General features: G+C 59.8%; 53 protein-coding genes (1 of these 53 running past the window's edge). 19 read left to right on the plus strand and 34 right to left on the minus strand.

Going from position 1 to position 56,593, the window contains the following annotated elements; all coding sequences use genetic code 11:
• Nucleotides 1-277 precede the first annotated feature (277 nt).
• From ACZ5J0_RS21015 to ACZ5J0_RS21030, 4 genes are all read right to left on the minus strand, one after another.
• Complete coding sequence (locus ACZ5J0_RS21015; protein WP_464097233.1) at nt 278-580, minus strand: hypothetical protein; 303 nt, start codon at nt 578-580, stop codon at nt 278-280.
• Nucleotides 581-973: 393 nt separating this feature from the next.
• Nucleotides 974-2,707 carry an aa3-type cytochrome oxidase subunit I gene (ctaD, locus tag ACZ5J0_RS21020; protein ID WP_464094886.1) on the minus strand — a complete coding sequence of 578 codons (1,734 nt, stop codon included), beginning with the start codon at nt 2,705-2,707 and terminating at the stop codon, nt 974-976.
• A 120-nt stretch (nt 2,708-2,827) separates the two neighbouring features.
• Nucleotides 2,828-3,076, minus strand: a complete 249-nt coding sequence (locus tag ACZ5J0_RS21025; RefSeq protein WP_464094790.1) for a hypothetical protein — start codon at nt 3,074-3,076, stop codon at nt 2,828-2,830.
• 62 nt (nt 3,077-3,138) lie between these two features.
• Nucleotides 3,139-4,086, minus strand: coding sequence for an aldo/keto reductase (locus ACZ5J0_RS21030; RefSeq protein WP_464094789.1), 948 nt, complete (start codon nt 4,084-4,086; stop codon nt 3,139-3,141).
• 21 nt (nt 4,087-4,107) lie between these two features.
• Between ACZ5J0_RS21030 and ACZ5J0_RS21035 the strand changes: the two genes are divergently transcribed.
• Nucleotides 4,108-4,308 carry a hypothetical protein gene (locus tag ACZ5J0_RS21035; protein ID WP_464094788.1) on the plus strand — a complete coding sequence of 67 codons (201 nt, stop codon included), beginning with the start codon at nt 4,108-4,110 and terminating at the stop codon, nt 4,306-4,308.
• Nucleotides 4,309-4,429: 121 nt separating this feature from the next.
• Here the strand turns inward: ACZ5J0_RS21035 and ACZ5J0_RS21040 are convergent, their stop codons facing one another.
• On the minus strand, nt 4,430-5,158 hold the full coding sequence (locus ACZ5J0_RS21040) for a GntR family transcriptional regulator (RefSeq protein WP_464094787.1): 729 nt from the start codon (nt 5,156-5,158) through the stop codon (nt 4,430-4,432).
• Nucleotides 5,159-5,252: 94 nt separating this feature from the next.
• Here ACZ5J0_RS21040 and ACZ5J0_RS21045 point away from each other — a divergent pair, with 94 nt between their 5' ends.
• Nucleotides 5,253-6,644 (plus strand): DHA2 family efflux MFS transporter permease subunit, encoded by a 1,392-nt coding sequence (locus ACZ5J0_RS21045; RefSeq protein ID WP_464094786.1) that lies wholly within the window; start codon nt 5,253-5,255, stop codon nt 6,642-6,644.
• 231 nt (nt 6,645-6,875) lie between these two features.
• On the opposite strand, the gene ACZ5J0_RS21050 is transcribed toward ACZ5J0_RS21045, so the two are convergent.
• The 13 genes from ACZ5J0_RS21050 to ACZ5J0_RS21110 form a co-directional block, all read right to left on the minus strand.
• The gene (locus tag ACZ5J0_RS21050) at nt 6,876-7,922 is read right to left on the minus strand and encodes a LacI family DNA-binding transcriptional regulator (RefSeq protein ID WP_464094785.1); all 1,047 of its coding nucleotides are present in this window, start codon (nt 7,920-7,922) and stop codon (nt 6,876-6,878) included.
• Between the two features lie 608 nt (nt 7,923-8,530).
• A complete protein-coding gene (locus ACZ5J0_RS21055; protein ID WP_464094784.1) occupies nt 8,531-9,709 on the minus strand; it encodes an ATP-binding protein in 1,179 nt (392 codons plus the stop codon).
• Nucleotides 9,710-9,949: 240 nt separating this feature from the next.
• The gene (locus ACZ5J0_RS21060; protein WP_464094783.1) at nt 9,950-10,378 is read right to left on the minus strand and encodes a DUF4913 domain-containing protein; all 429 of its coding nucleotides are present in this window, start codon (nt 10,376-10,378) and stop codon (nt 9,950-9,952) included.
• 15 nt (nt 10,379-10,393) lie between these two features.
• The gene (locus tag ACZ5J0_RS21065) at nt 10,394-12,163 is read right to left on the minus strand and encodes a type IV secretory system conjugative DNA transfer family protein (protein ID WP_464094782.1); all 1,770 of its coding nucleotides are present in this window, start codon (nt 12,161-12,163) and stop codon (nt 10,394-10,396) included.
• Complete coding sequence (locus ACZ5J0_RS21070; protein ID WP_464094781.1) at nt 12,160-13,755, minus strand: helicase HerA domain-containing protein; 1,596 nt, start codon at nt 13,753-13,755, stop codon at nt 12,160-12,162. Before ACZ5J0_RS21070 ends, ACZ5J0_RS21065 begins: the two co-directional genes overlap by 4 nt.
• Complete coding sequence (locus ACZ5J0_RS21075) at nt 13,755-15,263, minus strand: SCO6880 family protein (RefSeq protein WP_464094780.1); 1,509 nt, start codon at nt 15,261-15,263, stop codon at nt 13,755-13,757. The genes ACZ5J0_RS21070 and ACZ5J0_RS21075 overlap by 1 nt, the downstream gene beginning before the upstream one ends.
• Entirely contained in the window at nt 15,250-16,554 is a 1,305-nt protein-coding gene (locus tag ACZ5J0_RS21080) for a hypothetical protein (RefSeq protein ID WP_464094779.1), read from the minus strand. Before ACZ5J0_RS21080 ends, ACZ5J0_RS21075 begins: the two co-directional genes overlap by 14 nt.
• Nucleotide 16,555: 1 nt before the next feature.
• Nucleotides 16,556-17,296 carry a DUF8175 domain-containg protein gene (locus ACZ5J0_RS21085; protein WP_464094778.1) on the minus strand — a complete coding sequence of 247 codons (741 nt, stop codon included), beginning with the start codon at nt 17,294-17,296 and terminating at the stop codon, nt 16,556-16,558.
• 28 nt (nt 17,297-17,324) lie between these two features.
• Complete coding sequence (locus tag ACZ5J0_RS21090; RefSeq protein WP_011777317.1) at nt 17,325-17,594, minus strand: hypothetical protein; 270 nt, start codon at nt 17,592-17,594, stop codon at nt 17,325-17,327.
• A 13-nt stretch (nt 17,595-17,607) separates the two neighbouring features.
• Nucleotides 17,608-18,216 carry a DUF6668 family protein gene (locus tag ACZ5J0_RS21095; protein ID WP_464094777.1) on the minus strand — a complete coding sequence of 203 codons (609 nt, stop codon included), beginning with the start codon at nt 18,214-18,216 and terminating at the stop codon, nt 17,608-17,610.
• Nucleotides 18,217-18,249: 33 nt separating this feature from the next.
• Nucleotides 18,250-19,779 (minus strand): MinD/ParA family ATP-binding protein, encoded by a 1,530-nt coding sequence (locus ACZ5J0_RS21100; protein ID WP_464094776.1) that lies wholly within the window; start codon nt 19,777-19,779, stop codon nt 18,250-18,252.
• A gap of 41 nt (nt 19,780-19,820) precedes the next feature.
• Complete coding sequence (locus ACZ5J0_RS21105; RefSeq protein ID WP_464094775.1) at nt 19,821-20,333, minus strand: hypothetical protein; 513 nt, start codon at nt 20,331-20,333, stop codon at nt 19,821-19,823.
• Nucleotides 20,330-21,337 (minus strand): CHAP domain-containing protein, encoded by a 1,008-nt coding sequence (locus ACZ5J0_RS21110; protein ID WP_464094774.1) that lies wholly within the window; start codon nt 21,335-21,337, stop codon nt 20,330-20,332. Before ACZ5J0_RS21110 ends, ACZ5J0_RS21105 begins: the two co-directional genes overlap by 4 nt.
• 436 nt (nt 21,338-21,773) lie before the next feature.
• Here ACZ5J0_RS21110 and ACZ5J0_RS21115 point away from each other — a divergent pair, with 436 nt between their 5' ends.
• Nucleotides 21,774-22,103, plus strand: coding sequence for a hypothetical protein (locus ACZ5J0_RS21115; protein ID WP_416405515.1), 330 nt, complete (start codon nt 21,774-21,776; stop codon nt 22,101-22,103).
• A gap of 195 nt (nt 22,104-22,298) precedes the next feature.
• Here the strand turns inward: ACZ5J0_RS21115 and ACZ5J0_RS21120 are convergent, their stop codons facing one another.
• From ACZ5J0_RS21120 to ACZ5J0_RS21135, 4 genes are read right to left on the minus strand one after another with little or no spacing between them, the layout of a single operon-like run.
• On the minus strand, nt 22,299-22,730 hold the full coding sequence (locus tag ACZ5J0_RS21120) for a hypothetical protein (RefSeq protein WP_464094773.1): 432 nt from the start codon (nt 22,728-22,730) through the stop codon (nt 22,299-22,301).
• The gene (locus ACZ5J0_RS21125) at nt 22,727-23,230 is read right to left on the minus strand and encodes a hypothetical protein (RefSeq protein ID WP_464094772.1); all 504 of its coding nucleotides are present in this window, start codon (nt 23,228-23,230) and stop codon (nt 22,727-22,729) included. The genes ACZ5J0_RS21120 and ACZ5J0_RS21125 overlap by 4 nt, the downstream gene beginning before the upstream one ends.
• A 37-nt stretch (nt 23,231-23,267) precedes the next feature.
• Complete coding sequence (locus ACZ5J0_RS21130) at nt 23,268-24,263, minus strand: hypothetical protein (protein ID WP_464094771.1); 996 nt, start codon at nt 24,261-24,263, stop codon at nt 23,268-23,270.
• Nucleotides 24,260-24,685, minus strand: coding sequence for a hypothetical protein (locus ACZ5J0_RS21135; RefSeq protein ID WP_464094770.1), 426 nt, complete (start codon nt 24,683-24,685; stop codon nt 24,260-24,262). Before ACZ5J0_RS21135 ends, ACZ5J0_RS21130 begins: the two co-directional genes overlap by 4 nt.
• Nucleotides 24,686-25,205: 520 nt before the next feature.
• On the opposite strand from ACZ5J0_RS21135, the gene ACZ5J0_RS21140 reads away from it, so the two are divergent.
• The 5 genes from ACZ5J0_RS21140 to ACZ5J0_RS21160 all read left to right on the plus strand — a co-directional run bounded on the left by ACZ5J0_RS21140 (nt 25,206) and on the right by ACZ5J0_RS21160 (nt 35,342).
• Nucleotides 25,206-25,439, plus strand: coding sequence for a hypothetical protein (locus tag ACZ5J0_RS21140; protein WP_018779737.1), 234 nt, complete (start codon nt 25,206-25,208; stop codon nt 25,437-25,439).
• A 111-nt stretch (nt 25,440-25,550) separates the two neighbouring features.
• Complete coding sequence (locus ACZ5J0_RS21145) at nt 25,551-27,476, plus strand: MarR family transcriptional regulator (RefSeq protein ID WP_464094885.1); 1,926 nt, start codon at nt 25,551-25,553, stop codon at nt 27,474-27,476.
• Between the two features lie 1,124 nt (nt 27,477-28,600).
• Nucleotides 28,601-29,371, plus strand: coding sequence for a ParA family protein (locus tag ACZ5J0_RS21150; RefSeq protein WP_062073616.1), 771 nt, complete (start codon nt 28,601-28,603; stop codon nt 29,369-29,371).
• Nucleotides 29,372-29,940: 569 nt separating this feature from the next.
• Nucleotides 29,941-30,288 carry a TnpV protein gene (locus ACZ5J0_RS21155; protein ID WP_464094769.1) on the plus strand — a complete coding sequence of 116 codons (348 nt, stop codon included), beginning with the start codon at nt 29,941-29,943 and terminating at the stop codon, nt 30,286-30,288.
• Between the two features lie 38 nt (nt 30,289-30,326).
• On the plus strand, nt 30,327-35,342 hold the full coding sequence (locus ACZ5J0_RS21160; protein WP_464094768.1) for a helicase-related protein: 5,016 nt from the start codon (nt 30,327-30,329) through the stop codon (nt 35,340-35,342).
• 120 nt (nt 35,343-35,462) lie between these two features.
• Here ACZ5J0_RS21160 and ACZ5J0_RS21165 read toward each other — a convergent pair whose 3' ends face one another.
• Nucleotides 35,463-36,344 (minus strand): hypothetical protein, encoded by an 882-nt coding sequence (locus ACZ5J0_RS21165; RefSeq protein ID WP_464094767.1) that lies wholly within the window; start codon nt 36,342-36,344, stop codon nt 35,463-35,465.
• 246 nt (nt 36,345-36,590) lie between these two features.
• Between ACZ5J0_RS21165 and ACZ5J0_RS21170 the strand changes: the two genes are divergently transcribed.
• Nucleotides 36,591-36,758, plus strand: coding sequence for a hypothetical protein (locus ACZ5J0_RS21170; RefSeq protein ID WP_464094766.1), 168 nt, complete (start codon nt 36,591-36,593; stop codon nt 36,756-36,758).
• A 96-nt stretch (nt 36,759-36,854) separates the two neighbouring features.
• Here the strand turns inward: ACZ5J0_RS21170 and ACZ5J0_RS21175 are convergent, their stop codons facing one another.
• The gene (locus tag ACZ5J0_RS21175; protein WP_464094765.1) at nt 36,855-37,562 is read right to left on the minus strand and encodes a TIGR02391 family protein; all 708 of its coding nucleotides are present in this window, start codon (nt 37,560-37,562) and stop codon (nt 36,855-36,857) included.
• A gap of 913 nt (nt 37,563-38,475) precedes the next feature.
• Nucleotides 38,476-38,829, minus strand: a complete 354-nt coding sequence (locus tag ACZ5J0_RS21180; RefSeq protein WP_464094764.1) for an immunity protein Imm33 domain-containing protein — start codon at nt 38,827-38,829, stop codon at nt 38,476-38,478.
• 80 nt (nt 38,830-38,909) lie between these two features.
• Between ACZ5J0_RS21180 and ACZ5J0_RS21185 the strand changes: the two genes are divergently transcribed.
• Nucleotides 38,910-39,488: a hypothetical protein gene (locus ACZ5J0_RS21185; RefSeq protein WP_464094763.1), complete on the plus strand. Its 579-nt coding sequence runs from the start codon at nt 38,910-38,912 to the stop codon at nt 39,486-39,488.
• Between the two features lie 310 nt (nt 39,489-39,798).
• Nucleotides 39,799-40,377, plus strand: coding sequence for a recombinase family protein (locus ACZ5J0_RS21190; protein ID WP_464094882.1), 579 nt, complete (start codon nt 39,799-39,801; stop codon nt 40,375-40,377).
• Nucleotides 40,378-40,686: 309 nt separating this feature from the next.
• Here the strand turns inward: ACZ5J0_RS21190 and ACZ5J0_RS21195 are convergent, their stop codons facing one another.
• Complete coding sequence (locus ACZ5J0_RS21195; RefSeq protein ID WP_464094881.1) at nt 40,687-41,499, minus strand: helix-turn-helix domain-containing protein; 813 nt, start codon at nt 41,497-41,499, stop codon at nt 40,687-40,689.
• A 128-nt stretch (nt 41,500-41,627) separates the two neighbouring features.
• Between ACZ5J0_RS21195 and ACZ5J0_RS21200 the strand changes: the two genes are divergently transcribed.
• Together ACZ5J0_RS21200 and ACZ5J0_RS21205 are read left to right on the plus strand one after the other, a co-directional pair.
• Nucleotides 41,628-41,879 carry a hypothetical protein gene (locus ACZ5J0_RS21200; protein WP_464094880.1) on the plus strand — a complete coding sequence of 84 codons (252 nt, stop codon included), beginning with the start codon at nt 41,628-41,630 and terminating at the stop codon, nt 41,877-41,879.
• Nucleotides 41,880-43,211: 1,332 nt separating this feature from the next.
• The gene (locus ACZ5J0_RS21205; RefSeq protein WP_464094879.1) at nt 43,212-44,441 is read left to right on the plus strand and encodes a DNA sulfur modification protein DndB; all 1,230 of its coding nucleotides are present in this window, start codon (nt 43,212-43,214) and stop codon (nt 44,439-44,441) included.
• A gap of 489 nt (nt 44,442-44,930) precedes the next feature.
• On the opposite strand, the gene ACZ5J0_RS21210 is transcribed toward ACZ5J0_RS21205, so the two are convergent.
• The 4 genes from ACZ5J0_RS21210 to ACZ5J0_RS21225 all read right to left on the minus strand — a co-directional run bounded on the left by ACZ5J0_RS21210 (nt 44,931) and on the right by ACZ5J0_RS21225 (nt 49,903).
• Nucleotides 44,931-45,506, minus strand: coding sequence for a hypothetical protein (locus ACZ5J0_RS21210; protein ID WP_464094878.1), 576 nt, complete (start codon nt 45,504-45,506; stop codon nt 44,931-44,933).
• A gap of 54 nt (nt 45,507-45,560) precedes the next feature.
• A complete protein-coding gene (locus tag ACZ5J0_RS21215; RefSeq protein ID WP_464094877.1) occupies nt 45,561-46,481 on the minus strand; it encodes a BsuBI/PstI family type II restriction endonuclease in 921 nt (306 codons plus the stop codon).
• 215 nt (nt 46,482-46,696) lie between these two features.
• Nucleotides 46,697-47,884, minus strand: coding sequence for an Eco57I restriction-modification methylase domain-containing protein (locus ACZ5J0_RS21220; protein ID WP_464094876.1), 1,188 nt, complete (start codon nt 47,882-47,884; stop codon nt 46,697-46,699).
• 744 nt (nt 47,885-48,628) lie between these two features.
• A complete protein-coding gene (locus ACZ5J0_RS21225) occupies nt 48,629-49,903 on the minus strand; it encodes an ROK family protein (protein ID WP_464094875.1) in 1,275 nt (424 codons plus the stop codon).
• 295 nt (nt 49,904-50,198) lie between these two features.
• On the opposite strand from ACZ5J0_RS21225, the gene ACZ5J0_RS21230 reads away from it, so the two are divergent.
• Nucleotides 50,199-50,774, plus strand: coding sequence for a hypothetical protein (locus ACZ5J0_RS21230; RefSeq protein WP_464094874.1), 576 nt, complete (start codon nt 50,199-50,201; stop codon nt 50,772-50,774).
• A 129-nt stretch (nt 50,775-50,903) separates the two neighbouring features.
• Here ACZ5J0_RS21230 and ACZ5J0_RS21235 read toward each other — a convergent pair whose 3' ends face one another.
• Entirely contained in the window at nt 50,904-51,731 is an 828-nt protein-coding gene (locus ACZ5J0_RS21235) for a hypothetical protein (protein ID WP_464094873.1), read from the minus strand.
• 492 nt (nt 51,732-52,223) lie between these two features.
• Here ACZ5J0_RS21235 and ACZ5J0_RS21240 point away from each other — a divergent pair, with 492 nt between their 5' ends.
• The 3 genes from ACZ5J0_RS21240 to ACZ5J0_RS21250 all read left to right on the plus strand — a co-directional run bounded on the left by ACZ5J0_RS21240 (nt 52,224) and on the right by ACZ5J0_RS21250 (nt 53,086).
• The gene (locus ACZ5J0_RS21240; RefSeq protein ID WP_464094872.1) at nt 52,224-52,355 is read left to right on the plus strand and encodes a hypothetical protein; all 132 of its coding nucleotides are present in this window, start codon (nt 52,224-52,226) and stop codon (nt 52,353-52,355) included.
• 74 nt (nt 52,356-52,429) lie between these two features.
• On the plus strand, nt 52,430-52,660 hold the full coding sequence (locus tag ACZ5J0_RS21245) for a helix-turn-helix domain-containing protein (RefSeq protein ID WP_464094884.1): 231 nt from the start codon (nt 52,430-52,432) through the stop codon (nt 52,658-52,660).
• Nucleotides 52,661-52,738: 78 nt separating this feature from the next.
• On the plus strand, nt 52,739-53,086 hold the full coding sequence (locus ACZ5J0_RS21250; RefSeq protein ID WP_464094871.1) for an SOS response-associated peptidase: 348 nt from the start codon (nt 52,739-52,741) through the stop codon (nt 53,084-53,086).
• A gap of 111 nt (nt 53,087-53,197) precedes the next feature.
• Here the strand turns inward: ACZ5J0_RS21250 and ACZ5J0_RS21255 are convergent, their stop codons facing one another.
• Nucleotides 53,198-53,650 (minus strand): hypothetical protein, encoded by a 453-nt coding sequence (locus ACZ5J0_RS21255; protein ID WP_464094870.1) that lies wholly within the window; start codon nt 53,648-53,650, stop codon nt 53,198-53,200.
• A 1,049-nt stretch (nt 53,651-54,699) separates the two neighbouring features.
• Complete coding sequence (locus ACZ5J0_RS21260; protein ID WP_464094869.1) at nt 54,700-55,275, minus strand: RNA polymerase sigma factor; 576 nt, start codon at nt 55,273-55,275, stop codon at nt 54,700-54,702.
• A gap of 235 nt (nt 55,276-55,510) precedes the next feature.
• On the opposite strand from ACZ5J0_RS21260, the gene ACZ5J0_RS21265 reads away from it, so the two are divergent.
• Together ACZ5J0_RS21265 and ACZ5J0_RS21270 are read left to right on the plus strand one after the other, a co-directional pair.
• The gene (locus ACZ5J0_RS21265) at nt 55,511-55,861 is read left to right on the plus strand and encodes a hypothetical protein (protein ID WP_464094868.1); all 351 of its coding nucleotides are present in this window, start codon (nt 55,511-55,513) and stop codon (nt 55,859-55,861) included.
• 95 nt (nt 55,862-55,956) lie between these two features.
• Nucleotides 55,957-56,319 carry a hypothetical protein gene (locus ACZ5J0_RS21270; RefSeq protein ID WP_464094867.1) on the plus strand — a complete coding sequence of 121 codons (363 nt, stop codon included), beginning with the start codon at nt 55,957-55,959 and terminating at the stop codon, nt 56,317-56,319.
• A gap of 31 nt (nt 56,320-56,350) precedes the next feature.
• Here the strand turns inward: ACZ5J0_RS21270 and ACZ5J0_RS21275 are convergent, their stop codons facing one another.
• Nucleotides 56,351-56,593 carry the final stretch of a helicase associated domain-containing protein gene (locus ACZ5J0_RS21275; protein ID WP_464094866.1) on the minus strand. 594 nt of this gene lie beyond the right edge of the window, so 243 of the gene's 837 nt are visible here — the last part of the coding sequence; its start codon lies off the right edge, out of view — the gene reads right to left on this strand; it ends in the stop codon at nt 56,351-56,353.

A 56,593-nucleotide genomic window follows, 5' to 3' on the forward strand; every position in this document is an offset into this window, starting at 1 on the left:
GCGGGGGCTACTCTTGTCAGTCACCAAGTACACCTGCCAGCACCGGTCACGTCCTGCATTACTACTTCTGCGGTGGGTGAGCGTCGATAATCTCGAAAGGAGCCGATGGCGATAAGAACATTGTCGGCGCCGCGCATTGCGCTCACCGGCTCCGGCTCACGGCGCGGGGACGAGTTGAAAGCTGATATGGCAGACACTGAAAAGTTGCCGGGTGTGATTGCGGTAATGAAGGCAGTCAGCCAGTACCAGGTAGTTACTGGTGACAACGTCCCACCGTCTATGCCGAACTCGGCAAAATCACCGAACTTGGCGTAAGCGCGGCGGAGGAGGAGCCGGCCCAGTACGGCTGCCTCTTCAACCGTTTGATCGACCTGATTTCCTCAGCTTTCTGGCCCTTCATCCATCCATTGGCAGCCGCCGGGCTGCTGAAGGCGTTTCTTACAATGGCCACCAGTTCGGCTGGCTTGATCCTGCATCGCCGACAAACCTGATCCTGGTGGCCACCGCGGATGCCATTTTGTTCTTTCTGCTGGCTTTCTGGCGGCACCGCTGCCAAAAGGTTCAGACGCAGCGGGTTCACTGCGGTGGCAGTGGCCAGCGCGTTGGTCTACCCCATGCCTTCACCTTCGCTCGCCCGGCTGGCCGGGCCTTGGGCATTCTGGCAAGTCTTCGTCCACTTTGGCCTGCGCTGGGCCTTCTACGGTGCATGCTAAATGACATCATCACCCAGGGTTCTCGCTGCTGATGGGCCTGCTGCCGGCAGCCGTCTTCGAGAGGCAGCCGCCAATCTCGTCTTGATGTTCCGCGCCCGCAACAAGGCCCGGCGCGCCGTTGCGGGTCCTGCCTTTCTCCCGCGGGGGCGCTGATTGCGGCGGGGTCCAAGGTGCGTCAGATCCGGCGCGGCTTTGTGTCCGGCCGACGAGGCTCTGCGTCCAGGACTCAGGGTATGTGTCCCACCCCCTACTCGGGCTGGCTACTTGTTCGGGGTGGGATCGTGGAGGTCATGCTCGCCGATATCGGCAGCGCCCAGGAGACTCTCTGCAGGAATGTCACCTTGAGGATGCACGCGCATGCTCAACTCAGGGTGATGCAGGTCCAGGGCCGGGCGCTCGGAGCGGATACGGGGCAAGGAGGTGAAGTTGTGGCGCGGCGGCGGGCAGGACGTTGCCCATTCCAGGGAAGCGCCGAAGCCCCACGGGTCATCCACTTCAACCTTCTTGTTGCTGCGCCAGGTGATGTAGACGTTCCAGAAGAACGGCAGGAGCGAAGCACCCAGAACGAAGGAAGAGAGGGTGGAGAACTGGTTCATCCAGGTGAAGTTATCCTGCGGCATGTAGTCGGCGTAACGACGCGGCATACCCTCAACACCCAACCAGTGCTGGATCAGGAACGTGCCGTGGAAGCCCAGGAACAGGAGCCAGAAGTGAATCTTGCCTAGCCGTTCGTTGAGCATCTTTCCCGTCCACTTGGGCCACCAGAAGTAGAACCCTGCGAACATGGCGAACACAACGGTACCGAACGCCACGTAGTGGAAGTGAGCCACCACGAAGTAGGTATCGGACACGTGGAAGTCGAGCGGCGGAGAAGCCAGAATGATGCCGGTCAGACCGCCGAAGAGGAATGTGGCCAGGAAGCCAATGCTCCAGAGCATAGGTGTTTCAAAGGTAATTGAGCCCCGCCACATGGTGCCGATCCAGTTGAAGAACTTCACCCCCGTCGGTACCGCGATCAGCATGGTCATGAATGAGAAAAATGGAAGTAGGACCGAGCCAGTCACGTACATGTGATGCGCCCACACGGTCGCCGACAGAGCGGCGATGGCGATTGTGGCGTAGACAAGACCCTTGTAGCCGAAGATGGGCTTGCGGCTGAAGACCGGGAAGATTTCGGAGACGATGCCGAAGAATGGCAGCGTGATGATGTACACCTCGGGGTGGCCGAAGAACCAGAACAGGTGCTGCCAGAGGACCGCGCCGCCGTTCTCGGGATCGAAGATGTGAGCGCCAAAGCGGCGGTCCGCGCCCAGGGCGAACAAGGCAGCTGCCAGTGGCGGGAACGCCATGAGCATCAGGATCGCCGTAACAAGCGTGTTCCAAGTGAAGATGGGCATACGCCACATGGTCATCCCCGGTGCACGCATGCAGATGATGGTCGTGATGAAGTTGACCGCACCGAGGATGGTTCCGAAACCGGACAGTGCCAGACCGAAGACCCACAGGTCACCACCGACGCCGGGACTGAACGTGGTGTTGGACAACGGCGCATAAGCGAACCAGCCAAAGGACGCCGCACCCTGAGGGGTAATGAAGCCGGACACGGCGATGGTGGATCCAAAGAGGAAGAACCAGAAAGCCAGCGCATTCAGGCGGGGGAAGGCCACATCCGGGGCACCAATCTGCAGCGGCATGATGACGTTGGCGAATCCGGCAAACAGCGGCGTGGCGAACATCAGCAGCATCACAGTGCCGTGCATGGAGAACAGCTGGTTGTACTGCTCCTTGGTCTGCAGGACCTGCATGCCGGGCTCGAACAGTTCAGCACGTATCAACAGCGCCATAACGCCACCGAGGCAGAAGAACACGAAGGACGCAATCAGGTACATGTACCCGATGGTCTTGTGATCAGTGGAGGTGATCCAATTGACCACAATGCGTCCCTTGAGGCGCCGATCTACTGCCGGTGCGGCCATGGCGGCGGTCCCGCCCATTCTCTGATTGTTGGTCATTAAGTGCCGTCCTTTGTTCTGCCGGTTCCACAACATGCGAGTGTTGGTGAAGATATCGATTGCCTGCCAAAAAAAGTTGTCCAGGCTTCCAGCCTTTGGCCTTCATTCCGGTAAGGTTCTGCTGAAAATGAGGTCGTCCCCGGCTGGGCCATCACGCACCTCCCCCTGCCAGCCACCAGACGCAGGGCCTGGTCGGTGGACGGGGTGCTCGACCGTTTGATTGCCGGCACGGATAAGGGCGCGGGTTACCTGCACGTTCGTGCTGGTCCAGGCGCGGAAGGTGCTGTTCAGGATGATGGCCTTCTGGATGTCGAAAGCGTTGGGCCGGGCGCCGGGGACGACGACGGTCATACTCTTTCCTTCTCTTTCCGTTACGGAGAGTGCACTGGCACGTCCGCCCGTGAGTCGTGCGGTCAGGCAGTTATGAATGCGGACGTTTCATCCAGGCGACGAATGTCGGAAGCGCTGAGCCTCAGCGTGGTAGCTGCCATCAGGTGGGGCAATTGCTCGATCGTGCGGGCGCTGGCAATGGGGGCTGCAACGTTATTTCGTGTCAGGAGCCAGGCCAGAGACGCGGTGGCGATGGTCGTGTCCCGTTGTCGGGCGATGTCCTCAAGGGCGGAGATGACCCGCAGGCCAGCGTCGCTGAAGTAGGTTCCTGCCATGTCTTCTCGTGGGCTTCCGATCAGGTCTTGTTGGGTCCTGTACTTGCCGGTGAGAAAACCGCTGGCCAGTGACCAGTATGGAATGACACCGAGGCCGTAGTCGGCAGCAACGTCCGCAAGGCCGTTTTCGAAAGCTGCCCGGTGCACCAGGTTGTAGTGCGGTTGCAGTGCTACCGGACGGGCGTAGCCGTTTTCGTCCGCAACCCGTATCCATTCGCGTGCCCGGTCAGCGCTGTAGTTGGAGATCCCGATGTGACGGACTTTTCCGGCGATGACGAGATCATCGAAGGCCGCGACCGTCTCCTCCAACGCGGTCGCTTCGTCATCAAAATGGGCGTAGTACAGGTCTATGTAGTCGGTCTGGAGACGGCGCAGGGAAGCGTCAGCCGCGGCCTTGATGTTTCGCCTGGAGAGTCCGGGGAAATCGGGGTGCTGGCTGACTTTTGTTCCAATGATGAGTTCTGACCTGTTGCGACGGCTGGCCATCCAGTCTCCGATGATGGCTTCAGACTCACCACCGGCATTTCCTCCCACCCATGCGGAGTAACTGTCCGCGGTGTCGATGAAGTTCCCGCCCGCGGCTGTGTACGCGTCGAGGACAGACTTGGACTCTAATTCGTCCGACGTCCACCCGAACGTGTTTCCGCCCAAGGCCAGCGGGAAGATCGTCAGGTCTGAATGTCCGATGGTATTCATGGGAATCCTATGCTGTCGTGGGTGTGGTTAGTCGGAGAGTTCGTCGATCAGTTTGATGTTGTCCGGTATCAGGACGGGACTTACGTTCGAGATGCCCTGGCCGTCGGCGCTTTCGTCCTGGCGCCGGTCGAAGGCCGATCGCTGATGCGGGCGGCGTCGTCGTCCTTCCGGGCGGCCTGCCCGCACCCGTCGCCGTCGCCGTCGGTGGAACACACGCTTTGATGTTCAACCGAGGCTCGTCGTCGTGGTGGTTATGCCGTGACCCTTCCTGCGCTGATTGGGCTACGCAGTTGTTTCCATATTTGTGGTGCATGCGCAGGTCAGGACACCGCATGCTTGCTGCTCATCTTGCCGACGGGATCGGCTGGGAGTCCTCCACACGATCGCGTTGCCCGGCGACGTAAGCGCAGGCATGATTTTTTAGGAGATGTCCGGCGGTGGAGGCGTTCCCCGCGTCCAAGGCGTCCATTATGGCGTCATGTTCTTCTACGCAGGCGGACAGGTCCACGCCTGGCTGGCCTGCCCCGATCAGGGTGAGCATCTCTATTCCGACAGCATTCCATGCCCGGGTCAATGCCGCGTTATTCGCACTGTCCACGATGCTGCGGTGAAACTGAGTGCTGTGGAAACAGAGTGCAGCAAGATCTCCGTCCAGGAGGGCTGCGCGCATCCCGCCCAATGAGCTTCGAAGCTGCGCAGTATTGCCCTTCAACTGCGGCGCGGCCAACTGTCCGGCTATGTCCTCCAGGGCAGCTCGTATTATGTGGGCCTGACGAATCTCTTCACTATCGATCCTGCGGACACGGCAACCTTTGTTGGGCGCAGACTCGATAAACCCCATGGCAGAAAGTTCTCGCAGCGCTTCCCTCACCGGCGTTTGGCTGGTCCCCAACGTCCGGGCTACTTCCACTTCCGTAAGCCGCTGTCCTGGAACGTAGGTGCCGTCGACAATCCCGGCGGTGATATGTTCGCGGATTCTCACCCGAAGAGGAACCGCAAGGTAAGGGGCAGATTGGCCCCCCGAAGCCATCTGCAGCACCTCCGCAGAGGGCCAGTCCGTAGGGGTTCTCATATTTCCTCACTTATTAGATGAGCCTAACCATCCATGATTATACATTATCGATTATCTATAATCCTTTATACACCATCAACTAAGGAGACAGGCTATGCCCGAAAAGGACCTTCGCCGCCCGGCCGTGGTCGCAGTGACCCTTGCTCTAGTCATGGATCTTCTCGATACGACCGTCGTCAATGTTGCGGTGCCAACCATGCAAGTGGAATTCGGCACCGGACCCGGGATCGCCCAGTGGGTTGTAACTGCCTATCTGCTGGCCATTGCAGTGGCAATGCCGATGAGTAGCTGGATTAGCCGGCGGCTGGGGCAGGGCCGCGCCTTTTATGTCGCCCTGGGCTTGTTCTCGGCCTCATCGGCCCTCACGGGCCTGGCCTGGTCGTTGCCTGCGCTCATTGTCTTCCGGGCGATGCAGGGACTCGGCGGGGGGATCCTTCTTCCGGCGGGTATGGCACTTCTTTTTGCAGCATTTCCCGCCGCCGAGCGAGGCAAGGCTTCGGCTCTCATAGCTGTTCCGGCATCGCTGGCGCCCGTGCTCGGCCCGCTGATCGGAGGCTGGTTTGTGCAGGACGTCAGTTGGCGTTGGGTGTTTGCGCTCAACGTCCCGGTTGCGGTGGTCGCCATGCTGGCTGGAAAGCCTCTGCTTCGTCTTCGGACCAGGGATGATAGAGCTGCATTCGACGCGGTTGGTTTTCTTGCCGTCTCAGCCGGTCTTGTACTGCTTGTTTTTGGACTTTCAGGGGCAGAGAACGCCGACGGCAGCCTTCCTGTCCCCGCAGTAATGGCAGCCTCACTGGTGCTCTTGACCATGTTCACAGTGAGGCAGCTGCGCCGACACAGCCCCCTGATTAACGTGCGCTTGCTCGGACGACAGGAACTCTGGAGCAGCAATCTTGTCTTTCTGCTGACCTCATTGTCTTACGGCGGGCTGCTCTTCATCCTTCCGATGTATCTTCAAGGTCTGCGAGGCATGTCTCCCTTCTCAAGTGGGCTGGTTACGTCGTTGCATGCGGTCGGCATTCTGCTGGCCAGTCCCTTCTCCACACGACTCACACGCCGCTGGGGACTGACAGCTCCGCTGGTAGCCGGGCTCGGCATCATAACTGCCGGCACAGCCGGGCTGGCTTTGACAGACGTGGGCGGCCCACTGTGGGTGACGGCGGGCCTGATACTGGTAGCCGGTGCTGGGTTTGGGGCAACGATTATCCCATTGCAGACTGCAACGGTTTCCGGGCTCGATGGTCCCGAGCTATCGGACGGATCGACCGTGGTCAATATGGCCCGGCTAATCGGCATGGCCCTTGGCGTTGCCACCGCAGCTGCTGTCCTCAACGCATTGACGGGCAACGTCACCCCAGGTGCAGGCTTCGCCGGTGGCTTTTTTCTCGTGTCGGCGGCTGCAGCCCTGGCGATCATCCCAAGCCTCCTGTTCGAGGAACCGGGATCGGCTTCGCAAGGTGCAGCACACGCTCGGCAAGGAGCTTGAAGCAAACGGAATGGCAGCAATGCCGAGGGTTTCAGGCATGTGCTGTCGGTAAGAATGAGCTGCCGTGGGTGGGTGGCTAAAACCGCCTCATACTCGGGAGCGACAGCCAGCACAAGTATTTGTACGTCAACAAGCAATTAAGGGACTTGCTGCCACAGAAAGCCCTACCACGGCTGGGGGCTGTGCCCCGTCTCTGGGAGCCGCCTCGCGGTGAGCGAGAGTCTTCTGGATCTAGCTCAGCAGGCGCCCGCTTGAACCGCGCACCACGAGCTCCGTCTCCACGCTGACAGACCCTACCGGGGCTTCATGGCCCAACAGCATATCAAGCAGGATCAACACCGACCGGGTTCCGCATTCGCGCAGTGATGAGCGGATAGTCGTCAGGGCAGGCGTGGTGAAGTCCGCTCCGAAGATGTCGTCGAAACCGATGACGCTGATTTGGTCTGGGACCCGCGTGCCGCCGGCCTGGAGCTCCTGCATGAGACCGATCGCCACTAGATCGTTGTAGGCGATTACTGCCGTCGCACCGCTGTTGAGGACTTCTCGGGCGACCCGCCGACCGCCAATTACTGTTGGCTCGGTGGACTCGACACGGACGGCCCGGAGCTTGGACCAGTCGCACGCCGCCTTGACGCCCTCCCAGCGCCGCGCCGTCATCCACGACTGGCTGGGTCCGGCGACGTAAGCAAGTTCCCTGTGGCCGTTAGCCGCCAGGCTGCGAACGGCCTCACCGATGCCTTTGGTGACATCAGGCACCACGCAAGGAACGCCTCTGATTTCACGGTTAACAACCGCCACCGGTTTGCCCGCAGCCAAGGAACGGATCTGGTCGTCGTCCATACGCGGGCTGGCCAGAATCAGGCAGTCCACGGTGCTCAACAGGCGGCGAGCTGCGGTAACCTCGGTCTCCCGCGATTCGGAAGATTCCGCAAGAACGAGAGTGTAATCCCTAGCTGCCCCGGTGGTCTCAGCCCCACGGATGATATCGAAGAACGTGGGGTTGGTGATATCCGCGACGATCAGGCCGATAGTGTTCGTCCTGCCCGTGGGAAGCGCCCGCGCATACGAGTTCGCGTGGTAGTTCAACTTCGCCGCAGCGTCCTCAACGATCTTCTGGGTTTTCGCGCTGACCCTCCCCGGCTTCGTAAGGGCCCGAGAGACTGTGGAGGGGTTGACGCCCGCCAGCTTGGCGATGTCATATATAGTGGCGCTGGCCTTCTCCCTGGGGCCACGCCTAGCAGGGACAGATTCTGCTTGGGAGATGGACGCGTCAGTCACTGCTTCATCTTAGACGGGCTTGGCACCAAAACCTCTGGGTTGCCATCACTGTCGGCAGCGACGGCTTGTATTCGTCCTGTGGAGCCTCTCTGGCGGGGTGGTGAACACCGGTATCCGTAAATCTAACTTCTTCCAGCGGTAGGACTCACAAGTACTCACATCGAAACGGATGACGAGGTGCCAAGCTTTCCTGGTGACCGGATTCCTCCGCTCTGCAGTCAAGGAACCTTCCGCCATTCCGTTCTCAGCGTGTAGTCACTGCACCCGGTTCACCCCCATTGAAGATTCTCGTCGCCTAGCCCTGCATCCCTCCACCGGTTCCCCAGAATTCCTTGACCTTCTTTGCGATGGATCACCGAGGGTGGTCACTGCCACCCAAGAAACCCCACACCGGACCTGGGTCATTAGAAACGAACTAATAGACCCTCGTTGTAGACGTCGTGGTTCATCTCGGGCGTCGCCCGCTGTACTGCCCAGGAAGGTAGGTTGATGTGGGAGAGACAGGTTTACGGAAGGGTGCTTATCGGCGCGCACCTTGTCAGGTATTCCCTGGCACGCGGGTCCTCACGTTGCAGGGGTCTCGTGTTGTGGGTGGTCTGGCGAGGTTGTCAGTCTTCGTTTTGGCGGGCGATGAAGGCAGCCATTCCCGGGACGGTGAATTGTATGGATCCGTATTCCGGTGCGTAGATGACGCCTTTAGCGATGAGCCGGGACCGGATGACCGCGAGCTTGCCGGTTGATTTCCCGAGTCGTTCGGCGATTTCTCCTGCTGCGGAGGGCTGGTCGCCGTCCTGGGCCATGGCCCTGAGGTACAGGCGTTCTGCGTTAGTGGCGCGCTGCCAACGGGCTTCGAAGAAGCCATGGTCGAGGTCACTGGTGCCCAACCGTACAGCTAGTTGGGCGTCCTCGCCGCTGATGACCTTTTCTGAGGCAGCTTCCCAAGCGGAGCGCCCGTAAACCTGGAGGAAGAAGGGGTAGCCGTTGGCTGCCGACAGGAGTAGTGACAGTGCATCCGGTGTCAGCGACGCTCCGAGCCTATTGATGGGCAGGGCGAGTGCTTCGGTCGCGGCTTCGTTGTTGACTTGGCCGATGGTTCGGTAGAGGAAGAGTCTCTCCCCATAGGTTCTTGCTTCGGAGATCTTGCCGGGAAGGTTGGGCAAGCCCGCGCCGATGATGTAGAAGGGCCAGCCGCGCTGGCCTGCGAGGTGCTGGATTGAGAGGAGCACGGTCAACAACTCTTCATCCAGGTCCTGCATTTCATCGATGAACAGACCGAACCCGGCGCGGGCTTTCCGCATAGCTAGGGAGACGTCCTCGACCAGTTCCTCGAGGTCGATGTCAAGATTGCCGGAGTCCGCGCGTCCTTGTTGCTTGGTCGTGACGGAAGCCGAAAGGCCGGTCACTCCGAGACTGGCAGAGATATTGCCGATGCTGGCCATGGCGCCCTGCAGGAAGTTCCAAGCGGGTTTGCCGCGAAGCCTACGGGTGCCCATGTCCAGTTCACGGGCGAGTTTTGCCCGGGTGGCCGTCTTGCCGGCCTCTCCGGGTTGGGCTTCGATCTGGATGACCAGCCAGTCGTTGCGACGGGCGTGTTCGGCGAAGACGTTGAGCAGGACGGTCTTACCGACACCCCGAAGGCCGGAAAGCACCATGCCTCTATCCCCCACGGTGTTGGACTTTGACCTGGCGACCAGCAGGTCGAAAGCATCAATCTCACCGTCGCGACCCACAAGCTCGGGCGGCCGGACGCCCGAGCCCGGGTTGAAGGGATTCATAGCTGGGTCCATGCGACCAAGGATAACCACTTATAACGACTTATAACAAGATTTGTTATAAGTCGTTATCTTTGGTTAGCGATCTTGGCGTGGAACTTGCCGGACGTTCACCGGACCTTCGTCCACTTGGGTGTCCTGCCACTACGGCCGGTTAATAGGGCCACAGCCTGTGGCGCTATTGGGGAGCTCTCTCCTGCGTGCGAGATGCTGCAGCCAGGGAGAACACGTTTGCTGCCGGCAGTTAAGGGCGACTCACTGCTGCAGGTCTCGAACGTCCGGGAACCAGCCCGCGGGGGCTTTGCGGGGTTCGAGGTGTTCGGGCTCGCGGTGTTCTTTCATATCGCAGTTGTAGAACGGGCCCTGCGGATCAAGGAGCACCCGCATGTGGTGGTCTGCGTGGTCCTTCCACCAGACGCTCATGCCGGTCGCTGGATCCAGTCGCAGATGCTCCCATGAGCGCCACAGGGCCGCTACACGCGAGACGGCCTCCGGATGGAAATACCACTCGACGCACCACTTGGCTGACTTTCCCGTGACGCTGCGGACATAGGTGGGGAGCAGCTGCTCATGGAGGAACTCTTCGGCCGAGCCGTAGACGAGCTCCGGTTCTTTCTCTGCACCCTGGTCAGATTTAGCCGGGGCCGGGGTGTCCGTGTCGTAGAGGTCAAAATCAGTTGCCATGAGTGCGGACCCTTTCTACTTCGTGACCCAGGGATTGGCTGCCGGTGCGGCCGGGACTGGGACAGGGGGTTCTTCGGGGCGAGGGCTGTACTTCTTGATGGATGCTTCCACCGTTTCCTTGTGGGGGCCGGTGTACCAGGGCATGGTGCGGACGAGTGTGGCGGGTGCTCCGGAGGCGAGGACGACGGCGCGGCCACGGTCCAGTTCTGCGAGGTTGGACACGTCGAAGATGCGTTCCTTGCTCTCTTGACGGGAGCGGCTGGAACCGGATTTGCCTGAGGAAGCGGAGACGTTGATGTAGCTGTAGTCTCCGATCAGGTCCGAGAGTGCCCGGAGGAAGCCTTCTTCTGCCACGCCGCCACCGTAGACCTTCACGTTCGCCGCTGACCAGATTTTCCGCATGTTTGCTTCTCCCCACAGTTCCACGCCCTGGGACCAAGACTGCAGGATGCCCATGACAATCAGGCCCTTGGAGCCATAGTGGCTGAACTGGTCCGGCAGTCCGGCCCAGCGGACGACGTTGGCCAACTCATCCAGAGCGAACAGTGCGGGCTTGGGGAGCCGGCCGCCGCTGCGCTCTGCACGTTCTTCCATGGCTTCTGCAATGGCCACGGTCAGGGCTGTGGTGAGCGGTGCGGCGGAGCCGGCACCTTCCTTGGAGAGAATGTAGATCGTCTCCTGAGACGCGGCGAAAGCATGCGGGTTGAACTGGCGGCGGGCATCCGTGGCCACCGTTGCCCCACCAATGGGGGCGACCCACCGCAGGGTATTCCGGCTCTTGAGGCATTGGATCATCTTCTCGGCCGTACCGAAGATGCCGTCTCGCTGCTTGTCGGCCAGCTCCAGTGTGGATTCAAGGCCCTTGTACTGCAGCTCGTAATCGTGCTGTTTCAGGATGTTGATCGGTTCCCGGTTTACCTGTTCGGTGACCCAGATGTAGACCTGCGTAATGGGCAGCTCCCCGAGCGCGGCGGCGAGGAAGTACGAGGACAGAATGTCTTCGGCCTTGGGATCGAAGTAGGCGTCGGGCTTGGACCCGGGCACGCGGGAACCGACCGAGAAGTGCTGGGTGAGCTTGTACGCCTTCTCCTCGTCGGTGACGTAGGAGAGCGGGTTCCACCACCAGTCCGGTTCTTCCTGGGCGATCTTCTGCGGATCGAACACCCACACCGGGGCCGTGGCCTCGCGGACGCCACGAGTGCCGTCCACGACGTCGCGCTTGTTCGACGTCGAGACAACCGCCCCGGGGGCGTCCAAAATGGCGGGCATGACCCGTGAGGTCGACTTACCGGTACGGGGACCCCAGATGTCGAGGGACAGGTCTTCCCAGGACTGGATGAACTTCTGCCCGGTGGCGACGACTTTGCCGACCACGATGCCGGGAGTGTCCGTGACGCCCAGGCGCTCGGCGGTCGTTTTCGCTCCCTTTTCCGAGAACGCGGCCAGTGACTTACCCCGTCCAAGGTACCGGGCGGCCTTATCGACGCGGGCGCGCTTGGACGCACCCTTCCTCCAAGCCACGAGCACAACAATGGTCAGTGCCAGCACCACACCGGCCAGCACGCAGACCACAACCGTGGCTTCTGTGGGCCACGGGACGCGGCCCTTGGCGAGGCCCGCGATCAGATCAATCGGGTGGGCGGGTGGTGCGTCGATGCCCGCCATCCAGGATCCTAGGTGCAGGGCGGCGTAGGTGCCGCCGCCGAAGATGACGATGAAGCCGATGGCCAGCCAGACCAGCAGGGCATCGCCCATCCCCATTCCTTTGCGGTTTGGCGCGCTCACAGGGTGCCTCCTTCAATCGGTAGGACCGGGGCCGCCGGTTCCAGCAGGGTTTCAGGGGCGGAGTGCCATTTGCCGTCGGTGTCGTTGACGCCTTCGGGGCCCTTCTCCAAGGAGGTGAGTCCGACCTGGACGGGGATCCCGGGACGGCCGCCGACCTTGATGAGGAACTTTCCCCGGCCCGGAGGTTCGACGTCGACGCCGCGTGAGTCCCACGCGGGCGGGTCCTGCCAGCCGATGAGTTTCTGCTGTTCCTGTCGGGACAGCGGAATGGCTGAGGTCAGCAATGGCATCTCTGAGGCCGGGAGGCCGCCGCAGATGACCATGCCGGAGCGTTCGACGAAGCCGCGGGCTTTCATCCTGTCCTCTTCTGCCGGCAGTGCCAGCAGGTCGGACATGGTGTGGGAAATCATGATCTGCCCGACACCCACCGAACGGTTCAACCGGGTAAGCGCGTCCACACGGTCCACCATGCCCTTACCGGCCCGCAGCGCACGCCACAGCTCGTCCAGAACCACAAAGTAGTTCCGTCGCGGTTCCAAACCTGCATCGGCGAGGGCGTTGGCGACGTTGACCGTGCCGAAGCCGTAGGACCAGCACGCCAGAAGGATGGCGGCCTGTAGGTCCGTTTCGGTCTCGTCAATGCTGGAGACGTCGAAGACCACGGCACGGTCGCGCTTCATGGGCTGGCTGGTTTGGCGGGAGAAGATTTCTCCCAGCTTCCCACCACCGGTCAATCCCAGCAGGGTTGCCTCCAAGGCCCGGGTTTCCTGCAGGTAGATGTTCATGTCGCCTCGGTCCAGGGCGACCTGCCGCAGCTCGTCAGGTGCGGAGACGATGACATCCAGCAGGTCCTTCAACACCGGCACACCGTCGAAACGGTCATCGAGGACCCGCAAGGCCCGGTCCAGGATGGTTTGTTCCTGGTCGGTGGGCGGGTTGTTCCGGCTGATCGTGATCAGCGAGACCACCATGGTCAGGCGGCGTCCGTGCGCGTCGGCCCGGACGCGCGCTGCGTCTTCAGGGTGGCCGTTTTCTTCAAGGAGCTGGGCGGCTTCAACAGCCTGACCCGGGTCAAGGATGTTCAGGTACCCGACACCACGACCAAGCCGGATGACCTGCCCGCCGAGTGCCCTGACGGCTTTGACGTGCTCGCCTTTGAGGTCACCAAGGATCAGCGGGTGAACTCCTTGTGCGGAGAGTCCGATGAACATCCGCCGGACGACGGTGGACTTCCCCAGCCCGGGCTTGCCCAGGATGAACGCGGACGGGTTGGAAATCAGGCGTGCGCGCTGGAACCAGCTGATCGGGTCGCAGCAGACCGTGGCCTGTGTTTCCTCGTGGCGGCCCAGCGGGACACCGATCATGGGCGAGGACGCCCCGGAGGAGAACGGCCACAGACCGCAGACCTGAACCGTCGTTCCCCGGTACTGCTTCACGGTAGGGACGAGCTGGGCCATGCCCCCTCCGCGACCGGGCCAGCCACGGGCACCCGGACCGGCAGGGCGGGGCTGCTTCTCAGCCTTTTTCGGCGCAGCCTTGGCCGGAGCAGTGCTGTGCTTCGAGGAGCGGGTGAAGAGTTTCGGGAGGGCCATTACAGAGCGTCCTTAATCTCGGACGGGACCATGCTGTGCTCGGGCAGCACCAGGCCCAGAGGCAGGGATCCGGCGAACACCGTGTCCTGTGAGCCGTAAGCGGGACGCAGCAACAGCCTGGCGCTACCGGAACTCTGTTCCACAGCAGCCACAGCGTCTGGAAGGCGTTCCCGGTCGGTCACGGTGGCCGTGACGACCACACCGAAGTTCACCAAGCCGGCACCTTGGGCTTCTTCCTGCGCGGTCTGTTGCGCTGACCGGGCATCAACCAAGGCACGGGCTGATGGCCGGTTTCCGGAAGTGATACGGACGTTGGCGTTGTTCTGGTCCTGTTCGACCACGGCAGCGGCGCGGGCCGAATCCATCGGACGGTACAGCAACGAGACGCGTTTGCGGTCAACGTCCCCGTGCGGGGCCAGCAACCGGGACAGTACCGAAGAATTCACTGATCCACGCGGGGCACCGGTCATGGTCCACGAAACTGAGAACGCGGAATCGTGCCGGTAGCTCTCCCAGTTGGACTGGTGTGCGGTGGGGCCCACCTCGCCCCAGGTCAGGGACACCGGGGACCCGGCAGCATGGGCTTCATCGATGATCAGCGCTGCGGGAGGATCGTAGGCGACACGCACGACCTCACAGAGTTCCTGCGCTGTCGTCGGACGGGCGATCCCGGCACCCGTGGACTGCAGCCGTGCCGATAAGCCGGGGATCCGGGAGGCAAGGTCACGGGCGACTTCTTCCGGGGTCCGCTTCTTCGCCCCTGTACGGATAGCGGCCTTGAACGTCAACGACACCCAAGCACGGACCGTGGCTGATCCTTCCGGGTAGGTGGCCACAACTTCGTTCAGCATTTCCCGGGCGAACTCAGGTGCTTCCGGGTCGATATTCATCAGCACTTCGTTCCGGAGCCGATACCCCGAGTCCGGGGCCGTTTCCACGGTCACGGCTGCGGAGTCCAGCCCTGCCTCATCGGAGAGCCCGGCGAGCCAGCCGCCCCAGTTCGCCACCCACGCATCGACCTGCTCAGGGTCCACCAAGGAGGCCCCATCGGGTTCGGTGGAAAAGATCACGGTGAAGTGACTCGTGGTGGGCACGTGCAGCATGGCGAAGGGACGCTTGTAAGAGTCGGTGAATTCGTACAGGGTGGACTTCGCAGCCAAGCCCGGAAGCTGGTACATGCCCCACGGCGTTACGCCGAGCGGGCCTGAACGGTAAAGATTCGTGCCCGAGGACAGGGAGACTTTGAAGGCCAAACGGGTGCCGGCGCGGTCAACGATGGACTGGCCATGCTTGTCCTTGACTGTCAGCAGCAAGGCGCTGACACCGGCAAAGGCAAGAACGCCCAGGCCAACGAAAAGGCCCCAAATAGCGAAGCTGATAATGCCCGCCAACAAACCTGCGAACACGATGGCGGTGCCGATGGCACCGAGGTTGGCCAGCCCGGCTGAGCGCGGGACGCGCCAGTTGCCGTAAGACGGTTCTTTGTATTCGGTGTTAATTGCTGCCACTGGGGCCCTCCCCGGTTGAATCCTGCGCGGTCTTTTCGATTGCCTGTGACGTCGCGGACGCCACCTTTACTCCTGTAGCTACAGCCGGGCCAGCCGCCGCTGCTCCCCCACTGGCTCCCGCCGCGGCTGCACCGCCACCAGTTGCCGCTCCTGCGGTTCCTGCCGTGCCTGCCTTTGCAGCTGCAGCAGTTCCAGCAGCTCCACCTGGACCCGTAGTGCCAGGGGTCGATTGCGCGCCCCCTCCTCGTGGGCCGGATGTTCCATCACTGCCCTTTGGCGAACTGCCGGTATGCGTGCTCTGGGTGCTCGACGTGCTTGTTGACGATGAAGGGGTCGGGGAAGCGTTGCCCCTGCCACTGCCTCCACGGCCAAGGGAGACGGCCCCTGTGGCAATGGCACCGACGGCTGCTCCTGCCCCGGCGCCTCCGCCGGAGGCTACGGCTCCGACCATGGGGGTAACGAAGCGCATCAAAGCGGGTAGCGCGAACAGCGCCACGACCATCAAAGTGAACCCGGTGATGGATTGAATCAGTGCGTTTTTGCCGTCTCCGTTGCCCATGAGTAGGAACGCGACCGAGTACACGATTGCGGCGGCTGGTTTGTAGAGGATGAAGGCGATGGTCCAGCCCACGGCCTTCTGGAACCACTGCCTACCCATCTCCGTGTTCGTGAACGCGGCCGTGGTGGGCAGAATGCCCGCAAGGATCACCAGCATGCCACTGCGTACCACCATGAGCACGACCTGGACGAGAGATGCGATCAGCCCAATCAGCCCCAGAACGATCAGGATGAAGACTCCGACGCCGGTCTGGTTTGTCATCACCAGGATCTTCAGGGATTCGGCGAATCCTTGCCCGTTGGTGGAACGGTTGATGACGGCCACCGAGAAGGCATCGGCGGCAATCACCAGAATGGAGATGACACCCAAACCTAGGCCGGACACTAGCGTCAGCGTCAGCAGTGACCGGAGTAGATCCTTCAGCGGAGCCCCGCGCTGTTCCCAAATCAGCCTGATGCCACCAAGAATGACAGCGAGGACTGCAAGAGCGAGAGTCCACGGCATCAGTTCACTGTTGACCACAGAAACAACCGGGCTTGGGGTTCCGTCCTGACTGGCCAGATTCACAGTGGGCATCGAGACCCAGAAGGTGGACAGTGTTGTCACCATCTGGCTCATGCCCTCCATGATGGCTTTGGCAAGATTGTTGATGGCGTCATCTGTTATCCCTGCAACAACTTCACCGGCACCTTCCTTGGCTTTGCAGGCCAAGTCCCAGATTTCGCATGCCATGTCAGACCCCAGCCCAAGGGATAAATGAACTCAAGTCACTGATCTGTCGGACCGTTCCTCCGCCGGCAGCTGGCATGTCCAGTTTCCAGTCGCCGTCCTCCCAGAGCAGTGATGTTGAGAGGGCGCCGTGTCCGCCATCGGCGGTCTTGAAAGCCAACTCCACGACTGCTGCTGTTGGCGTGTACGAGTGCATGATGAACCCGGCGATTTGGAGCTTGGGTGAGCTTCCACCGCCGACGTCCTTGCCTTCATTGATGGCTTTTACCGCTTTGTCCCGAGTCGGGCTGTCGGCAGCAAGTTCCAGGTAAACCTGTTTTGCGGAGCCGTTGAATGAAGCAGCCCAGATGTTCGCCGTGGCGTAGAGAGCACCCGTAGGCGACTGCGCAAAGCATGACCTCAGACCGTCCTTGCCCACCGTGCCGGGACCAGCCGTTGACGGATCGGCCGGAACGGCCATGGTTCCCACCAGCTCCCATTTGGACTTGGGCGCCGTGCCGAGTGCAGTTTCCTGGCTGGAAGGAAGCCCGCAGACGCTCTTGCCCGGGTCGGCGGTACCGCTGGGTCTTGCTGTGGCCGCGGTGGATGAGTCAGCGGGGGCTGGTTGGGCGTTTCCCTGTCCTTTGGGGATCAGGAAGATCACGACTGCTGCTGCGATCAGCGCGACCACCAGCGCGGCAGCAACGATGAAACCGGGTTTGGTGAACGGATTGCTTTCGGTGGTGCTCTCAGTTGACTGGCTCAAGGGTGAACCTCCCGTAGTTGGTGCTGGCTTAGACGAAGGCGCGGACGATACCTGCGGCACCGGTGATGATGATGCAGCCCAGCAGGACCCAGCCAAGCTTGGCCAAGGACTGGCCGCCCTCGCCGCGCTGGAGCTGGATGACCATGGTGATGCCAACGATGATGACGCCGAGAACACCCAGGACGAGGCCGATACCGGAGGCCCAGTTCAGGACGGTGAGCAGGCCGCCGGCTTCGGCAGGAACGACCGGCGTGGGGTTGGGAATGGTGCTGGTGGTGATTGCAGTGATCGAGTTCATGATGACTGGCCTTTCAGTGGTTGGTGCTTGGGTTGGTTTCGGCAATTAGGGCGGTTACGTCGGTGATGAAGCGTTGATATTCGCGGGCCGTTGGTGTGGCGGTGGAGTCTCCGTGCCTCCACGCCTCGACCCAGGGCAGGGTCCAAAGACGGGGCGCTCCCCCGCCGACGATGGCCGCGAAGTCGCGGAGCGCTTTGGGTGTCTTTCCCGGCGCGTCCGCGAGGACAGCGAGGCCGAGCAGCTCAACAGCAGGTGCGGCACCCGATGCCCATTGCGTCAGCGCGCTTTGAGCCGTGGTGAGGCCGCGCATGTCCGCCCGGCAGACCAGCAACACGCGGGGCTTGCTGCCGTCCTGCAGGACAGGCCAGCAGTGCCCAGTGGGGCGTGCCCCGTTGAGCAGATCAGCGGTGCGACTCTCACCGGCCCCGCCATGGCTGCCGACGACCCACAGGGCGGCGGTGCCGGTGATGGTGCGGCTTGCCAGACGATCTGCTGTGTCGGGTTCGACCATGCCCTTGAGCGGTGTGCTGATCACGGCAGCCGGCGGGACGTGCACGTCAGGTGTTTCTTCTTCGATGCCCTCGTCCGGGCTGGTGATCCAGGGGTTCAGTGACAGTTGCATGGTTCCTCCTTTCTTCAGTTCCGTGTGGATGGGTTAGAAGCCTTTGGCGACGGCGGCCGCTGCGGCCAACCATGCCCGCTGCGTGGCGGGCTGGAGAGCTTCGTAGCGGATGGGGCCGTTGACCATGGCGGGATCATAAGGAATGCGGACGACGGCCCGGACGAACGGCTCAAAGCCATCCGCAATCCGCTGGGCTTCGGCTTTCGCACGTTTCAGGGCGTCCCCGGTCATGCTGCGCTTGGCATCGGTGGATTCAGAGACGATCACGACGGCGTTGCGTGCCAGATCAGCGTCGTGGCCACCACGCGATTCCAGTGTCTGCAACGTCAACCGTGCAGCTTCGGCACGGTCCTCGATGGCAGTGACGGGAACGACGAGCTGGTTGGTGTGGTCGATCATCCGCCGCCAGTTCGCCGCCCGGGCGGTGTTACCGGAATCCATGACCACCAGCCGGTAGTAGCGGGTCAGGACCTGGTGGGCGATGTCCACTTCCTCAGCGGTGACTTCATGGTCGCCCTCTTCGTTCTCGTCCGAGCGCAGCACATCGAACTTGTCGGCCGTTTGGTGATGCACAAACTTGGCGATCTCTGCCGCGTTCGTGGACGGGGAGAGCAATTCCGTGGAGGAATCAATCAGGTCCAGGACACTGCGGTTATGCGCGCCCTTTTCCGTGCGCCAGCCCAGGGTGCCCTGAGATTCGTTGTTGTCCCAGGCGACTGTGGCTGCTCCGCTGTAGCGGGCAAGAATGGCCGAGAGCATCACGACCGTGGGCGTCTTGTTGGCCCCGCCCTTGCGGTTGACCACGGCAATGGTCCGGGGGCCGGGCCAGTGCTGGGACACGGTGCGGATATCCTCGCGCTCTGCAAGTTCCTCGGGGGAAGGATCCATACGGAATCCAAGGCGGGTAAGGCTTCCCCGCCAACCCTTCGTAGCCGGTTCCAGCACTGGTGCGCTGACCAGGAAGGAGGTTTCCTTCAAGCTACGCCGCGTCAGTGGAGCCTGCGACGCTCCTGCAGCTGCCTGCGGCACTTCTGCCTCGGTGATCCGCTGTCCGTTCGGGCTGATGTCCTCAGACGCAGGCCTGGAGGTAGCGTCCGCCGCCGTGTCGGGATCAACAGGGGCGGGCGGCCACGACTGGCGTTCCACTGCTGCAGCAGTCTCTTCGACCGGGGCAGGCTGCGCGGGAACGGCTACAGGTTCAGGAGCGGCCATCGGGACTGTCTCAATGACGGCCGGGGCTACGGTCTCGGGCGTGGTCGCCGGAGCCTGCGCGCGGCGCCGGGCCGGGCGGGGTTCGTAGGAGACGGATTCGATCCTGTTGTCCGGGTGCACGATCAGCTCGCCGTGCCCTTCGGGATCCTCGATCTGGACCCGTACCGGACGTTTCAGCGTCTGCGCTTCGCCCACGACCAGTGCCAGGGCGTTGTTGCGGAGATCCTGCAGGGAATCCCCGTCGGGGACGACGCGGGAGTTACCGGCAACGACGACCTCAGCGGTTCCGTTGTCGCGGACGATGGCCTTGATACTTGGGAAGGCCAGGACCTCGGTTGGTGTAGTACCCATGAACTTTCTTCCTTTACGTGTAAGAGGTGGAGGTACGGCGCTTAGGACGTTGGTGGTGTCAGTCGGTTGACCTTCCACGGAGCGTCCCTGCCCGTGCGGAGCAGCTGCAGCGTGTAAGTCCCGGCGTTGGTCGGGACCGTAGCTGTGACGCCGTAGCCGTTGGATTCATCGACGGTCAGCTTGGCCGGGCCAGTGACCCGGCTCGCTGGGATGTTGGCCGGGTCCACTGCCGAGTAGTCGGCGGTGGCCTGCGGGGTGAGCCAGCGGGCAAGATCGTTGGCCCACTGTTGTTCCGCGACCTTGGGACGGGCGAAGTCGGCCATGGCCTTCTGCGCGACGTCCACGGCCTGATCCTTGCTGGCCTGATCCCAGGCAATGCCAATAGTCGCAGGGACGGTCCCACCCGGTGCCTGCGGGCCGCTGTCGACGCTCAGGGAGACCGGCGCCGAAGGGGTGGCCGTTGTCTCTGCCGGTGCTGGCGTGGTGTTCGAGGCCGGTGCGCATCCGGCGCACAGCAGGGCTGCTGCTGCAATGAGGGCCAGGGGCTTTTTCACTTCTTCTCCTCTTGGTTGGGCAGATACAGGAACGCGGACGGGACACTGCTGCTGACAGTGCGGGTGTAGTAGTTGTGGTCATCCGGGGGCGGGTTGCCGTTGTAGCCCTCTTCGACGTAGGTCCCGTCGTCCTTGACTTCCTTGACCACGGCCACGTGGCCGTATTGCGGGTCCGCTCCCCCGGTGCCCGGTGAGTACCAAACCACTGCACCGACGCGGGGTGTCTTGCCGGAGGGCCAGCCCTTGGCGTCCCAGCCGGCCTTCCACGTCAGGGCCGAGCCGAGGCCTTGACCGTCCGGGCGGAAGTTGCCGTTGAGGAACTTGAACGGTGCGCTGGTCGAACCCATCTGCTGGTTGACCCGCCAGAGGGCGAAGTCGACGCATTCGCGGTAGAACATGCCCAAAGGTGATGCGGCTGAGCCTGTCCCGACCTGCATCCAGGTAGGAGAGTCTTTCCAGGGGTAGTCATCCCCGGCCCCGGACTTGCCCGGGATCCCGCAGTCGCCGCCTTCGACGGAGAACTTGCCGTCCGAGAGCGCCTGGACGATCTTCACCGCCTCGGGCCAGTACTTCTGGTAGTGGTAAGGGTCTGCGTTGCGCTGGACCTTGTTCCCGGCAATGGTCGGTTCCAACTGCTCCCAGCCCGGTACGGCCTGCAGCGCCTTGATGAAGTTCGTGGCACTGATGGTCGGGTCCATGCGGTCCGTGTAGGAGCCCCACGCGCCGTTGTCCCGCTGCTGGAACAACCCTCGGGAGTCCGGGCCGGGACCGTCGCCGTAGTCCAGGACACGAAGACCTGACTCCCCCAGGGCCACCATGATGCTGATCGTCTGGCCCTTCACGGAGAGGTTCAGCGCTTTACCGGCCCCCATGACAGCGGCGGCGTTCTTCAACTGTTCCGCGGAATACCCCTCGACTTTCGTGTTGCCGTCCACGACAACGGAGACAGGTCCACAGTCAGCTGCAGCCGGCTTAGTGGGGGTTAGCAGCAGTAATGAAGCCATCAGGAGACTTAGAAGCAGGACGGGAACAGCTAGGAACGATACCGATCCAAGCTGTTTCCCCTCGCTCATGAGTGACCGCCGGCCACAAGAACCGACTCTGTAATGGAATCGGACCTGATCGATTGCTTCCTGAGGTCGTACTTCAAAGAAGCATCAGGATGCTTCACATCTAGGCGACGGACGGCTGGACGTCGGCTGGCCGGCTGTCGGCGCTCATCATCGTGCGACTCCTGCGTGTAGAGCAGCGACAGCTTCTGCAATTGTGTTCCTCTCTATGGCCTGCCAAGTTCAAAGTCACCCAGCGCATGAGTCCAGGCCGGCTTCGCACGTGACCTATCCCTAAGTTACACACTTAAGATATATAATTTAGTACTTTAAATAGTAAATCACGATAGGAAATTGTCCACTTGAAGAAAGGTTCGGCACAATGGGTTCCATGCCTAAGACCGTGCGCCCAGCAGATCCAGCCTGGTCCGACGATCTTGATGCAGCTGCGATCGCATATGGGACCCCAGTGCGCATGCAGATCATGAGACACCTTCGCGTCTCGGGGCCTCTAATGCGTTATCAACTGGAGCAGGCTACGGGCATCAAGCAGCCACTCCTGGTCCAGAGCCTCAATAAGCTCGAAGCGACGGGAGTCGTTCTTGTGAACCTCCCACGTGAAGAGCGATCTACCCGGGCGCTGACCTATACTCTCGACCAGTCCCGCGCGGACCACCTCTTGAGCTTGATGGCGGGGTATGTCCGTGCCCAGGAGCCATGACGCCCGCCTGCCCCCAATGTCAGGCGGACAGCACCCTTGTCTGGCATGACGTTTAGGTCCGAACCGCATGGTTCGTAGATGCAGGTCCATATCCATCCATCGCCCTATCTTCACGCGTGTGTCACACATGTGTGAGTACTGCTAAGACGATAGCAGCGCAATGAGGACAGGCCAACTGCTGTTGGGGCGTGGCGCCTAAACGCCTTCGTCCAGGATTTTCGCGATAGCCTTCAAGGCTTCTGGATCGACTGGGCCAAGCGCTCTGACTGCGAAGTTCCTAACCTCGGCTCGCCTCATACTGCGAATGAGCTCCAGCTCTGCTTCCACTCGCTCAGGGAGCTTGCCGCCCTCCTGGAGAAGGTACTCCGGGTCCACGTCGAAAACCGCAGCTATGGCGCGGAGTGCTTCCTCGGGGACTACCTGTTCCTTTCCCGATTTCAGGAGAGACCATCGAGTACGCGAGAGGTAATATCCAGCCTTCTGGGCCCCGTCGCGAATGGCGGGGTAATCGAAAGGTTTCCCTGTATCCGAAACGATAACGTCCAGGAGGAGATTGATCTTCCGAGCGAGCGTTTCCGCACGCTGGATGCCGGCCGCCCGATGCGGCGAGAGATCAAAATCGCTCAACTGATCCAGCTCCAATTGTTCGCTCCGGTAAAACATCCGAAGGTGACGAGTCCTATAAGCGCACCGACCAGAGCCTCGCCCCACGTATGCTCACGAAGGGCGGTTCGACTGAACAGCATCATCGGTGATAGTACCAAGAGCCACGCAAATGGTGGACCGAAAACGTCCGTTGCCCATAGGACGCTGAAGGTCAGAACTGAAACGTGCGCTGATGCGTTCAGCCGTCGTCGCGCGAGATCGAGGCACGCGTTGCCCGCTACTAGTCCGATGACTGTGGCCGGAATGGGCTGGGGAGCGTCGAGCAGGATGCACGCAACAGCTCCGGCAATGGTCAGTAGAGCTACGATCTTCGTCCGCAGGTTCGTCGGCCAGCCCAATATCTGTGCCAGGGAAGCGAATCTTTTGTACGCGAGCCCCGGGATCGCGATGATTCCCACTGCAAGGAGCAGAACCCCGAGGATGCCAATGCCGCCCTTTATGCCTGCCAGTATGACGACCACCAGCAGGACCGGGGCAGGAGTGAAAATTTTTGAGAAACTAGTTGCCCACAGGGGCCGGTACAGTGATCGGACCTGGTTCTGCAATTGATGCCTCAATATCGTCTAGAAACTTGCTTTCATCAGCGGATAGAAGGTCGGGATTTTCAACCCTTATGTCGTCAACGAAGATGATCCACCGGTACAACTGTTCCTTGGTGGAACGCGGGTGCAGACTGAGTGCTGCGGCTTCCCTTGCTCGCTGTCCTGCGTCAGTCTCTAGGAGCCTAGTGACAATTGGCTGGAGCCTTTCAATGGCGTCACGCCGTCTTACACGGGCGGTTGTCTGCTGCCGGGCACGCTGATAGGCCGGAAGCGCAAAGCCGATAGAGAAGCCCACGAGAGTGAGGGCGATCAGAGATCTATAACCGACGTAGAGCACCTCCGGCTGATGAGCGACTGACTTTGTCGCTTCTTGGGCAACTAGAAGTAGTTTGATGGCCACGGCCATGACTCCGACGAAACACGACGCCGCAATTATGTCGAAGCCGATCCGGAACGATTCTGATTCCCCGACACGAGTGCGACGCAGGCACTCGACTCCTGTGTAAGCGGTGATCAATCCGATCCAGGCGAAAAACAGGCCCTGGTACCAGGCGATGGACGGATCCGCAGCAAAAACATCAGTGAAGTTTGTAGCGGAGCCGGGCGTGTGAGCGGCCAGGAGCAGGGCAGCCTGGGCGCCCGCCAATGCCACCCCGGCCAGCACCAAGAGGCGCCATCGTGCGCGAGATGCCCCTGTGGCTGCAACAACCAGACGGCTTAGTTCCGTCATGCCGAGCCCCAGAACGACATGCACGACGAGGTTCAAAACGTTCCTGTTGCCCAGCCAGTAATCCACGCTGGTGTAGACAGCGTCGATGTTGAGAGTGGTGCCAGTCGCGACCAAGATCATGGCCGTGAGGATTCCAGGCTTCCATCCGAAACGCAGCCCTACGATCCGAGTCAGCACTACAGCCCACAAGACAAGGGAGGGGAGCAGTTGTAGAAGGCTCATCCAAAGACTTTCTCAAAGTTGCTGGCTGGAGTTGGGGCCCCTTGCATGACAAAGCTTGAAAGCAAGTACGCCACTTCTTCCGCGGCCTTCTCAAGTTCGTTCCATCGCGGGGAACGGGCCAGCATGCGCTTTATACCCCTTTGCCCCCCGAGATGTTTGAAGACCGAGGGCATTGGCGATACGAGCCCTTCACAGCCTTGATGCCTCAAGAGAATGTGTCCGAACTCGTGGCAGATGACGTGCATGCGAAGCAGCTTTGGATGACTCTCTGGAACAAGAATGTGGGACTTCATATCTGTCTCTAGCCACAGGCCGGATAACCCCGGCAAGGTATCGCTAGGAACCAGGCTGATCTTGATGGGCTTGCCGTGCGCGTGTTCCACGGCGGCCAGGAGGTCATCAAAAGAAACCATCTCTGGCAACTGAAGATGATGAACGGCGGTGCTGGGCGTTCGATGCGGGCACTCCAGGTTGCTGTCTCGGTCCCAACTTCTTCGCATTAAGTACTCCACTACAACAAGCTCACACATGTTTCACGCATGTGTGAGTAGACTACTTACCGTACGCAAGATCATGTCACGGCGGGCCCTCAGGCCCTGTCCACATATACCAGCAATACGGAGGCGGCGCTTGTCATGCAGAAGGGTGATCTGGGAGATATGGTGAGTGCCGGACCCGCACCTACCGACTCCGCCAATGCTGCTGCCAGGCCATCCGTAGCGTCCAGCGGGTATGCAGGGAGCATCCGCACCCAGACTCGGCAGGATCCTAGAGGGCGACACGCGGAGCCGTTTTCTGTAAACAAATCCCCAGATGGGACTCTGCGCGGTGCTAGGTTCGATTCAGTCGATAGCTGTAAACAGAAATCCGATCGACTGCACGTGGCACCAACGATGAACCAGCTACAACCCCTGGTTGTGCGAGATTCAAAGGACCTGACAAATGAGCGCAGTAATCAATCGTGGAGGCGGTCGCCCCAGCAAGGGCCTCCGCAAATACATTGGCTTCCGCACGCCGGCCAAGACCGCGGAGGACGTTCACATGATCGCCGCCGCAAAAGGCATGACTGTCACCGACTATGTTGCCTCTGCAGTCGACCGATCCTTGCGCGAAGATTTGGCCTTGCTCGGTCAGTTCACTCAGCAGGATGAACTCCCGATCCGTATGGCCTCATAGATACAAGGAAGGCCCGCCATAAGCGGGCCTTCGAAGCTGAAGATTCACGATCCGGATAGCTTGCCGGCAGACAGATCGTAAATCGTATGGAAGTCCTTGACAGGCCTTCATTTGTGCAACAAAACCGATCTGGCAGGATCGGCCCTTCGTCATTCCCTGAACAGGAACAAAATCATCGTACAACAGCACGCTCTCTTGCTGCCAGCAGCCGACGCTACTGGCGTGTCTCAGGAGCCATCCCAGACCTCCAACGCCGCTCAGGCGTGGGCTGCGCTGACGCCTCTTCTCGCAGGTCAACCCCGCATCCGCCTCTCCCGGGACGGCGGTAAGACCTATCCCCAGAAGCACGAACGCGCCCTGACTGAGACCCTCCCCACTTTCCCTGCGGCCGTCCGGATCTTCGGCAAAGACGGCAGCTGCTCCGCCATCTTCCTTGACTTCGACTCGTCGATTGCGGGCATCGACTGGGTGGAAGCCGACGTGAAGTCTCTTCAAACATGGCTGCAGAACTGTGGGGCTCGGTGGATTGAAGATCAGTCGCCGAATGGCGGACGACACGTATACATACCACTGGAAAAACGGATTGCCTTTTCTGAAGCACGAGATGTTGTCGAGGCATTAGGCACCCGTTACCGCACATTGGACAAGACGCCGCACCAGAACATGCTTCACGGTTGTATGCGGACCCCTGGGTCACCGCACAAGCGTGGCGGCTACCAGGAACTCTCCATGAGCCTCAGCATGGCCTACGACGTTGCGAAACGCCCAAACAAGGAACAAATATGGGCAAGAATTCGCGCAGACCTAAAGGACGAAATCGCTGGCGTACGAGGGCTGAGACTGGAGCACCCACTGTCGGCAGACAACGAAGCCTATGAAGTGCCGCAAGCGGCCGGGCGAATGTCCAGACCTATGCAGCAGATGGCGCTATCGGGCCTATACGACGCGAACCGGTACGCATCAGATTCAGAGGCACGCCAGGCTGTCCTGACCGCTGCGGCCGCTGCTGGCATGAAACTCATCGATGTAGAACGGCGGGTCCTTCAGGGTGTTTGGCCCGGGCTTGCGTCTTTCTATGCCCGCTACCCCTCCAGCCACAGACTTCCCTCTCTGAAGCGGGACTGGAAAAACGCGATCACCTACTTACGAAAAAACCAGACCAACAGTAAAGGGAATAACAATGCGCGTAAATCCCCCACAAGCAAGCCAAATACACAGCCCCCTCTAGGAACCGCGTCTCATCTAGATGCCGCCAGCGAGCACCGCTACCTGCGGACTTGGGAAAACGCGCTGCGACTAAGGGAGCCCGCTTACGCTAGCTCCCGCACCGGCCTGGCTCGGCGGATGGTTCTAAGAGCTCTCGGAGCAGCCGCTCACATGACCGCTTCTCGTTTTGTTGAGTTCGGTGATCGTTCAATCGCTGTTGCGACAGGTCTTGACCACACAACCGTGGGCTCCCACCTGCGGGCTCTGCGGTCTGAAAAGGATCCTCTAGTGACCTTGGTGGAGCGCGGCCGAGGGACTAAGGGCGACTTATACATGTTGACAATTCCTGAAGGCCTTCGGCCAGGTGCCGAAGATTTGTCCTGGCGAAAGGGGAAGATGCATGCGCTCAGACCCGTCTTCAGGGAGCTGGGCCTGCCTGCAGCATTTGTTTACGAAGCACTGGAGCGCATTCCCGGTTTGACCACCACGGAGTTGGTGGGTCAGACAAAACTGTCCAGGACGGCCGTGAGCGAAAGTCTGGAGACCTTGGCAGCCTGGAACATGGTGTCAAGGAATGGTGGAAGATCCTGGACAGTCATCGCTTCGACGTCCCTCCACGAACTTGCTGAATACTTTGGAGTTCTCGAGTCTGTGGCCGGCCAGCTTCAGAGGTACCGCATCGAGCGGGTCATCTGGCGGGAGTGGCTTTCGAAAAATGTGAATACGGTAGCGGAACTCCTATCCCCCACCGAAGATTACCCCTGGGAAGCCTATGAAGGACCACCTGACGAATGGACCCTCGCTGATATGGCGTTCACCAGAGCGATGTGACCCTGAGCGGGAGGATCACAGGTTCGGGACGACGAGACCGTTAGCAAATGGAGACAAGGCCGTTTGTTTGTAAAGGTCGTGTAGCTCCATCTGAGGAGGATTACCTCGATCGGTTCCATCGTTGATGTGCTGCTTGGCGTGACATTCCAGTTTCTGCGCCTATATCGGCCCATGTCAGACCAGAGTCTCGTGCAGCGTCGACAGCCTCGTCAAGACGGGCAGCTGCCCGGTCATAACTGCGAGCCGCCATCTGCAGTGCCCAGGTCTGTACGTGTTTCTGCCATTCGCTCATGATGGATTCTTCTACTGATAAGGGGGGTATAGCCGGTGATCCGATCAGTGCTTTTGCCCGGTATCTCGCCATGTCGGTACTGCCCGCGCCAAGGACACGTTGCCACTGTCTACCAGTCCAGCCGCATTCGCAGCTACCTTGCCAACCTGCAGCTGCGCTTTCCGCCACCAGTTCATAGCCCGGCCTGTGCGGGTCTCGTTTGTGTCGGCCAGTGATTCCTTGGACGCTGATCGTCCCGTCATGTTGGTGGCTGGACCCCAGCCGACCATCGTTTAAAAGGACTCCAAGTCGTCCGCAGTGGAATCCGTCTCCTAGATCCCATTCCATGCGGTGTCCTATCTGTCAGGTTTTGTTGACGATCCCCCATTTTACGGGCCCAGGCGCTTCAGGCTTTCCGCGGATTACTCCGTGCCATCACTTGTTCGCCCGGAAGCGGCGCAACTAACGCCTTGGCTTCGAGCGCCTTAGAAACTCAGGAGTAGTTAATGCGACTACCATTAAATAATTATGTCATGACAGAAAGATTGATAGATGCCACTCAGGCCTTGTGTACTTCTGCCTCAGCCCGGAAGGCTCTGCCGCCAATTGGGCGAACCGGGTCGCTTGCCCAGAAGTCGGATGCCTGCTCCCCCACGAATCTCACGCCATGTCCCGCCGGGCGAAGCGATAATGCGCTAAAAAATAATTATGTCATGACAGAAAGATTGGTAGATGTATTGATGGATTGCGAGATGTATTGATTGCTTGATAGATTGATGTCTGGATCGAATGATTGATTGAAGGATGTATTGACTGATCTTCATCAATACCCGGGAGGCTTTGGATGACCAGTATGAGAGTTACGGCTATAGGTAACCGCAAGGGCGGCGTGGGCAAGACGTCAGTGACACTGGGGCTGGCTACAGGCCTGCGTCTAATTGGAAAGCGCGTGCTGGTAATCGACCTCGACCCTCAATCGAACGTCACGGAAGCACTTGAAGGGGCTGGGGAGTTTGACGTGTTCGATGTGCTGTACGGGGGAGAAGCTGGGACACTCGGGCAAGCCATCACCCAAACTACATGGCCGGGTATTGATCTGATCCCAAGTTCTGAGTCCCTGGCACGACTTGAATCGGAAGCTCTCTTGACGCCCGAGATGCGGCTCAAGACTGCAGCATATGGGGCGGACGAGCTTCAACAATACGACCATATCCTCATAGATCTTCCACCGGCCCTCGGGCGACTGACGTTGAACGGACTCATTTGGGCGGATCGTGTACTTGCCGTCACTGAACCAGCAGCGTTCTCTGTGAAGGGCGTGACGGAGTTCCTCGACACAGTGAAGAAGGTCAGGTCACTTCCGCACTTGAATCCTCAGCTGGAATTCCTGGGCATCATCATCAATAAGACGAGTTCACCCCTCACTTCCGAACACTCCTTCCAAATAGGAGAGCTGGAGGATACCTACGGCACCGACGTAAGAGAGCCTCATCTTCCTCTCCGTACGGCGATGCAGGACTCCGTCAGTACACGCTCGCCACTCACAAAGCTAGCCGGCCGGGGAGCGGCGATCATGACCGAGAAATTTGTTGCGCATGCACGCTACCTGGATGGGGTGAATTAATCATGGCTTTGGATCGCAAATCATCAATCCGCAAAGCACCAGCCGCCGACGTTGTGGACGTTCTGACATCCGCGGAGAAGCGCACTGTAACCGTGGAACCGGGGCAGGCTACCCAGGCCACCGCTGCGAACGCACAAGTCCAAGAGGAACCGGCACCCCCAACTGGCCTCGAACCGAGGCGTCCTGGTCCAGGAAGACCGAGAAGTAAGCGCCGCATGGAGCCCTTCTCATCAAAGATTGAAATTGGCCTTCGCGATGAATTGGATGCCTACTCGATGAGATACGGCATCACCATTACAGACTTACTGGACGAAGCCTTACGGGAGAGACTCCGCCGCAATTAAATCTGTCTGGACATAATTATTCCTGACGCCACTCTCTTACGTGGATCCGCTCACCTCGGACATCGGACAGGAGTCCTGTGACAGGCGACTAAGGGGAATCCCCGCTAGCGTGACTTTCGAAGCAGAAGAGGCACCAGGGGGAGTAGTCCATGGCGGGACGTAAGAAACAAATCGATGGCCAGCTGAGCTTTGAGGCTCTGTGGGCGGCACCGGAGGAGGACCGTGATGAACAAGTACGGCAGGCAGGCTCAGGAAGCCTGGAAGACAGCGAGCCCAACCCAGTACAGCCAGATTCAGAACCCGGACGAGTTCTTCACGAATCTGGGGGAGCAGGCACAGGAACAAGTGGACGAGCTGCAGGTCAAGCTGGCCGGCCCGGACCCGAAAGGGGAGGGATTCCTGGAGAAGGTAGGCCGGTTGAACGCGGCACGGAACCAAGCCGAGGAGATCGTCCGGTACGAACTGCTGTCGCCCCCGGAGGCGGAGGACGAGGAGGAGGAGTACGAGAACCCGAGCATCAAAGAGCACCTGGAGTTTATGGCCGAAGTGCAACACCTTCGGGAACAGCTCTAGACTCGTCCGACAGGTTTCGTCCTTCGTCTCAGGAGGACTTGGCGCCGTCTGGGGCCCGGAGCCGCATCAGGGCCAACCTTGAAGCCCTCGAACTACTCCAAACGCTGCAGACCGAGAACCGGCCAGCCACGGACACTGAAAAAACGGCTCTGGCACGGTGGGGGAGTTGGGGAGCGCAAGGCGTCTTCCAAATCTTCGATAAGGCCCGGGAAGAATACGCCGGGGACCGCGAACACCTGCGCAGCCTCCTGACCGAGGCCCAGTACGACGCAGCCCGCCGAACCACCATCAACGCCCACTACACCGACGCCGCCTACGTGCAGGCCATGTGGTCAGCCGTACAGGAACTTGGATTCGACGGCGGCACTGTACTGGAACCCGGATCTGGTGTCGGAACGTTCATCGGGTTCGCACCCGAGTCCGCTGAGATGACCGGCGTCGAGCTGGACCCGACAACGGCCGCCATCTCCCAAGCCCTCTACCCCGACGCGACGGTCCGGGCCGAGTCCTTCGCGGACACCAAACTGCCCACCGGTCACTTCGATCTGGCCATCGGCAACGTGCCCTTCGCCAACGTGACCTTGCACGATCCCCGCCACAACGCAGGCGGCCACTCGATCCACAACCACTTCATCCTCAAATCCCTGGAACTGACCCGCCCGGGCGGCATGGTGGCCGTACTGACGTCCAGCTTCACCCTGGACGGCACGAACCCCGCCGCGCGCAGGGAAATGAACCAGCTGGCCGATCTCGTGGGGGCTGTGCGCCTGCCCACCGGCTCACACCGCAAAGCAGCTGGCACCGACGCCATGACCGATCTGCTGATCTTCCGCCGCAGGGAACCCGGGCAGGAACGGGCCTCCACGCTCTGGGAGACCGTGACCGCGCGCAGGATCGACGGGACCATCACCCGCCTGAACTCCTACTTCGATGAGCACCCCGAGCGTTTGCTGGGTGAGCTACACGTGGCCCATGGCATGTACGGGGCCGAAACCCTGCAACTGACCACCGATGACCTCTCGGGCGTCCCGGACCGCCTGGAAACGGCGTTGGCCGACGTCGTGGCCGAGGCCAGGTCCGCAGGACTGGTCATCACCGAACGCACCGCAGAGCAGGACCGCCAGCGCGCCGCCTACGTCCCGGCAGCAGCCACGGAATGGGAAGGCCACATCAGCGCCAGTGACAACGGCTTCACCGTTGTCGAAAACGGCTCGCACACCGAACTCGCCGTCCCGAAAACCCAGGCCGCTGAACTACGCGCCCTTCTGGGGCTCAGGGACGCCGGCCGCAGGCTCCTTACCGCAGAAGCCGACAGCCGCGACGAAACCGCCGACATCGACACGCTCCGCGACGAACTAAAGGCCGCGTACAGCCAGTACGTCGACACCTACGGGCCGATCAACCGCTTCACCCTCCGACCCACAGGACGCGTCGATGAAGAGACGCAGGAACCCATCCAGGCCCGCAGCACACCCAGGGCCGTGTCCATCCTTGGCCGTGACCCGTTCGGGCCTCTGGTCAAGGCACTGGAGAACTTCGACGAAGCCACCCAGACAGCTACCCCGGCTGCGCTGCTGTCCAGCCGCCAAGTCCAACCCCGCCGCCCCGTCCTTGGCGTGGACACCGCCGAAGAAGCCCTCACCGTCACCCTCGACACAGTAGGTGAAGTTGATTTGGACTACGCCGCATCTTTGTTGGGCATCAGCCCAGAAGAAACGCGCGCGGCCATGGGAGAGAACATCTACCAAGTCCCCGGTCCCGACGAAACCTTCCAGACCCGCGCCGAATATCTCTCCGGAAACGTGCGCGAGAAGCTGGAAATCGCCCAAGCCGCCGCGCTGACTGATGAGCGGTTCAAGGCCAACGTTCACGCTCTGACCGAGGCCGTGCCCGAACCGCTGCGGATGGACGAAGTGGAAGCACGCCTTGGGGCTGTGTGGATCGACGCCGGAACCCATCAGGAGTTCGTCCGTGAAATCCTCAACGACCCCTACGCCAGCGTCTCGAACGCGGCCGGTTCGATGTGGGACGTCAGGGCCAACCGCCACACCCTCGCGGCCACAAGCAACTGGGGCACCCAACGGATGCCGGCCTCCGACATCCTCAAACAGGTTCTCGAACAACGGCCCGTGCGCGTCACCGACGAAGGCGACGACAAGCGCCGGGTCCTGAATCCCACCGAAACCGCAGCAGCGCAGGAGAAAGCGCAGCTGCTGCAGGAGCGGTTCAGCGAATGGGTGTGGGAAGAACCCGAACGCGCGAACCGACTCATCGACGAATACAACCGCCGCTTCAACTCCATCGTGCTCCGGGACTACAGCACCGAGGGGGAGCGGCTGACCCTGCCGGGCATGGCCAAGGACTTCTCCCCGCGCCCGCACCAGCGTGCGGCCGTGGCGCGGATGCTCTCCGAACCAGCTGTTGGCCTGTTCCACCAGGTCGGTGCCGGAAAGACCGCTGAGATGGTCATGGGCGTGATGGAACTACGCCGACTGGGTATGGTCAACAAGCCCGCCGTCATCGTTCCGAACCACATGCTGGAGCAGTTCGCCCGCGAATGGCTCCAGGTCTACCCTCAGGCCCGCATCCTCGCTGCCTCATCAGCTGATCTTGCCGGTGACAAACGCCGGCAGTTCGTTGCCCGTGCGGCCGCGAACCAGTGGGATGCCGTGATCATGACCCGCACCGCCTTCCAGCGCGTGAGCCTCAGCGCGGAAGCCGAAGCCGCCTACCTGAGCACCGAAGTAGCTCAAGCACGTGCCGAACTGGAAGCAGTCAAAGACACCAGCCGCGACAACGGGCAGAACAATTCGAGCCTCATCAAGCGGCTGGAAAAGGCCGTCATGAGTCGGGAGGAGCGGCTGAAAGCCAAACTCGACACTCCTACCGATCCCGGGATCAGCTTCGAAGAGACCGGCATTGATTACCTCGTCGTGGACGAGCTGCACGACTACAAGAACCTGGAAACACCGTCCAACATCCCCGGTGCCGCCATCACCGGCTCCAACAGGGCGTCGGATCTTCACATGAAGACCGAATTTCTGCGCGAACGGGAAGGACGGCGCGTGATCACCGGTGCCACAGCAACACCGATCGCGAACTCCGTCACGGAAATGTACGTCATGCAGCGCTACCTGCGCCCGGACCTGCTCCAAGCAGCCGGGATCAAGGACTTTAACACCTGGGCCGCGACCTTCGGCCAGGTCGTTGAGGAAATGGAACTCTCCGTCGCCGGCGGTGACCGGTTCAAACTCAAGAGCCGTTTCGCGAAGTTCCAAAACGTCCCCGAACTGCTGAAGATGTTCCACACCTTCGCAGACGTCAAAACCGCCGAAGACCTCAAACTGCCGGTCCCGAAGTTGGCCGCACGTGACGGGGACGGGCTCCGGCAACCCAACATGCTCGCCGTCGAACCCAGCCCTGAACTGCGCGAGTACATCCAGGACATCGGCAACCGCGTCGACGCCATCCAAGGCCGCCTCGTGCCCTCCGAGGAAGACAACATGCTCAAAGTCTCCTCGGACGGCCGTAAAGCCGCCCTGGACATGAGGCTCGTGGATCCCGCACTGTCCCAACGGGGACCCACCAAGATCAGCGCCACGGCCGATCTGCTGGCCAGCGTGTACGAAGAACACAAAGACCGCATCTACACCGACCCCTCAACCGGAGAACCAGAACCCGTCCCCGGTGCCCTGCAGCTGGTCTTCTGCGACTTCGGCACACCCTCGGAGAAGTGGAACGTCTACGGCGAACTCAAAGACCAGCTCCGCCGTAGGGGAGTGCCCGAACACATGGTCCGGTTCATCCACGAAGCCAAAAACGACAACGAGAAAGGCCGGCTGTTCGCAGCCGCCCGTTCCGGACAGATCGCAGTGCTGGTCGGCTCAACCTCAAAAATGGGTGTCGGCACGAACATTCAAAAACGTGCCGTGCACCTGGTGGACATGGACGCCCCGTGGCGGCCGGCCGACGTCGAGCAACGCCACGGCCGAATCCTGCGCCAAGGCAACCAGAACCCCGAGGTTCGCATCTCCCAGGTTGTCACCAAGGAATCCTTCGATTCCTTTATGTGGCAAGGACTGGAACGCAAATCCCGGTTCATCAACCAGATCATGCGCGGACGCCTGGACGTCCGGGAAATCGAAGACATCGGGGATAACACCCTGAACTTCGCCCAAGCCAAAGCCATCACCAGCGGCAACCCGCTGGCGCTCGAAAAGGCCGTCGCGGACCAAGAACTGGCCCGCCTGTCCCGCTTGGATCGTGCGTACAACCGCAACCTGGCCGCAGTGAACCACAGCAAGCGCGGCGAACAAGCCGCAGCCGACGCAGCAGCCCAAGACCTGCCACTGATCCACGCCGCCGTCGCAAGGACCGTAGACACTACCGCGGATGCCTTCAAAGCCACCATCGGAGGCCAGACCTTCGACAACAGGACCGACGCCGCCGAAGCCCTCCGCGGATGGGCCGGCAGACAAGGCCACCGGCTTATGAACCTCTACGGGTACGACGAGCTCGGTACCATCGCCACCCTCGGCGGCCACGAACTCCGCGCCAAACTCGTCCCCGGCCGGGACCTCGACCGCTCCACCGTAGAAGTCCGCATCGAAGGCGTACCCAGGGCAACCACCCAGATATCCCGCAAGGGCCTGCTCTCCGCAGACCTTGGCACCATCAGGCAACTCGAAAACAGAGTCTCCTCCCTGCCACGGCTCGCCGCCGACGTCGAGACACGACGCCAGGAAGCCCTCACCCGCATCGAACAAGCAGACAAGGCACTGGGAGAACCCTTCAAACACGCCGAAGCGCTCAAAGCCGCTCAGGCCAGCACGGCACGCATCGACCAGCTCATGGCCGACGCAGCAAAACCAGAGGAACCGCAGCGGCACGAATCTGATCCCGAAATCGACCCACGTCTGGAGAAGATGCAACGCCTCATGAACGCGTCATTCCCGCTACAACCGGGCTCCGCAGCCCCACGGGTCGGGGCAACGAAAGCCCATTTGCCGACAACGCCCCAGCAGCACCAGCAACGCACAGGGTACGAACGGTGAACCAGGCAAGGACATCGACGCTATGTGTCTCGGTACGACCTTCTTGGACTCTCGCGACGGTGAAAGCAGTCTCATCCAAACCGTCACGGACGCTTGCCAGGCGAACGGTGGCCTCGGTTACTACCTCTGCGAGGCCGGAAAGCTTGGGATGCGTTCGAGAGGTGGGCCCACCGCAATCGTTGTTCGTTCCCCCTGTGGGCCGGCCACCAGCCCTAGGTTAAATGAGAGCAGGAGTTCTTGGATAGCGTGGCGGCCCCAGCCGAGCAATACGAATGCACTTCCTTCGTTCAAGACCCTGCCCGTTATGACTCCGCCACCCTCCATCACGTGCCTGTACGCGAAGTCGTTGAAAAGTTGTGGTGCCCAGGAGAAGCCGTGCGCGAATCCGGAACACAGCTGCCACTGGGAGAAGAAGTCTGTCCCCCGTTGCTTATCCGTCAGCTGCAGAGCGGCAGTTCGGTTAAGAGCAGACTTCACCGCAGACCTTTTAATACCAAGGAAGGATGCACTGCTTAGGAGCGTGTCCATCTGAACTTTCAAATCCTCTGCTGCATTGTTCGCATCCTGCTGGACGTTGGTAGGAACCTTGGTGTTTCCTGCCAGATGCCGCAGATACTTACCCGCGTTGAAAAGTGAATCATGGGCGACACGTAGCGCACGCTCCTGGCGCCCGACGCGGCCAACCCCCGTCATTATCCACATACCGATGCAGGACAGCTCTACTGAGCCTCGCACAAGGGTTGGAATGCCAGCAGGGTGGAGGCACCCAAGCCCAGCCGCCAAATCGTATGCGGCGGAGAGGTCGTCTACCGCGGAGTCAAGCAGAGACCGAACGACAGCAGCGACCGATGAGCCCTCGGGCATCCCCTGCTCATCACCGGACAGCAAACTGTCCTTATGCGGTGCGTATGAAAGTTTGTTGGCTGACCGATCCTGTGTCTGCTGAAGCCATTCGCCCAGCTTGGCCCAGTCAGCCAATGCGGCATCCTCTTTGTTCAGCATCTCCAAAGTCTGTCAGAGCAGGCTTCGCGTAGGGCGAAGGCCTTGCGACGTCGATTCATGTTTCATCGCCGGTCAAATACGACCGTTTTTGACCATCGCAGGGAAGCTTGACCGCCTAAGCCGCTGAGACTTGGTCAAAACTCAGTGGCGATATCAAGGGTGGTCAGAAGGTATGGGGAGCGTTTCTGACTGTCGGCCGGGATACACCGCAGCCGAACGCCGTCGCCTTCCGTTGAGGGTGTCAGCATGGGTTGCAACAGCCAAGTACGGACAATAGGCGTGAGGCATGGGCGCGAAGGCGGGATATGGGTCCTGGTCAGCGAAGGCGATATTTATGCCACGGTCGACCTGACCGGACAGCAATCCAAGGAGCTGATCCAGGTCTTCGAGGCTCACCTTGCAAATCTGGTGTGAACGGCCTGCTTGACGGGCAACTGAGTATCATCGGCCGATCGTCGGATCGAGGCACGCCTATCGTCTATCTGTTGTCGCCAGCGCAGACGGGCAGCGTCATGGCGTAAGCCGCTTCTCAGCTCTGTGCACGATCCGCAGTAGTAGGTCGGCGAGGTGAATCACTTCGGCCGCTTCCATCGGGTCATCGAATTGGACCGTGCGATGACTAGTTGGATTCTTGTATGCGCCTATGGCGCCGGCGAAAAGACTAGCGGTGGCTTCGTTTTCTCCACCTTCAGCCGCGGTGTCTCTCAACAGCCCGTCCTTAGTATTAAAGGCTTTGCGCATGAGATGGACCCCGATGGTCTCATCGGGGAGCCCCGCTACACGCCTCACCTCAACCTCTACTGCTTTGAGCGCGGCGAAGCATGCAGTTTCGTAATCTCCCAGAGAGAAATTGCTGTGAGCGGACGACAGCAACGGGTCCAGTGGCCCGGCCAGTCTGTCAGCGGCCCATACTTTCGACATTGCCTTCGGATCGTGTGAGAGTTCCAGACCCGGCCCCGTCACTCGCTGCCAGCTCGACCCGGCTCCTGTACCCGGGCCAATCAGCCCATGAGACTCCAACCAGGCCCAGGCATCACTCAGCCGGTTCAACAGGATTGGCTCGTCGGGCTGTGTGTCATCCCTCATTGCCTCGGCAAAACCTCTGAAGGTGTTGTTGGCGCTCACGTTACCCGTGTCCAGCTTCCCCAGAAGCTTCAACGCCAGATCGGGTAACGGCAGGTTGCGGACGTCTTCGAAAGCGATCAGGGGGCGATACATAGGGCCAGCATAGGTGAAGGGCTGTCCAGCAGAATCAATCGGATCAGACCGTGGTGCTCGTGTTGAAGCGCGCTGGTTCCCGATGTCTCGAAATAGTAATGCATTCTGAGGCAGTGCTGCGTCTCGGGTCGGCAAGCCAGATACTCAGAATTTCCGCGAACCACGGGGTCTCGGCTAGTCGTCTCGCCGTGAAGCGTCTCAGTATCGGCAGGGGAGGGGGTTTCCGAGTGAGGGAACGCAAGGGGATCCCCTACCGGACGCTGCATCTTTGCGGCCATCGCAGCGCGCAAAACAAATCGACTCAGCTCCCCAGACCCAACTTCTCATGTCCGGGTCCCGTTCGGGAGCCACGACCAAGACGCCGCAACTACTTCAAACGCGCCTCCGCTATCCACATAAATCATGTAGTGTCGCATCTCCCATCGCCCGCCAGTGAACTTCGGCTCGGATGTCTTAAGTTCATTTACCCAAGCTGACTGTGCAACCTCGACTAAGGTGTCGTACGCTCCTTCAACATGCCACAACGTGCAATGGCTCTCAGCGCGAAACCTAAATGCCCGAACCTTTTCAAAGGAGATACCGGCACGAACAAGGACCCCATCTCGCTCAAATTCGTATCGCAACTCCGCCCCTCCACCTGCTGTCGGGTAAGCGAACGTTGGATCACTTTCAAAAGAGGTGGAGGGCGCCGGCAGGACGGCAAGTGCACGTTTTTCCATAGTGGGAGCCCATATTACTGGCCGGGAAAGAAATAACCCGCTGCTATCAAGTTGGTGCGCGCAAGCCTGCCGTCGCTGCTCGTGTCCTTCCACAGAATTTCGGGCCCGGCCAGAAGTGGATTCTGAATGCCCGGTAAGGATCCTTCACCGGACGGCGAACCGGAAGGGAGCCTGAGCCGCGTCATCAGCTTTCCTCAGGGATTCAACAACGTCTCGTCGAACCAGACATCTTCGTAGCCGGGTGCTAAGAGGAATCGCCACCCCGGAGGCAAAGCGAGATAGGGAAGGACTTCTGGACACCAGGTCGTCAGATGCTCGACGTGCAAGGGAACGAAGAAGTCGGGCGTGGTTCCGAGCTCTTCGCCGCGCCAAATGAACCAGCCACTGGTGCCAGTTGCGGCGGGATGCCTTAGACCATTGAGGGGAAGAAGATGCGACGACCGTACGTTTTCGGAAACTCCTACTGTCATTCCTTTCAAGGGTGGTGCCGGAACAGTCGCGAACCTGGTGGTCATCTGCATTTGGGCGGAAAGGATCGAATCTTGCATACAAGGAATCTTCGCCTATAAACGCAAACTACCTGCCCCTAAGCCGATCCTTCTGTGTGCGTCTGGTTACTCTCAGTTGTATGGATGTTCTGTATCAACCGAATGCAGCAGGCCTCGAAGCCTTGGACGAACTCGATCACGTCGACTGGAACCGACTGCACCACGCGTACGGAAAAGGCGCCGTTTCCCTGGAAGGCTCCAACGCGTCACTTAGCATTGCCGGCGACGTAGCGCGATCGTTGGCTGCGCTTCGAGACGACCCTTCCTTCGCAATCGGTGATGGGCTCTACTCCAACGTCTGCCACCAGGGCACGGTATATGAAGCAACCGCCTTTGCAGTTCCCTTTATCGCAGCAGTTGCCGCTGGTGATGTCCCAGACTCGATCCGCGTACCCTTGCTGGCGCTCTTGGGGGACATCTCTATCGGAGGAAGCTACGTGGCTCCGCACGGGTCTCACTCGGGTGCTTACGGAGATCAGGTAGGCGTCCTCGTCACTGAATCGCTCGCCACTTCCATGAGACGCTTCACAACGCTCCGAACGCCCGAGCTCGTGGCACTGGTCCAAGCGATCCGGTCGCTTCTTGATCACTCAACCGACGCACACCGCGAGGCGGTCGAGTCCGCAATCGACTCTGCACTCACGCTCGCTCAGCCGTAGAAGCGACCGTCCGTAAGCCGGTCCCTCTACGCCCATCCATGAAGGCGTATCCTGGACGCCGTCGCATCACGAACCCCGGCATGCACGTAAGACCCGCACGGTGATATGCACGATGACGGGGGGATAACAGCAACCTGTCGGCGCCCTGCATTCATCTCATCAATGGATCCTTTGATGGGAACCGAGAGTTGGAACTGGTTGGCGAATCTGACTCTCGGATTTCCGACATGAGGCTTGTCCCAACAATGTGTCTCACTAGGGTATTCTCAACATCACTCGTATTTGTCCTTTGATAAGACCCGGAGCAGTGATGGCACGCCTTGGATACGCCCGCGTCAGCCTGGCTGAACAAAACACCGATCTGCAGATCCGTGAACTGAAAGAAGCCGGGTGCGAGCGAATCTATAAAGACCAAGGAATCAGCGGGACCCGGGTCAGTCGACCGGAGCTGGACCGGATGCTGGACCGTCTCGGTCCAGGGGACGAAGTCGTGGTCTGGAAGCTGGACCGGCTGGGACGCAACACTCGCCACCTGCTCGAGCTATTAGATGACTTCAAGGCGCGAGGCATCAAGTTCCGTTCCCTAAGGGATGGCATCGCCACTGACCCGGCCAGCGAGGTCGGGGGAGCGATGGCCCAGGCGATGGTCACCATCATTTCCGCGTTCGCCCAGCTTGAACGAGACCAGCTTTCCGAGCGCACCAAGGCCGGAATGGCGGCTGCAGCTGCCAATGGAAGGAAAGCGGGACGCCGTGAGATCACTACAGACCACGAGAAGGTCAAGAGGGCACATGAACTGAAGGCTCGCGGCCTCAAGCCGACGGACATTGGAAAGATCATCGGAGCCAGCCGCGCGACCGTCTACCGATACCTAGGCATGGACTCTTGAGGCTACATATCTAGCTGTCCCGGAAGTTGTCTTTGTGACTGCCGTCCACAGCAGGTCATTTGGGACAACATCCGGGACGGAAATGTTACGCGAGGCCGGCTGCCGACGCACAGCCAATCACCGCCGCGTAGCGATCAAATCCACAGGGGAGCGGCCCGGTTCTAAGGAATTGGAACGGGCGTGGGTGTGGCGTTTAGAGCACGTTCTCCGGGTAGTTTCACGGCTGGTTAAGGCGGGAATGCAGAAGGACACCGAAACTGCGGGCATCTAGATGAACGTACTAGCTCCGAGTGGCCGGAGGATGGCCGATTAGTGGGCGGGGAGAGAAGGGAACGGCACTCCAGAGAAGACGCTGGCGCCCTCGCGCAGTCCGTGGATGAATCCGGCGACCGCTGCTCGTTCCCTGGCCGGCATCGCCTCGACCGACGAGAGAATCCACGCGACGTCCGGCGAGATGGTCTCGGCCTTGGGTCGCATCGTTGTGTCAGACGTGACAGGTCGAGTCACGGGTTCCGGACATGCAAAGGTGGCGATCAGTTCGGGGGAATCCATCGAGCCACCGTCCTCTAGCGCTCCTGCCCGCAGTTCGATCATGACTGCCGCAAGACGCCCGTCGATAGGGTCACGGAGACCTACCTCGGGTTTGTGGTCAACCTTCCAGGTGTCGCCCAGCATGCGTCCGAGGATGTCGCAGATCGCTTCGGAGAGTGCGAGTAACGCCAGCGACGGGGCGTAGAAGTCCTCGTTCGGAGTCCATACCTTTTCAGCCGCCAACTTTGCCCGGTGATGGTCGATTTCGACCTCGGGCGATGCCCGCAGTTCGCGCCACCATCGCTGGTGTGGGCGGCGCTCGTCAGTCCAGTCCTCGACCTCGACCGTCCCCTGCATCGCCCACCAGAGTTCGAGGAGGGCATCGGCGTCGAGTTCCAGCGCGTCGGCGTAGGTGCGGACCATGGCATCGGTCTTTGGCGGACGGTTACCGCTTTCGGCCATGGAGACAGCGGCAACGGACAGCTTGGGGCTGAAAAAGGCCGCGATGTCGGCCTGATTCTTTGACGACCGTTTTCGCACAGCCTGCAGTACTCGGCCGAAGGCTATGGCTGAACTGGTCCCAGATTTCACTTCACAAACTCCTCGTTAAGCATGTAACTTAGACTTAACAACACTTGAAATGTGTTAAACGTATCACGGGGCGCCCTATCGTTCCGCGAGTCCGACAGTCACCCCGCCACGAGAAAAGGATGTTGAACATGAACCGTAGGTCACCGATTGATCCCGCCACGAACCCAAGAGTCTTCGCCGACAAAGCTGAGCAGATGGCTCACGACTTGCATCGGACGGTGGAATCGCTCAAGGTGATCGCCGATGATCTCAAGGGTGCCTACGCCGTCGTATCCCCGGTAGTCGAATGGCTCAAGTCGAAGCAGGCCTACTCACCGACCAAGGTCCAGGTGGTGGTTTCGACTCTCCAGGTGGTGGTTTCGTCGAAGGGAACGCGGTAGAACCACCACACTGCCTTCCCTGAGGTCTGGCCGCCAGCGCCTTTTCTTGAAAGGTTGCCTGGGGCGGCGTGTTGGAATTGATCATGGACCGCACCACTTTAGAAGCAATTGGTTTCCAAGAATTTCACACCTTCTTGACCCTGGACCCGATGTCTCCGCCGCTAGGATACGGGGCGTACGTTGTTCTCCGTCCTTCTTCGGATGAGCCTCAATTTCTGATGGAGAGCCGAGGGGGACGTTTCAAAGGGCAGGACCGTACCGTGCGTCCCGCTGAGGCTCTCAGCCGCAACTGGGTTACGCATGCGCCTGTCCTCTATATAGGAGGTGCAGGCATGAAAGTCGGTCAGGGCACACATCTGCGTGGCCGCATAGATTCATATCGTCAATATGGCCATGGCCTCCCGAGGTCCCACGCCGGCGGTTGCCGTATCTGGCAACTGGCGGATTTCGAGGAACTCCTGATTACCTGGAAGGAGACGCCTGGAGTGCCAGGTCTAATTTTGGAACGACGTTTGAGAGAGATGTTTGCCGATGATCACGACGGAGCACGACCCTTTGCGAACGGACCTTTGAAAAGGAAGTAGTCCAAAACCTCAATCGATAACCAGGGCCATATTTTAGGCACATACTGGAGCCGTCCTTCCGGTGCTCCTGGATCACAGGGGTGTCTCACTTCCAATGAAGTGGGACTGGCAAGTGTGTAGCGTTTAGGGTCCCTTCGCCCATGGCCAGAACTCATGTAGCCATCTGGCGGGGGAGCTAGCGGGGACGCGTAGGATCGTCCCATGGGGACCAAAGGCACGACTAAATCATTCGCTGTTCTAGCAGGGTTGTTGGTGGCAGCGTTTTCGCTTTTTGCCGCACTATGGGTGAACGGGAACATCCCTTTGCCTGCGGCCGTAGCCACTTCATTTATTCTCGGTGTGGCAACGTTTATAGCAACCAGCAAAGGCACCGCTAGGAAATCCAACTAGCAGGTAGCATCGCGGTTCCTGGAGCGAGGCCAAAGCATACGCGTTCCGTACTGTCGGGACGCTGAGGCCGGGACATATCAGAAGTCGTTCCTTCGTGCCTGGAGGGCGAGTTGGCGCCCGAGGGATCCCCTTACCGGCATCTGCGGCATCGAACATCAGCAAGAAAGCCTCCGGCTAGCAATCGAATCCACGATGGGGAGTGTGTCGCGCTTCCAAGGATGTGGGACACCCGAGCTGACGTGAACTTCGCTCCAATCTAGTAGTTAAGTGTGTGTTTTACTCTTACTCTTGCAATTAAGATCTTAATTTGCTAATCTGTAGGTAGTTCAAGGCATTAACTACTTACAAGGAGATCATCATGACCGTTCCAACTGGCTACGACCCAAACATCCGTTTCTATGCCACGCGTTACCGCCAAGGGGGTCGACGGGTGTTCTCGCTAGATCTGTCGCTTACCCAAATAGCGGACCTTCTTCCTGCTCCCGATCCGCGGCACCCGGCGGAAGGAAACCGGCAGGTGAAGGAAGCTCACGCTCGGGCCTTTGGTGACTACATCAGGGAGAAGCCGGACTGGGTAGCCCCTGCCCTGGTTCTGCGGGCACCGGATATCTTTGAGTTCGAAGTGACACAAGAGATCAACGGAACCGAGTTTGGAATCATTTCCTTCCCGACTATGGCTAGGACCGATCTGCGGATTTTGGATGGACAGCATCGAACCCTCGGCATTCATCTCGCTATTGCGGGCATCGCGGCAGACCTGGAGAAAGCGCGTAGCGCCCTTTCCGGAGCGAAGAAGAACGGTGCTGAGACGGGCGTCATCGCCCAGTTTGAGAGCAAAATCCAATCGCTCAATGATCAGCGCCAACGCCTCTCCCGTGATCGAACCTCACTCCAGATCTTCATTGAAGACGACCAGATGGCCTACAAGCAGATGTTTTTCGACATCGCGGACAACGCCCTAGGGATCACATCCTCAGTGAAGGCCCGGTTTGATAGCCGCAAAGTTGTTAACCGCGCTCTTGAGGGCGTAACCAAGCACGCGCTGTTCAAGGACCGTGTAGATCTCGAGCAGGACCGCATGGGCAGGGGGAACCCCAACCTGGTCGGAGCAAAGCACGTAGCTGAAATCATCCGCACGATCGCTGTCGGAATTGACGGGCGGGTTGGCCGGCGACTCGAGGACGAACTCGACGAGGGGGAGCTCGTCGAGAAGACAAACAACTTCCTCGATACCCTCGTGGCATCGTTCCCGCCCCTGGAAGCTGTCGCCGATGATCAGCTCACCCCCCAGGAACTGCGGTCGAAGACCCTGCTTGGTTCAACAGTCATGCTTCGCGTTCTCGCCGGCGTGTATGCCGAATTGGCAGACACGCAAATGTTCGATGACGACGACGTGATCGAGTTCTTCCAACAGCTCGCGCCATCCATGGAAGGCCCGGTCGAAGACGGCAGTATTTGGCTGGACCACGTTCCCGACAACGTCTTCAGCGTTGGGGCGCTTTCGCCTAGAAGCCGACGCCAGGATCTTAGGACCCTACGTGACGCCATGGTCAAGTGGGCTGTGGACAAGCCTCTCTGGCTCGTATAACAGCGAGATCTAGTAGATGGCCTCTGGGATGTGTTGTCCCAGGGGCCATTCACGTGTTCACAGAAAATAGTCGACGTCGCTGATCTCGCTGGAGTGTACGAACATAGCGTCCTTTGGGTTCAGGTACCCCCGTCTCACTGTGACGATGTAGTAGTCACCTCGGTGGACGCACGGCCCGAACAAGGCCATTACAAATTTTTCTCCCCTATGTTCGGGGTCACCTACTTCGGCGATGTGTGGTCGGCCGTCGCGGACGTATTTCAATCGCTGGATTCGTGCACCGGAAGCTGGGTGGCCAACGGTCCTGAAATGAAGGTCTTGATACACGGCCTCAGCAGCGGAGGGGTCCAGGCCGGTCATAAAGAACGGAACCCGGGAGAAATTGGTGTGGGGAAAGGAACTATGGCTGAGTCTCATGCAAGGACAATAAGCGAGTCCACAGGAGAAGGGTGGGACGCCAACGCTTATCCCTTGGCCTGATCGAACCCCTTATGCTCTGGATTCCTGGCTGATCTTGGATAGTAAGGTCTCCCGGACCATGTCGTACAGCTTCTGCGGATCAGGGAGATAGATATAGGGCTCGACCCTCATCAAATCCTGAACAGCGGTTCCTCCCATTGTCATTGCGACACCGTACTGCTCTGCGAGCCGGACGACCGGCGCGAACCATTCGGCACGGTAAATCTCGAGAAGCCCTAGGCACTGGTCACCTCTGTAGACGAGTATCTGAGGATAGATGATCTCGGGCTTCTTCAAACCCATAGTCAGTTCCATTTCCGTGCCGGCGCGGACGTTCTTCATCCCACTGCGGAAACCTTCGCTCATGATCAGATGAGGCATTTCCGGGCCCAATGGCCCTTCCAACGGAATCAGGCTTTCCGGGATTCGCGAGCCGTGTTTTGGGTCAGCCGGGTCTGGTTCCATCGTTCCGCGGTAGACGTCCACGCGCGGAATGATCTCGGAGGGATCGTCATCGATGCTAACTGCCGGGTCGCTTGGAGGGTCCAATAATCCGGGTTGCAACGGGCGGTCGGCAGACTTCTTGAAGCGATCGAGTATTCCCATGACCCGAGCGTAGCCTGCTCAGATCACTTCTCGAATCTACGGCAGGCCAGCGCGTTATCTGGTCAGCGGGACTACATTGTCGGGGACGGTTGAGTCGATCTGAGCCCAGGACAGCTCGACCTCAGGTTCGTCGAGGAACCAAGCATGGGTTCCGACGGCCAAGGATGGTAGGAGCTTCTTGGCCGCTGAATGGTTCCTTGATAGGAATGCAGTCAGATAGCGAAGGTTCTCGGGCGGGAGACCTTCCTGTTCGGCCCACTCGACAAGTTTTCGTTTCCGACGTTCATTGATTGGTCCATCGGTGGCCACAACTTCAATCACCCAGATGTCCAGAGGATCAGTGACCATGTCTACGATCAGAACATCAGGCAGGAGTTTACTGACGTCCAGGCTGATACCAGCCGAGGCGAAAAGAGCTGCGTCTCCGGTGTGAAATTTATTCCCAGGCTCGCTAATGGCGAGAACAGCCGGTTCCTTGAGGCGGATCTGAGCCCATCCTTCGATCACACCCTGAATGATTTCAGATGATCGGCCGGGCGCAAGATCCCTAATGGTCCCGTCAGGCATCCGAACCGGAAGGCTGAGCGTTGCGCGGGCACGGGCATTCGCCAGACTAGCGCGCAGACGACCCGAGGATGACATATGCGTTTGGATCCAGTCATCGACAGCTCTTTGAAGTGCTGATCCGTGAAGGTCTGGATCAAAGAGTTGGGCGAAACTGCGACGCAGAAGCCAGCGGGGTCCTGGCGAGGTTGTGTCCATTAAGTACGCGCCGTCATATATGGCGCCGAGTTCCGCCCAGGGGCCAAAGACGTCGTCTCTGAGAGGCTCCCGGGAGTTGTCGGCGTACCACTGCGTCAGTCCGATGTCCCACGAAGCCATGAGGGCGTGCGTTCGCTTCTTGGTGCTTCTCGACACCGCATACCACTGACGCCGTCGGTTGTCGTCGGTGATGCTAAGGAGCTCTTCGTTCATCCATAGAACAGTGGATGGGCGGGCGAAGGGGAGGTCAGGTGATAGTTCGTCATTTTCTGTTGGTGCAACACAGCCTGCCCAGATAAGCCCCGCCACTGCTGTGGCGGCCATTTGGCCACGAAGGGCACCAGGCATTGCTTCGGCTGGAAAGATCATTTCTAGCCGTTGAATGCACAGTTCAATCGGGACTACAGGGAGGAGGGCGGGAGCGGTGGTCAAGGCTTGACTCCTGGGGTGTAGGCCCTGGCGACAGCCTCTTCCAATTCAGCGCCCGAAAGGTCTTCCCAGGAAGCCAGAACTGCAGCGTTCGGTAAGGGAATGGAGTCGATTTCGTAAGAGCTGACAGCAACTGAACCAGAAATGCAGCGCATTAGCCGGTCCAAGGTGTTTGTCTGTAGGACGCGGGCTAGCGTGGCCCGCGATATCAAGGGTTTGTCCGTTGTGGGTCGTAAAACGTTTACGTGATTTTCGATGACGACACGGCCGCCGAAGGAATCCAACGTCTCCTGGCAAAGCTCAGCGGCAACGATGCGTCGTTCTTGTTCTGGTGCCGTGGTCCGCTGCACTAATACTGCCGGAGTGGCAAGGACCATAATGCTCAGGTCAGATTTCCCGTTCAGTTCGAGATACCTCAGGCTGTCCCGGGACGGGTCGCGATGGACCATCCCACCGTCAATATCGGCTCCCCAGAGAATCATGGCGCGGTTCTTCCCCGGCCTGACATGGAGATCCGTCTTTCTGCGGTTCCACACCAAAGGGCCAGTCGAGGCGTGCCAGCCAGTTTTTTCTATTGTCAAGGGCATCTTGCCGGCCGAAGCTGACAATGTTGCATCGCGTGATTCCCGGGGGAGTAACCAAAGCCCTTGCCCTTTTGGGACGGGAATCTCGGCGACGCTCTCCACATGCCCATTGGATCGCGTGACCTTAATTCGCCGGGAGGCCTTGCGTCTGAACGTAACCAAGCAGGTTTCTTGCAGGACGCCGTTGAAGACCCCGTTACGTCCGTCAACGAAGTTCATCGAGTGCATCGGCATTGTCTCCGCCAGATGTCCACGCAGTTTATGAAAGTAACGACCAGCCGTGAAACTGGTGGGAACAAGGCAGGACAGTACGCCATCCTCAGCCGTGCCTTCGGCGCCGGAGGCCATGAACATGCCATAGATGTTGGCGTGTCCAAAGAGAACATGCGCAAAGTCCGCCCTTGTGTCTTCAGCGAGACGTAGGCGACCATATGGGGGATTCATGATCGTTGCTGTCGCCTTCTCGTCGACAACTGCCAGCCCGTCTCCAGGAACGGCGAGTACGGGGATGGGTGATCGCCGCGCTTCAGGAACTCTAGAGAGTGTAGGGAGTATCTCAGCGCCGAGAATGACATTCGTGAGCCAGGCAGACCACGGGTCCATATCGATTCCCTGGATCAGTAAGCCCAGTCCCCGAAGGGTGATCGCTGGATTGTCCCTGTAGGTAGCCCGAAGATGCTCCCGTAGCGGGGGAAGAAGCAAAGCGCCTGCGCCGCATGCTGGGTCACGGACAAGTCCGGGAAGACGACGGTTCCTCCCTCTGGGAAGTCCCAACGAAGCTCTGGTCATCTCCCACAGACGCTCGGCAAGGAAAGTCGGTGTGTAGTGTTTGCCTTCTCTGGATCGCTCAGCAGAAGCAAGCGACTCGACGTAAAGGCGTCCTAGTTCTTCCGCTGTAGTTGAGGCCCCGACATCAGCTAACGGCTTGACGCCCGGGATCGCGGCCGGGGGCTTAGCGCTCAACGCGTAGGTCACATCACCCCACGGGCCATCAAGGCCAGCTAGGCGCGCTTTTGCAGCCCACCACTGACCCACGGAAGCAATGACTGCTTGAGTCCCCGGAAGAGCAGGAGAGGCTGCATCGGCCCGCATCTCTGCTACTGCCTGAACGGACACAAAGACTCCTGTTTCTGCTTCGATTAAACACTGGGAACCCAGAATCGACTGCATTTTTGCGCGTTCTGAGCCCGTCTCTAAGACTACTAGGCGTAGTCCCTGAGCTGCGCCAGCATGGGAAAATCGCCCGCGTGTGTTGAGAATGGACAGGAGCCCGCCGTGCTCCGTTTATATGAAGTGGAACATTGTTGGTTGGTAGTGTCTAGGGGAGGGAATCGCCTTCGAACCCCACTACGCCACGGCCGTTGATACCTGTGAAGGTATTTGATGGCAGTCATCCCGTCCTCGAGCATGAGAGACAAAGGCATCGAATGCGCGGAGAGCGGCGCTGTGGGCCCCAACGAAGCCCACTTCGTTTGGGTGCAGCCCTTCTATTGTCAAGAGTCCACCATCAGGGCGTGCATCTTTGGCTCCTGTTGAAAAACACTCTGAAGTCACAGTGGCCTCCAATGCCGAAATGTATGCTGCGGCAGCTGTCCCGTTCGTGCGGCTTGCGGGAACTAGGGACGATGGCAGGATCACTACCATTCTCGCGGGATTGATGATGTTGATGATGGTTGCGACACCCTGTCCAAGGGCGCGACCACCTTGGCTGAATACGCTGCCCTCCCTGGTTAGGTCTCCCTCTTCGTTGCGGGCCGGTGCCAGAGCTGCTTCCTCGAATGAGACGTCGTGTCCGAGCTCGCTGCGCATCCGGGCCGGGACCGCATAGCAGTCGATGTGGTTCTTCTGGCCGCAGTGGCAAGCTGCAAGAAAACCTCGTCCGGGTGCTTTGGAGAGGGTGCCTTCGTCGGCGGCCGGGGCCGTTTCACGTACGGGTATATGCCCGGGTTCTGCTGCCATTCCGCCTCCGCCTCGATATACGTGTCCATCGAGTATGAGAGAGCCTCCAACCCCATCTTCAAAGACGGCAACCACGGCAATGTCCCGCTCCGGGTATTCGTGGCGGTAGAGTTCCCGGGCGGCTAACACGTTGACGTCGTTGTCAATGACGACGGGGATGCCCAAGCTCTCGTGCAATGGAGTGCGCAGGTCATAGTCTTCGTCCGCCGGAAGTCCCACGTGTGTTGCTCCAATGACGCGGCCATCCTTTACATGGCCGCCGATCTCAACGCCCAGTCCGAGGATCTGCCGAGTTGTGAATCCATCGACTGCCGCGAGGCGGTCCAGGAGGCTGATTGCAAAGCTTTGGAGATGTTCGGCGAGGTTGGAAAGGGAAGCGCTACTTGGCAGAGGGATTTCATCCCATACCAAGACATCAGAGAGATCCAAGCGGAGTTTTGTGATGATACCGGTTAGGGCCGTAGGGCGACCATCTTGGTGGATGATTTTGATTCCCATCAGTCCCCATTTATCGCTGCCCAGGCGTAGGGGTTTAATTGGGCGGCCGGCACGCTGTTCGTAGTCAGCTTTGGGAGGATCTTGGGTCAGCAGGCCTTCCTTGATGAGTGCAGCGACAGCTTTGCTTACAGCGCCCGCGTTCAGCGGGGACGGCCTACCCAGCATGTCTCCTTTGGCTATATCGGCGCGAACCACGTCAGCTGGCGCGACGACCATCGTTCGCACAAGGACACTCGACAAAACATCGCGACTAACGCCTGAAGCGCTGACCAGGCGGTCGAGCAGACCTTCGTAGAGATTGTGATTTCCGCGAGGTGGCATCATGGCCACAGCTTACCATCAGATTTTCCCAAGAAACAGCTACGGTTTTTCGTTGAATATTAAGAGTTTCAGTAATAAAGTCTAGGTATGCGGTAATGAAAAATAGGTCACAAGGCCGCTGCTGCCGCAAGGAGGAGAAATGAAATTCGTACCCGAGCGTCGCCCCACTGAACCCGTAAATACCAACCAGGAGGAAGTCATGCCGCAAGAACTCAGCCCGCTCCCTAACCTCGCCGCACCGACGAAGAAGTCACCTAGGCTGGCCAAGGCCCTCGCAGCCCTGGGAATGGCCATCACCCTCGCTACAGGCGGTTTGGCGGCCGCCGCGCCGGCAGATGCCGCCGCCTTCTCTTACGGCGTTTACAGCCCGAACAAACTGGACAAATGGAACATGGACGCTTGGGCCAACCTCAGCCGCGACTGTTCGGGCACCTACGGCTGCTACAACTACATGAAGATTGAGAAGAAGCACTGGTGGGGTTGGTCCGAAGTCGCGGGCAAGTGGGCCAATGCCAGCGGATGGAACAGTATCAAGGCGAACATCGACGGCGGATGCTTGACCTACAGGCTAACGGTGGACAGCTACAACGACGTCGCTGGCGGCTACGGTAGCGGAGCGAATGTGGGTTCCGCTGGCTACTCCAGCAACGGCACCAGAATCGATCGGTATAAGACAACGTGGTCGAGCGGGGAACGTCGGATCTGCCGAGGCTGACCTGCTGCAAATTCTCAAGGGAAAGGGCCGGATGAATCCTTCATCCGGCCCTTTCCCTGTGCGCGCCTTGCACTGGCGCCAAGGTTTGACTCATCCCTCAAAGGCTCTAGCCGCAGGGAATGAAAATACTTATGCTGGCGGGACCTGGAGCTCCCGCAGCTCCTTCCATTTGTCGCCGTTCCACACCCAGCCCAAACGGGTGCGATCGTGCACGACCCACAGGTGTGTGATGGCGGGATCCAGCTGCGGCGGGGTCGTTGGGAGGCCCCACCCGTCTTCCGCCCATAGAGGCGCCCCATGGCCCAATGGGCGGGCTATGTTGTACCAGGTATCGTCGGTTACCCACACGAACAAGTGGCGCTCCTCGGCGGACGAGGCACGCAGCTTTGCGGGATTGTCGGGCTTCTCGTTGAGCGCAGCCATCAACCTAATAAGTGACTCATCACTGCCGCTCACCGAACCGCCATTGCCGGTGCTAACCAGAAGATGGTGAACATGATCCTGACCGTCCGGGTGGCCACCCGGATGCGGTACGTGAGTCGCACGCTCGACGCCGGCGTCCAACAGCGGTTGGTAGACATGCGAGAGTTCACCTCTTTCGAGAACGTGCGCCCGCGCCGGGTATTCGTCGAAGTACGCCTTGCCGGCGAATTCCAGATCTGCAATAGCCGGCTGAACCCGCTGCACGAAGGTTTTCATCTGCTCCTGGGAGTCCGAGGCAAATACGAGCCAGCAGCCCTGCAATTGCGTCGGGGATCCTTTTACTTTGGACCTGGCAAGCGCATCACGAGCACCCTGCTTTCCACCGTCGGTGACGGCAGTAACTTCAAGGGCGACAGCGCCATCTGCGGAGATATAATCGACGCCGCCGTGGGTGTCGGCATGCTCGAGCTGAATGTTCATCGCCTGCTCAACGATCTGCTTAGCTATGACCTCGTTTGGACGTTCCTGGTTCACTGGCCTCTTCCGATCCCGATTCGGTACATCTCTCCCTGAGACAATTCTGCACGGACCTCGTCCCGACCGACGCCTCCTAATAGCCCGTTGAGACTTGGTGCTGTCCTGGTCAAAGGACATCAAGATCGGATCCAAGCTTCTCTCGACCAACTGGTACGTCCGCGTGCGTCACACGCTTGCCGTACAGAAAGTTGTCTCCGCAACAGTCCATTTGGCGAGACGTTCGGGGCAAAATCCGAGCCACCTATGTTTCGCGAGATCCCGAGGTATTGATCGACGGACAGTTGTCCCATTCCGGCCGTACCAATTCTAAGGAAGTGGGTCACCGCTGGACTGCCCGGAGATGACGGCCGTGGGAGGGGATGCCCGCATAGGGGTTTCCGTGAACGAAAACGTAGAAACGCGCCTTCCCCCCGCGGGTCGCCGTGCTCAGCGATCGTTCGGAGTAGCCCTAGCAACCCCGCGACGGCACTATCTAATGAAGGACTCTTGATGACAGCTCTCTCTTACATCCCCGAGATCGCCGTTCAATTCGGTTGGATTTGCATCCTCTTCCTCGTTCTCCTGCATGAACCTGCGGCGCAGCGAGCGACGAGGCTTGTTCGCTTGCTGCACCGCAAGTAGACGAGCTGCGAGCTGAGGTGCCCTGCGTGGAGCTTTTCTCTGGCGGGGCACCTGAACCGCTCTACGATGGACGGATGTCCGAGGAAGCCAAGAAGTACCGGTTCTTAACCGTTGAGCAGGTCGCCGAAGAACTTAACGTCTCCGTGAGTCAGATTAGGGCGTTGTTGAAGTCCGGCGAACTCCGCGGGATCCAGGTCGGGGGCCGGAACGTCTGGCGTCTTGCTGCCAGCGATGTTGAGGACTACATCACCGAGGCCTACCGGCGCACCGCCGAGCGGATCGCTGCGGGAGAGCTGCCCGAGTAGGTGGTCAGACCACCGATGCAAGCGATCCGAAACCGCGCACCAACGGCACTTTGACGGTCTTATGGGCAGAATGGGCTCATGTGCGGCAGATACGTGATGTCCAAAGCAACGAGTGATCTTCTGAGCCATTTCGAGGCCAAGGAAGTTGAGGGCAGCCCGCCAGGGCCGAGCTGGAACGTCGCCCCGACCCAGAACGTGCCGATGGTGGCCGAACGCCTCGACGAGGGAACCCTTGACCGGCGCCTGCTGATAGCCAAGTGGGGTCTGGTGCCGTCCTGGTCAAAGGACGTCAAGATCGGCTCCAAACTTATAAATGCTCGAAGCGAGAGCATTTTGGAGAAGCCCTCGTTTAGGTCAGCCGCGGTCAAACGTAGAGCTTTGGTTCCCGCCGACGGGTACTACGAATGGCAGAGCCTAATCGTCTGAAATTTTACCGGAACAGAAGATTGGACGGGAGTATTACTACTCCCGTCCAACTATCTCTATGGAAAGACTACCAACGACCTAGAGCGAAGCGTCGGTTAAATCGCTTCTCCTTTACTTGCTGGTCATGCCTTGGGCTGCATCCATTTCCGACGCGGTTGGTGGCGTGACTGTGAAGGTTCCCACTTTGGTTTTTCCGGTTTGGTCGTAAAGGTCTATCGTCACGGCCTTGCCGGCGTTTTCACGTTGCCATGCCACGGCTTCGTCGGGACTCTTGAATTGCGGCTGGTAATTCAACTGCTTCGTATAGACGTAGCCTTTGGTGCCATCGTCACCGACGGCAGCGATGAGGTCGGGCTCTGTTTCCGGCGAAATAGCCTTCGCTGCCGAACCATACGTCAGGCCCGAGTCGTTCCGCGGATATTCCGGGGCGGGACCTTGCGGGAGGTCCATTCTCTGTTCGGCAGCGGTGATTGTGCCCTGTACAGCAACGGCGGCGGTGCCGCCAAGAGCTAACGATGCTAGGACGGCCGCGCCGGTTGTAATCCGGACAATATGTTTTCTCATGAGATTCCCCTAGACCCCGTTGACCCAAGTGCTCTGAGGTGTGTAGTAGTAGTTATAGCCAGAACCGTTCCAGGCGCCCGTTACTCCCCATCCGTAGTAGGCGCTGGGGAGGGCACATCCGCTACCCTGTGTGACAGTGGAGAAGTTGCTACTCCAACCTCCGTTATAGATATTGCCCGATTGCTTGCAAAGCTCACCGGTTGCCATAAATAGCCGGGCATTGGCGGACATGTATCCGGGAGGTACTGACGAGGCTGACGTGGGAGCAACAGCTGCGACGGCGTACGTTCTCGTCGATGCCCAGGCCTCAGATACGTTCGTGTAGCTGTATCCGTAAATTGGGCCGTAATATCCATTCGCTCCAGTGCCTGCATTGGCCGCCGTGATACCAATTAGCCCAGCGAAACCTACAAAGAACGCGCAAACGGCAGCAATCAGCGCATTACGCAATGGTCTTTTCATGAAACTCCCCCAAGTCGATTTACCATCCCCCTGATGGTGGCTCGAACTTATACGAAGAGGAGCTGTATCGCAATGTTTACTTTGGTTTAGTTATCCGGGGGCATCAAAAGTGCCGATCCGAGTTTCCCCGTCTTGGAGGAAAACGGGAATTTCTCGCGTTGGGCGAGGCGTCGAAAAGTTTTTGGCAGCATCAGCGGGGCTCGTTGGCTGTGGACCCTCCATATCCCGCGAGAGTGCGTATCCGCTAGCGCCGTTTGTTGCCACAACTGCGACAAGATCGGGTGGAACCGGGCTATCACCCTGGACACCGTACGTCTGGCCCTTCTCATTCACGGGCCACGCCGGCACGGTGGCGTAGCTGGGCGAACATGGACCGGCTGCTTGGCATGGAACAGCGATCCACCCCAGTTGGCCTGTCGAAGCCAAGGCTCCAGCTCCAAGGGTCAGCGACCCGGCTATAACTACGCCCACGGCAATCGCCCGTCCGCGATGCCTGCGGACTTTTGCTGTTTCGGTTCTGACGTTCTGAATCAGAATCTCACGAACGGCTTTGCGTCGTGCTTCGTCAAACTGGACTTCGGGGTTCATTAGAGGCTCCTAACCAAACTGATGTCGGGAGATGTTGACCCGACGATGTCAGCGAGCCGGGACTTGGCTCGGTGGAGACGAGATTTCACTGTTCCGTGCGGGATCTTGAGCACCGTACTGGCCTCTTTCGTGGTGAGGTCCTCAAGCACGCAGAGAGTTAAGATCTCCTGCTCTCTGCGGGTTAGTCGTGCGAAGGAGTGTCGAACTACGCGTTCGATTGCAACGCTGGAAATTCGATCGCTAACTTCATCAGCAGGGTCAGGCTCATATTCGACCTCCGGAAGCTGAGACAGCATCTGTTGGTGCCTTCGTCGCGATCGTTCCCAATTTCGGACTGTGTTGTTGGCAACAACCAGGAGCCAGGCAAGTATCGATTCGTTGACCATTCTGACACTCCGGCGTTTCCTCCACGCCTCCATGAAAACCAAGGCAGTCACGTCCTCAGCGTTTTCTTTCGTACCCACTACGCGAAGACTATGACGAAATACTCGACGATAATGCCGATCGAAAACTTCCCCAAAAGCCTCGGCGTCTCCTTCTTGAGCGCGTCGCCACAGTTCCTCATCGGTACTCATACCTAATAATGTCCGGTACCGAGACTTCGGTTCCAAAACAGGAAGGGGGCGCGACTGCTATCGCATCCAACTAGCGGGTGAATACCCCGAACTGTCCGCCAATGGGCGGTGTCTGAGGGGCCACGCTACTGTAGCCCCCCGCGCGGGCGCCATATCGGTAGACGGCCGACCCAACAGCGACCAGCCAGCAGGGGAATTCGACCCCGATCAGGAAATCGTTCCGAATGATCTGATCATGAGCTGGCGTGGCGCTTGCACCTGTGGGTGGCAGGGCGAGCTCTGGCGCAGAGTTGTCTCAGCTGCAGAGGCTGACATTGCTACACGTAAGGAATACGTCCCTTTAGGGGACACAGCGGACGTCTCGATAGAGGTGGAAGACGCCGTTCAGCAGGAATGGCATGTCCACATTGCGCCGTCTGAAGCAATCCTCGGTGTGGAGGTAGCCGCTCTTGAGCATCGTCGGGCCGGGCATCGTCTGGATAAAACTGTTGCGGCCGCGAAGGCGGCAGGTGCTTCCTGGGCGGACATCGGCCGCGCTGCGGGGATAAGCCGCCAAGCTGCCCACGAACGTTGGGCGGACAAATAGCAGCTGGTGGGTTCGTCAGCTGCTCGGACGTCCCTTGGCGATGCGCTTGGCCAGGACCGGACCTTTTTGTCTGACCTCAAAGGAACGATGAACTCATGAATGTATCTTTCAGCGATGATGAAGTTGAAGCCCTTGCCGTTGCGCTGGACGTCGCCCTCGGACTTCTGAGCGGTGCCGAGAAACAGTTCATCTCACCACTGACTGTCACCGGGGATGAGTCCCTGGACGCGGTAAATGAAACTGCGAGGCGGGAAGCCATCAAACGTGAACGCCGGCGTTTCAAGGAACTTCGCGCCCGGTTGAGCCTCGACATCGACGAGAGCCATGGTGTCCCTGTCAGCGCCGAATTTCTGGAGGTTGCGCTTGGACGGTTGCCAACGGCGATGCCCGACGATAGAAGCGAGGAACTTTTCGAGCAGTGGTTGACTGACCGCAAAGACGAGGAGCGACGCGGGTAAGCAGTCATGTGGTTCGACTAGGGTTTCCCAGTCAAGATGTTCGCTCCCATCCGGGCATACGCGCATTCAGTTCCTTGATGCGGTCAGGGTATTCGCCCTTCTTGGCATGCACCTTCTGTCGCGCCAGCCATCCGGCAAGTGCCCGTTCTGTGGGGTCCCAAGCAGCTCTGTGCGGGTGTCTGCCGTTCTCGGTGACCCATTCAATGAACTCGGTGGCCCTGCTTTGCCAGTGGCGTTCGACGTTGAGCGCGACCCCCTCTATCCACCCCGGGAA

Source organism: Arthrobacter sp. DualSoilB13, assembly GCF_055389195.1.

What these genes read in the sequence shown, in the direction of transcription:
- ctaD (WP_464094886.1), bottom strand. Translation starts at nt 2,707, where the DNA reads ATGGGCGGGACCGCCGCCATGGCCGCACCGGCAGTAGATCGGCGCCTC.
- ACZ5J0_RS21025 (WP_464094790.1), bottom strand. Translation starts at nt 3,076, where the DNA reads ATGACCGTCGTCGTCCCCGGCGCCCGGCCCAACGCTTTCGACATCCAG.
- ACZ5J0_RS21030 (WP_464094789.1), bottom strand. Translation starts at nt 4,086, where the DNA reads ATGAATACCATCGGACATTCAGACCTGACGATCTTCCCGCTGGCCTTG.
- ACZ5J0_RS21040 (WP_464094787.1), bottom strand. Translation starts at nt 5,158, where the DNA reads ATGAGAACCCCTACGGACTGGCCCTCTGCGGAGGTGCTGCAGATGGCT.
- ACZ5J0_RS21045 (WP_464094786.1), top strand. Translation starts at nt 5,253, where the DNA reads ATGCCCGAAAAGGACCTTCGCCGCCCGGCCGTGGTCGCAGTGACCCTT.
- ACZ5J0_RS21055 (WP_464094784.1), bottom strand. Translation starts at nt 9,709, where the DNA reads ATGGACCCAGCTATGAATCCCTTCAACCCGGGCTCGGGCGTCCGGCCG.
- ACZ5J0_RS21060 (WP_464094783.1), bottom strand. Translation starts at nt 10,378, where the DNA reads ATGGCAACTGATTTTGACCTCTACGACACGGACACCCCGGCCCCGGCT.
- ACZ5J0_RS21070 (WP_464094781.1), bottom strand. Translation starts at nt 13,755, where the DNA reads ATGGCCCTCCCGAAACTCTTCACCCGCTCCTCGAAGCACAGCACTGCT.
- ACZ5J0_RS21080 (WP_464094779.1), bottom strand. Translation starts at nt 16,554, where the DNA reads ATGGCATGCGAAATCTGGGACTTGGCCTGCAAAGCCAAGGAAGGTGCC.
- ACZ5J0_RS21090 (WP_011777317.1), bottom strand. Translation starts at nt 17,594, where the DNA reads ATGAACTCGATCACTGCAATCACCACCAGCACCATTCCCAACCCCACG.
- ACZ5J0_RS21095 (WP_464094777.1), bottom strand. Translation starts at nt 18,216, where the DNA reads ATGCAACTGTCACTGAACCCCTGGATCACCAGCCCGGACGAGGGCATC.
- ACZ5J0_RS21100 (WP_464094776.1), bottom strand. Translation starts at nt 19,779, where the DNA reads ATGGGTACTACACCAACCGAGGTCCTGGCCTTCCCAAGTATCAAGGCC.
- ACZ5J0_RS21110 (WP_464094774.1), bottom strand. Translation starts at nt 21,337, where the DNA reads ATGGCTTCATTACTGCTGCTAACCCCCACTAAGCCGGCTGCAGCTGAC.
- ACZ5J0_RS21115 (WP_416405515.1), top strand. Translation starts at nt 21,774, where the DNA reads ATGCCTAAGACCGTGCGCCCAGCAGATCCAGCCTGGTCCGACGATCTT.
- ACZ5J0_RS21130 (WP_464094771.1), bottom strand. Translation starts at nt 24,263, where the DNA reads ATGAGCCTTCTACAACTGCTCCCCTCCCTTGTCTTGTGGGCTGTAGTG.
- ACZ5J0_RS21140 (WP_018779737.1), top strand. Translation starts at nt 25,206, where the DNA reads ATGAGCGCAGTAATCAATCGTGGAGGCGGTCGCCCCAGCAAGGGCCTC.
- ACZ5J0_RS21150 (WP_062073616.1), top strand. Translation starts at nt 28,601, where the DNA reads ATGAGAGTTACGGCTATAGGTAACCGCAAGGGCGGCGTGGGCAAGACG.
- ACZ5J0_RS21155 (WP_464094769.1), top strand. Translation starts at nt 29,941, where the DNA reads ATGAACAAGTACGGCAGGCAGGCTCAGGAAGCCTGGAAGACAGCGAGC.
- ACZ5J0_RS21165 (WP_464094767.1), bottom strand. Translation starts at nt 36,344, where the DNA reads ATGCTGAACAAAGAGGATGCCGCATTGGCTGACTGGGCCAAGCTGGGC.
- ACZ5J0_RS21170 (WP_464094766.1), top strand. Translation starts at nt 36,591, where the DNA reads ATGGGTTGCAACAGCCAAGTACGGACAATAGGCGTGAGGCATGGGCGC.
- ACZ5J0_RS21175 (WP_464094765.1), bottom strand. Translation starts at nt 37,562, where the DNA reads ATGTATCGCCCCCTGATCGCTTTCGAAGACGTCCGCAACCTGCCGTTA.
- ACZ5J0_RS21180 (WP_464094764.1), bottom strand. Translation starts at nt 38,829, where the DNA reads ATGCAAGATTCGATCCTTTCCGCCCAAATGCAGATGACCACCAGGTTC.
- ACZ5J0_RS21185 (WP_464094763.1), top strand. Translation starts at nt 38,910, where the DNA reads ATGGATGTTCTGTATCAACCGAATGCAGCAGGCCTCGAAGCCTTGGAC.
- ACZ5J0_RS21190 (WP_464094882.1), top strand. Translation starts at nt 39,799, where the DNA reads ATGGCACGCCTTGGATACGCCCGCGTCAGCCTGGCTGAACAAAACACC.
- ACZ5J0_RS21200 (WP_464094880.1), top strand. Translation starts at nt 41,628, where the DNA reads ATGAACCGTAGGTCACCGATTGATCCCGCCACGAACCCAAGAGTCTTC.
- ACZ5J0_RS21205 (WP_464094879.1), top strand. Translation starts at nt 43,212, where the DNA reads ATGACCGTTCCAACTGGCTACGACCCAAACATCCGTTTCTATGCCACG.
- ACZ5J0_RS21210 (WP_464094878.1), bottom strand. Translation starts at nt 45,506, where the DNA reads ATGGGAATACTCGATCGCTTCAAGAAGTCTGCCGACCGCCCGTTGCAA.
- ACZ5J0_RS21215 (WP_464094877.1), bottom strand. Translation starts at nt 46,481, where the DNA reads ATGAACGAAGAGCTCCTTAGCATCACCGACGACAACCGACGGCGTCAG.
- ACZ5J0_RS21220 (WP_464094876.1), bottom strand. Translation starts at nt 47,884, where the DNA reads ATGGACCCGTGGTCTGCCTGGCTCACGAATGTCATTCTCGGCGCTGAG.
- ACZ5J0_RS21225 (WP_464094875.1), bottom strand. Translation starts at nt 49,903, where the DNA reads ATGCTGGGTAGGCCGTCCCCGCTGAACGCGGGCGCTGTAAGCAAAGCT.
- ACZ5J0_RS21230 (WP_464094874.1), top strand. Translation starts at nt 50,199, where the DNA reads ATGAAATTCGTACCCGAGCGTCGCCCCACTGAACCCGTAAATACCAAC.
- ACZ5J0_RS21240 (WP_464094872.1), top strand. Translation starts at nt 52,224, where the DNA reads ATGACAGCTCTCTCTTACATCCCCGAGATCGCCGTTCAATTCGGTTGG.
- ACZ5J0_RS21245 (WP_464094884.1), top strand. Translation starts at nt 52,430, where the DNA reads ATGTCCGAGGAAGCCAAGAAGTACCGGTTCTTAACCGTTGAGCAGGTC.
- ACZ5J0_RS21250 (WP_464094871.1), top strand. Translation starts at nt 52,739, where the DNA reads ATGTGCGGCAGATACGTGATGTCCAAAGCAACGAGTGATCTTCTGAGC.
- ACZ5J0_RS21255 (WP_464094870.1), bottom strand. Translation starts at nt 53,650, where the DNA reads ATGAGAAAACATATTGTCCGGATTACAACCGGCGCGGCCGTCCTAGCA.
- ACZ5J0_RS21260 (WP_464094869.1), bottom strand. Translation starts at nt 55,275, where the DNA reads ATGAGTACCGATGAGGAACTGTGGCGACGCGCTCAAGAAGGAGACGCC.
- ACZ5J0_RS21265 (WP_464094868.1), top strand. Translation starts at nt 55,511, where the DNA reads ATGAGCTGGCGTGGCGCTTGCACCTGTGGGTGGCAGGGCGAGCTCTGG.
- ACZ5J0_RS21270 (WP_464094867.1), top strand. Translation starts at nt 55,957, where the DNA reads ATGAATGTATCTTTCAGCGATGATGAAGTTGAAGCCCTTGCCGTTGCG.